General features: G+C 46.0%; 52 protein-coding genes (2 of these 52 only partly in view). 34 read left to right on the top strand and 18 right to left on the bottom strand.

All coding sequences use genetic code 11. From position 1 onward, the window contains the following. The 9 genes from QFZ80_RS26115 to QFZ80_RS26075 all read left to right on the top strand — a co-directional run. Positions 1-64 carry the 3' end of a DegT/DnrJ/EryC1/StrS family aminotransferase gene (locus tag QFZ80_RS26115; protein WP_307561824.1) on the top strand. The gene continues 1,070 nt to the left of window position 1, outside the view, so 64 of the gene's 1,134 nt are visible here — the last part of the coding sequence; its start codon lies off the left edge, out of view; the stop codon is at positions 62-64. Between the two features lie 61 nt (positions 65-125). Next, positions 126-665: a GNAT family N-acetyltransferase gene (locus tag QFZ80_RS26110; protein ID WP_307553140.1), complete on the top strand. Its 540-nt coding sequence runs from the start codon at positions 126-128 to the stop codon at positions 663-665. A gap of 168 nt (positions 666-833) precedes the next feature. Then, on the top strand, positions 834-1,433 hold the full coding sequence (cysC, locus tag QFZ80_RS26105; RefSeq protein ID WP_307553141.1) for an adenylyl-sulfate kinase: 600 nt from the start codon (positions 834-836) through the stop codon (positions 1,431-1,433). Between the two features lie 17 nt (positions 1,434-1,450). Continuing rightward, positions 1,451-2,629, top strand: coding sequence for a glycosyltransferase family 2 protein (locus QFZ80_RS26100; protein WP_307553142.1), 1,179 nt, complete (start codon positions 1,451-1,453; stop codon positions 2,627-2,629). Positions 2,630-2,637: 8 nt separating this feature from the next. After that, entirely contained in the window at positions 2,638-4,449 is a 1,812-nt protein-coding gene (locus QFZ80_RS26095) for a glycosyltransferase family 4 protein (protein ID WP_307553143.1), read from the top strand. Beyond that, positions 4,449-5,549: a non-hydrolyzing UDP-N-acetylglucosamine 2-epimerase gene (gene wecB / locus QFZ80_RS26090; protein WP_307553144.1), complete on the top strand. Its 1,101-nt coding sequence runs from the start codon at positions 4,449-4,451 to the stop codon at positions 5,547-5,549. Before QFZ80_RS26095 ends, wecB begins: the two co-directional genes overlap by 1 nt. Next, positions 5,542-6,528: a polysaccharide biosynthesis protein gene (locus tag QFZ80_RS26085; protein ID WP_307553145.1), complete on the top strand. Its 987-nt coding sequence runs from the start codon at positions 5,542-5,544 to the stop codon at positions 6,526-6,528. The genes wecB and QFZ80_RS26085 overlap by 8 nt, the downstream gene beginning before the upstream one ends. After that, positions 6,525-7,352 (top strand): SDR family oxidoreductase, encoded by an 828-nt coding sequence (locus QFZ80_RS26080; RefSeq protein ID WP_307561822.1) that lies wholly within the window; start codon positions 6,525-6,527, stop codon positions 7,350-7,352. Before QFZ80_RS26085 ends, QFZ80_RS26080 begins: the two co-directional genes overlap by 4 nt. Further along, positions 7,349-8,248: an NAD-dependent epimerase/dehydratase family protein gene (locus QFZ80_RS26075; RefSeq protein ID WP_307561820.1), complete on the top strand. Its 900-nt coding sequence runs from the start codon at positions 7,349-7,351 to the stop codon at positions 8,246-8,248. The genes QFZ80_RS26080 and QFZ80_RS26075 overlap by 4 nt, the downstream gene beginning before the upstream one ends. 65 nt (positions 8,249-8,313) lie before the next feature. Here the strand turns inward: QFZ80_RS26075 and QFZ80_RS26070 are convergent, their stop codons facing one another. After that, positions 8,314-9,387 carry a glycosyltransferase family 4 protein gene (locus QFZ80_RS26070; protein ID WP_307561818.1) on the bottom strand — a complete coding sequence of 358 codons (1,074 nt, stop codon included), beginning with the start codon at positions 9,385-9,387 and terminating at the stop codon, positions 8,314-8,316. Between the two features lie 187 nt (positions 9,388-9,574). Between QFZ80_RS26070 and QFZ80_RS26065 the strand changes: the two genes are divergently transcribed. From QFZ80_RS26065 to QFZ80_RS26035, 7 genes are all read left to right on the top strand, one after another. After that, positions 9,575-9,706 carry a hypothetical protein gene (locus QFZ80_RS26065; protein ID WP_307561815.1) on the top strand — a complete coding sequence of 44 codons (132 nt, stop codon included), beginning with the start codon at positions 9,575-9,577 and terminating at the stop codon, positions 9,704-9,706. After that, the gene (locus QFZ80_RS26060; protein ID WP_307561813.1) at positions 9,666-10,205 is read left to right on the top strand and encodes an NAD-dependent epimerase/dehydratase family protein; all 540 of its coding nucleotides are present in this window, start codon (positions 9,666-9,668) and stop codon (positions 10,203-10,205) included. The genes QFZ80_RS26065 and QFZ80_RS26060 overlap by 41 nt, the downstream gene beginning before the upstream one ends. Beyond that, positions 10,202-10,801 (top strand): hypothetical protein, encoded by a 600-nt coding sequence (locus QFZ80_RS26055; protein WP_307553150.1) that lies wholly within the window; start codon positions 10,202-10,204, stop codon positions 10,799-10,801. Before QFZ80_RS26060 ends, QFZ80_RS26055 begins: the two co-directional genes overlap by 4 nt. A gap of 14 nt (positions 10,802-10,815) precedes the next feature. Next, positions 10,816-11,808, top strand: coding sequence for an SDR family NAD(P)-dependent oxidoreductase (locus QFZ80_RS26050; RefSeq protein ID WP_307553151.1), 993 nt, complete (start codon positions 10,816-10,818; stop codon positions 11,806-11,808). Next, positions 11,801-12,529, top strand: coding sequence for a glycosyltransferase family 2 protein (locus QFZ80_RS26045; RefSeq protein WP_307553152.1), 729 nt, complete (start codon positions 11,801-11,803; stop codon positions 12,527-12,529). The genes QFZ80_RS26050 and QFZ80_RS26045 overlap by 8 nt, the downstream gene beginning before the upstream one ends. A 68-nt stretch (positions 12,530-12,597) precedes the next feature. Next, positions 12,598-13,581 carry a glycosyltransferase family 4 protein gene (locus tag QFZ80_RS26040; RefSeq protein ID WP_307553153.1) on the top strand — a complete coding sequence of 328 codons (984 nt, stop codon included), beginning with the start codon at positions 12,598-12,600 and terminating at the stop codon, positions 13,579-13,581. A gap of 208 nt (positions 13,582-13,789) precedes the next feature. Further along, positions 13,790-14,215: a hypothetical protein gene (locus QFZ80_RS26035; RefSeq protein ID WP_307553154.1), complete on the top strand. Its 426-nt coding sequence runs from the start codon at positions 13,790-13,792 to the stop codon at positions 14,213-14,215. A gap of 59 nt (positions 14,216-14,274) precedes the next feature. Here the strand turns inward: QFZ80_RS26035 and QFZ80_RS26030 are convergent, their stop codons facing one another. Further along, the gene (locus QFZ80_RS26030; RefSeq protein ID WP_307561811.1) at positions 14,275-15,039 is read right to left on the bottom strand and encodes a sulfotransferase domain-containing protein; all 765 of its coding nucleotides are present in this window, start codon (positions 15,037-15,039) and stop codon (positions 14,275-14,277) included. A 178-nt stretch (positions 15,040-15,217) separates the two neighbouring features. Between QFZ80_RS26030 and QFZ80_RS26025 the strand changes: the two genes are divergently transcribed. From QFZ80_RS26025 to QFZ80_RS25990, 8 genes are all read left to right on the top strand, one after another. Then, the gene (locus tag QFZ80_RS26025) at positions 15,218-16,078 is read left to right on the top strand and encodes a sulfotransferase family protein (RefSeq protein ID WP_307561809.1); all 861 of its coding nucleotides are present in this window, start codon (positions 15,218-15,220) and stop codon (positions 16,076-16,078) included. Positions 16,079-16,093: 15 nt separating this feature from the next. Beyond that, positions 16,094-17,428, top strand: coding sequence for a peptidase G2 autoproteolytic cleavage domain-containing protein (locus QFZ80_RS26020; RefSeq protein ID WP_307561807.1), 1,335 nt, complete (start codon positions 16,094-16,096; stop codon positions 17,426-17,428). A gap of 115 nt (positions 17,429-17,543) precedes the next feature. Then, positions 17,544-18,308, top strand: a complete 765-nt coding sequence (locus QFZ80_RS26015) for a glycosyltransferase family 2 protein (RefSeq protein WP_307553158.1) — start codon at positions 17,544-17,546, stop codon at positions 18,306-18,308. Between the two features lie 4 nt (positions 18,309-18,312). Continuing rightward, a complete protein-coding gene (locus QFZ80_RS26010) occupies positions 18,313-19,386 on the top strand; it encodes a glycosyltransferase family 2 protein (protein WP_307553159.1) in 1,074 nt (357 codons plus the stop codon). A gap of 6 nt (positions 19,387-19,392) precedes the next feature. Next, a complete protein-coding gene (locus QFZ80_RS26005) occupies positions 19,393-20,133 on the top strand; it encodes a glycosyltransferase family 2 protein (protein ID WP_307553160.1) in 741 nt (246 codons plus the stop codon). Between the two features lie 163 nt (positions 20,134-20,296). Next, positions 20,297-20,587, top strand: a complete 291-nt coding sequence (locus QFZ80_RS26000) for a nucleoside-diphosphate sugar epimerase (protein ID WP_307553161.1) — start codon at positions 20,297-20,299, stop codon at positions 20,585-20,587. An 11-nt stretch (positions 20,588-20,598) separates the two neighbouring features. After that, positions 20,599-20,946: an alpha-helical endospore appendage domain-containing protein gene (locus tag QFZ80_RS25995; protein WP_307553162.1), complete on the top strand. Its 348-nt coding sequence runs from the start codon at positions 20,599-20,601 to the stop codon at positions 20,944-20,946. After that, complete coding sequence (locus QFZ80_RS25990) at positions 20,946-21,245, top strand: hypothetical protein (RefSeq protein ID WP_307553163.1); 300 nt, start codon at positions 20,946-20,948, stop codon at positions 21,243-21,245. The genes QFZ80_RS25995 and QFZ80_RS25990 overlap by 1 nt, the downstream gene beginning before the upstream one ends. Here the strand turns inward: QFZ80_RS25990 and QFZ80_RS25985 are convergent. Further along, positions 21,211-22,200 (bottom strand): ketoacyl-ACP synthase III, encoded by a 990-nt coding sequence (locus QFZ80_RS25985; protein ID WP_307553164.1) that lies wholly within the window; start codon positions 22,198-22,200, stop codon positions 21,211-21,213. The two genes, QFZ80_RS25990 and QFZ80_RS25985, sit on opposite strands and share 35 nt — an antisense overlap. A 144-nt stretch (positions 22,201-22,344) precedes the next feature. Here QFZ80_RS25985 and QFZ80_RS25980 point away from each other — a divergent pair, with 144 nt between their 5' ends. Continuing rightward, positions 22,345-23,184, top strand: coding sequence for a peptidoglycan-binding protein (locus QFZ80_RS25980; protein WP_373460163.1), 840 nt, complete (start codon positions 22,345-22,347; stop codon positions 23,182-23,184). Positions 23,185-23,235: 51 nt separating this feature from the next. Here QFZ80_RS25980 and QFZ80_RS25975 read toward each other — a convergent pair whose 3' ends face one another. After that, positions 23,236-24,267, bottom strand: coding sequence for an anthranilate phosphoribosyltransferase (locus QFZ80_RS25975; RefSeq protein WP_307553166.1), 1,032 nt, complete (start codon positions 24,265-24,267; stop codon positions 23,236-23,238). Further along, positions 24,264-24,914, bottom strand: a complete 651-nt coding sequence (locus QFZ80_RS25970) for an ANTAR domain-containing response regulator (RefSeq protein WP_307553167.1) — start codon at positions 24,912-24,914, stop codon at positions 24,264-24,266. Before QFZ80_RS25970 ends, QFZ80_RS25975 begins: the two co-directional genes overlap by 4 nt. 461 nt (positions 24,915-25,375) lie before the next feature. Between QFZ80_RS25970 and QFZ80_RS25965 the strand changes: the two genes are divergently transcribed. The 5 genes from QFZ80_RS25965 (at position 25,376) to QFZ80_RS25945 (ending at position 31,870) form a co-directional block, all read left to right on the top strand. Further along, a complete protein-coding gene (locus QFZ80_RS25965; protein ID WP_307553168.1) occupies positions 25,376-26,617 on the top strand; it encodes a nitrate/nitrite transporter in 1,242 nt (413 codons plus the stop codon). Between the two features lie 268 nt (positions 26,618-26,885). Then, entirely contained in the window at positions 26,886-29,303 is a 2,418-nt protein-coding gene (gene nirB, locus QFZ80_RS25960; RefSeq protein WP_307553169.1) for a nitrite reductase large subunit NirB, read from the top strand. A gap of 32 nt (positions 29,304-29,335) precedes the next feature. Beyond that, a complete protein-coding gene (nirD, locus tag QFZ80_RS25955) occupies positions 29,336-29,686 on the top strand; it encodes a nitrite reductase small subunit NirD (RefSeq protein WP_307553170.1) in 351 nt (116 codons plus the stop codon). A 74-nt stretch (positions 29,687-29,760) separates the two neighbouring features. Beyond that, the gene (locus QFZ80_RS25950) at positions 29,761-30,876 is read left to right on the top strand and encodes a molybdopterin oxidoreductase family protein (RefSeq protein WP_307561805.1); all 1,116 of its coding nucleotides are present in this window, start codon (positions 29,761-29,763) and stop codon (positions 30,874-30,876) included. Next, positions 30,815-31,870, top strand: coding sequence for a molybdopterin oxidoreductase family protein (locus QFZ80_RS25945; RefSeq protein WP_307561803.1), 1,056 nt, complete (start codon positions 30,815-30,817; stop codon positions 31,868-31,870). The genes QFZ80_RS25950 and QFZ80_RS25945 overlap by 62 nt, the downstream gene beginning before the upstream one ends. Before the next feature lie 79 nt (positions 31,871-31,949). Here QFZ80_RS25945 and QFZ80_RS25940 read toward each other — a convergent pair whose 3' ends face one another. The 10 genes from QFZ80_RS25940 to QFZ80_RS25895 all read right to left on the bottom strand — a co-directional run bounded on the left by QFZ80_RS25940 (position 31,950) and on the right by QFZ80_RS25895 (position 50,230). Then, positions 31,950-32,651 carry a DUF1961 family protein gene (locus tag QFZ80_RS25940; RefSeq protein ID WP_307553172.1) on the bottom strand — a complete coding sequence of 234 codons (702 nt, stop codon included), beginning with the start codon at positions 32,649-32,651 and terminating at the stop codon, positions 31,950-31,952. 33 nt (positions 32,652-32,684) lie between these two features. After that, a complete protein-coding gene (locus QFZ80_RS25935; RefSeq protein WP_307561801.1) occupies positions 32,685-34,271 on the bottom strand; it encodes a sulfatase family protein in 1,587 nt (528 codons plus the stop codon). Continuing rightward, positions 34,268-35,467 carry an oligogalacturonate lyase family protein gene (locus QFZ80_RS25930; protein WP_307553174.1) on the bottom strand — a complete coding sequence of 400 codons (1,200 nt, stop codon included), beginning with the start codon at positions 35,465-35,467 and terminating at the stop codon, positions 34,268-34,270. Before QFZ80_RS25930 ends, QFZ80_RS25935 begins: the two co-directional genes overlap by 4 nt. A gap of 116 nt (positions 35,468-35,583) precedes the next feature. Beyond that, positions 35,584-37,140, bottom strand: coding sequence for an extracellular solute-binding protein (locus QFZ80_RS25925; protein ID WP_307561798.1), 1,557 nt, complete (start codon positions 37,138-37,140; stop codon positions 35,584-35,586). Between the two features lie 133 nt (positions 37,141-37,273). Then, complete coding sequence (locus QFZ80_RS25920; protein WP_307553177.1) at positions 37,274-38,155, bottom strand: carbohydrate ABC transporter permease; 882 nt, start codon at positions 38,153-38,155, stop codon at positions 37,274-37,276. 90 nt (positions 38,156-38,245) lie between these two features. Next, positions 38,246-39,214, bottom strand: a complete 969-nt coding sequence (locus QFZ80_RS25915; protein WP_307553178.1) for an ABC transporter permease — start codon at positions 39,212-39,214, stop codon at positions 38,246-38,248. A gap of 205 nt (positions 39,215-39,419) precedes the next feature. Further along, complete coding sequence (locus QFZ80_RS25910) at positions 39,420-40,523, bottom strand: glycoside hydrolase family 88/105 protein (RefSeq protein ID WP_373460161.1); 1,104 nt, start codon at positions 40,521-40,523, stop codon at positions 39,420-39,422. A gap of 3 nt (positions 40,524-40,526) precedes the next feature. After that, positions 40,527-43,172: an exo-rhamnogalacturonan lyase family protein gene (locus tag QFZ80_RS25905; protein WP_307553180.1), complete on the bottom strand. Its 2,646-nt coding sequence runs from the start codon at positions 43,170-43,172 to the stop codon at positions 40,527-40,529. 182 nt (positions 43,173-43,354) lie between these two features. Continuing rightward, positions 43,355-45,652 carry a helix-turn-helix domain-containing protein gene (locus QFZ80_RS25900; RefSeq protein WP_307553181.1) on the bottom strand — a complete coding sequence of 766 codons (2,298 nt, stop codon included), beginning with the start codon at positions 45,650-45,652 and terminating at the stop codon, positions 43,355-43,357. Positions 45,653-45,877: 225 nt separating this feature from the next. After that, the gene (locus QFZ80_RS25895) at positions 45,878-50,230 is read right to left on the bottom strand and encodes a DEAD/DEAH box helicase (RefSeq protein ID WP_307561796.1); all 4,353 of its coding nucleotides are present in this window, start codon (positions 50,228-50,230) and stop codon (positions 45,878-45,880) included. Positions 50,231-50,484: 254 nt separating this feature from the next. Here QFZ80_RS25895 and QFZ80_RS25890 point away from each other — a divergent pair, with 254 nt between their 5' ends. After that, on the top strand, positions 50,485-52,503 hold the full coding sequence (locus tag QFZ80_RS25890; protein ID WP_307564242.1) for an S-layer homology domain-containing protein: 2,019 nt from the start codon (positions 50,485-50,487) through the stop codon (positions 52,501-52,503). Positions 52,504-53,110: 607 nt separating this feature from the next. Here QFZ80_RS25890 and QFZ80_RS25885 read toward each other — a convergent pair. Both QFZ80_RS25885 and QFZ80_RS25880 read right to left on the bottom strand, forming a co-directional pair. Continuing rightward, positions 53,111-53,296, bottom strand: coding sequence for a hypothetical protein (locus QFZ80_RS25885; protein ID WP_307553183.1), 186 nt, complete (start codon positions 53,294-53,296; stop codon positions 53,111-53,113). Positions 53,297-53,498: 202 nt separating this feature from the next. Continuing rightward, complete coding sequence (locus QFZ80_RS25880) at positions 53,499-53,720, bottom strand: helix-turn-helix domain-containing protein (protein ID WP_028556998.1); 222 nt, start codon at positions 53,718-53,720, stop codon at positions 53,499-53,501. 194 nt (positions 53,721-53,914) lie between these two features. Here QFZ80_RS25880 and QFZ80_RS25875 point away from each other — a divergent pair, with 194 nt between their 5' ends. The 3 genes from QFZ80_RS25875 to QFZ80_RS25865 are packed head-to-tail and all read left to right on the top strand — an operon-like array spanning position 53,915 to position 56,355. Continuing rightward, a complete protein-coding gene (locus tag QFZ80_RS25875) occupies positions 53,915-54,616 on the top strand; it encodes a DUF6483 family protein (protein WP_307553184.1) in 702 nt (233 codons plus the stop codon). A gap of 19 nt (positions 54,617-54,635) precedes the next feature. Continuing rightward, positions 54,636-55,367: a class I SAM-dependent methyltransferase gene (locus QFZ80_RS25870; RefSeq protein WP_307553185.1), complete on the top strand. Its 732-nt coding sequence runs from the start codon at positions 54,636-54,638 to the stop codon at positions 55,365-55,367. 10 nt (positions 55,368-55,377) lie between these two features. Next, entirely contained in the window at positions 55,378-56,355 is a 978-nt protein-coding gene (locus QFZ80_RS25865) for an MBL fold metallo-hydrolase (protein WP_307553186.1), read from the top strand. A gap of 444 nt (positions 56,356-56,799) precedes the next feature. Here the strand turns inward: QFZ80_RS25865 and QFZ80_RS25860 are convergent, their stop codons facing one another. Then, positions 56,800-57,671, bottom strand: partial view of a phosphatidylglycerophosphatase A family protein gene (locus QFZ80_RS25860; protein WP_307561794.1) — the 3' portion only. It continues 91 nt past the right edge of the window; only the last 872 of its 963 coding nucleotides appear in the window; the start codon falls outside the window, past its right edge — the gene reads right to left on this strand; the stop codon is at positions 56,800-56,802.

Raw genomic sequence — 57,671 nt, 5'->3', positions numbered from 1 at the left:
TCCCAATCTGACAGATGAGGATTTGGAACGGGTTGTGGACTGTGTAAGAAGCTTTCAACCATAGGAAGCTTCTGCTTACGAAGAAAGTTTTCCTAAAGGAAAACTCTTAGGAGGTGACCATCCCAATGCTTGAAGGACAAAGGATCTCCTTACGCTGTTTAGAAGTAGAGGATCTTCCGCTCATTGCAGCTTGGAGAAATCAATCCGAAATTCGACGATCCTTCTTCAATAAAGCTTTGCTTGCTGCATCCGGCCAGAAAAAGTGGTTTGAGCGAATAATAGAAGATCGTTCTAAACAATTTTTTGTTTGTGTATCTAAAGATTCCAATCTTCCCTTCGGTATGATTAGTTTGGTGGATATCGATCTTGCCAACCAAAAAGCAGAGATCGGAACGACGATAGTAGGGGACCAATCTATGTGGGGGAAGGGAATTGCTTCGGAAATGATAGGTCTTCTTCTAGAGTATGCATTTGTTGACTTGGGACTGAATCGAGTGTATGCCTACGCAATCGACTATAACAAAGGATCTATTCGTGTGAAAGAGAAAGGCGGATTTCAAATGGAGGGAGTCTTACGACAGCATCATTATTCGAATGGCTCTTTCCATGATGTGATGATTATGGGGATTACCCGACAGGAATGGTTAACAAAAAAGGTCACTTAGTGGCCTTTTTCAACATATGTGCGCTTGACCACGATCGTCACAATAATAAGGGATGCAAAAATGGAGTAGGTTTTAAACCATATTTGTCCCACTCGGATATATGGTCCGTTTCCACACTCTCGCTGTTTGCATACAAATAAAAGTATATCCAAACAAAGGAAGATGATTATGACCTCTAACCCAAATGTAGTTTACCAGCCGACCCATTTCAAGATGGGGGATCGTCATTCGCTGAACGGACACAAAAGCTGTGTGCTTTGGTTCACCGGGCTTTCCGGCTCGGGTAAATCGACGCTGGCGGTTGAGGTAGAGAAGGAACTGTTCAGGCTCAGACTTCATTCTTATATATTGGATGGTGACAACATCCGTATGGGTCTGAACCGAGACTTGGGATTTGGGCCGAGCGATCGCACGGAAAATATAAGGCGCATCGGTGAAGTATCGAAATTATTCGTTGACGCTGGAGTCATTGTTTTATCTGCGTTCATCTCCCCTTATCAAGCAGACCGTGATCTGGTGCGTGCTTTGTTCCAGCCCGGTGAATTTATCGAGATATATGTTGACTGTCCGATTGTAGAATGTGAAAGAAGAGATCCGAAAGGTCTTTATCGCAAAGCGAGACAAGGAGAAATTACAAACTTTACAGGAGTATCCGCCCCATATGAAATTCCATCTCAACCGGAAATTACACTCCGGACAGACCACCAAACAGTAAGTGAATGCGTCGAAGCGGTTATAACCTATCTTATTCATAATAAAATATTTTAAGTGAAGGCGGTATGAACATGAGTGCTTTGATTTCCGTCTTTTTGCCAACATTTTCTCGCCTGTATGACGGGCACTTGGAAAGAGCGATACAAAGCGTGCTGAAGCAGACCTACCGTAATTTCGAGCTGTTGATTATCGATGATGCCTCAGTAGACGGCAGCAAGGAGCTTATTGAAAGCTACGCGAAACAAGACGCACGGATTAAACACATCCGTTTGAAGCGGAATATAGGGCTGCCCGCCTACAGCATCGGGCAAGCTTATCAGCAATCCAAGGGGCAATTATTAGCGTTTGCTTATGATGACGCTATTCTTACTCCAGACCATTTCGCCGTATTGGTACACAAGCTCCAATGGAATCCGCAACTGGGTATGGCTTATGGGCAGGCTCATATATGTTGGCCGGACGGATCAAAAACGAAGATCGGTTCCCCTTATAACGCAGCGGCCATGACCCAAATGAATAACCATATTCCAAATCTTTCGGTCATGGTTAGACGAGGCGTTATTGAGAAGGTAGGTCTGTATGATCCCCACGTTATTTTGAGCCGATTTTACGATTGGGACTTGTGGGTTCGGATCGCGAAGCATTACCCCATTGGCTTTGTTGAGAAGGTAATCGGCGAAGAGCACGGTACCCGACTGCCAGACTCCATCGGGCATACATTCACGCTGCTATCTAACCTGATCCACAAATATGCCCAAATTGAGCGTAGTCACGTGTTGCAACCCGCAGTGTTTGTCAACTATGACCCTTATTCCATGAAATTTGAGGAGCAGCTCGCAATAACAGAGAAACTGCAGTTTCGCTATTTGTTAATGGAGCATTATATCAAAACGCATAACATACCCCGTATTTTGCAGTTGATGGCCGAATGGCCACAGCGAAGTATTGATGGCGTAACCATGCCGCAATGGAAAAAAATTCTAGCAAAGAATGAGGGTTTGAGCGACATAAAACAGCTGCAGCTACTTCATGGCGTTTTGGGTTATGCGGGAAAAGAATCATCCTTGGCGAAGGCAGAACTCGCCAAGCTTCGTGATCTGGTAAGCAGTAAGCAGAAGTACATCGACGAGCAGCAGAAGTTTATCGATCAAAGGGAAATTTACATTCAGCAGCAGTTAATTCGTATTCAAGAATTAGAAATTTATATCCAGGAGCAAGCTCGATATATTCAGATGTTGTTGAAAAGGTGAGGTCATTCATGCAAATGAACACTGTGATGTTATTCTCCCACGTATGCTGCTTGACTTATATAACTGGAGCTGAAAAGTATTTGCTGCAGCTGAGCAGGGAGTTCGGGCGATATTTCCGATGTATCCTCGTTGTGCCGAACGAAGGAGTCCTGGCTAAGAAAGCTCGGGCATCAGGGATTTCCGTTATTGTTCAAGAATTCCAGAGAACTGCTTCCCTCTGGAGGCCTCATGCCGGAATATTAGATGAAATGCAGCAGCTTATTCAGAGCGGTCTTCCTGTACTAGTCAATCTGCTACACGTTCACAACCCTCAGCTGGTCGTCACGAATACGAGCGTCAATCCACTCCCTGCTATAGCCGCTAAGAAGCTTGGTATTCCTACAACTTGGGTCATAACGGAGGTTATTGGACAAAATCCGTATACCCATCATTCCATTCAAGTCATTGAACGTAATTCGGATTGGATTGTTGGCATTTCCGAAGCCGTTCTGGCTCCTTTTGGCGGAAGAGCTGATGGCTCTAAACGATTCCTACTGAAGCCGACCTGGCTGCCGGAGGAGCTTCAACCAGGGACCTGGCTGCATTGGCGGGAGCAGAGACGAGTACTGCTGGGAATTCGACCACATCAGAAGCTAATTGGATATATCTCCTCAGATATCGTACCTCATAAAGGATTGGAGCATTTTGTGCAGATGGGCTTGAAACTCTGCAAGCAAATGAACGATGTACATTTTCTGATTACCGGTAACCAGACTTATACGGACTATTTCTCCCGCTGTATGCTACAGATTCGGCAATCGGCTTTCTCGGATCGGTTTCACATAAGTGGTTTTGAAGGCAATATTTATACATTGTATCCGGCTCTCGATGTGCTGGTCGTACCAAGTCTTATCGCTGAAGGGTTCGGCTTGACAGCGATGGAAGGCCTCATATTCGGTAAGCCGATTGTTGCCTATCGATCCGGTGGCCTATCCGAAATCTTAACAGAAGTCGGTGAAGAAGCGCTACTCGCTGCACCGGGGGATATCGATGATTTGACTGCAAAGACGAAAGTGGCCCTCCTGCAGGAAGCAAATGGAAAGACAGAGGAAAGGCGCCGTTCGAAGGCGAGTTTGCATTTTGGAATGGAACGTTATCGTAGTAAACTTCTTCCGTTAATCGAGAAAATAGAGGAAAAGGTGGTGGCTGTAATACGACAGCATGAGGCCGTCAACAATAAAATTCCTGACGGGATGTTGGTCAAGGGAAGTTCTCCGGCGGTATTCTTGCTAGAAGACGGAATGAAACGTCCGTTTATGAACGGGGAATCCTTCTACTTTTATCGCTTCAAGTGGGAACAAGTGCTGGTGCTGGAGGATATGATTCTGAACTTGTATCCGACCGGAAGGGGAATTAACCAAGTGGGTCATTTCATCCCTAATGCTCCCAGCCATCTGCTTGTCAAGGGAACGTCATCCGGGATTTATATGTGGAACGCGCAGAAGCTGCGTTCAATTGCAACTCACTCCATATTCGATAGGTTAAAATTTAATATCAATGACGTCGTTTCGATTCCCGATACGCTAATCCATGCACTCCCTAAAGGAGAACCTATTGACGACCAAACGCTGGCAAGAGGGGAAGTCGTTCATGGGCGAGTGTACCGCACACCAAACAGAGACCTCTACTATGGGGAAAAAGGTCAACTGCGCAAAATCGAGAGCACTTATATATTTCAATACATGAAATGGAACTCGGAGAAGGTTGTCCATATCAACCCCCGAGAATTTGCAGCATGCCTGCTTGGAAAACCGATTTTGTATGAAGGAGGAATCAAATAATGAAAATTGCAACGGTTCTTGGAACAAGACCTGAAATTATTAGACTCAGCTTAATTATCAAAAAGCTCGATCAGTATGCTTCAAAGCATATCTTGATTCATACTAGACAAAACTTCACTCATTCGCTTAGCGATGTCTTTTTCCAAGAGCTCGGGCTCCGAACTCCGGATTACTTGCTTGACCCCAAGCAGCATTCCTTAGGTGGACAGTTGTCCGTCATGTTCGAGAAGTTAGAGGAAATATTCTTAAAGGAGCTGCCGGACCGGGTCCTTGTCTTGGGTGATACGAACAGTGCTTTAAGTGCAATCCTATCAGAACGAATGGGCATTCCCGTCATTCATATGGAAGCAGGGAACCGATGTTTCGATTGGTCGGTACCCGAGGAGAAAAACCGTAAAATTATCGATGCAGTGTCCAGTATCAATATGCCTTATACCGAGCAGAGCAAAGCCAACTTACTTCGTGAAGGTATTGCTGTAAACCGCATTATGGTTAGCGGAAATCCGATTTATGAAGTTTTGAACCATTACGAAGATCGGATTTTTGGGAGCGGCATCTTAGAGCAATTAAAGCTGATCCCCAAACAATTTTTACTTGTTACCGTGCATCGGGCAGAGAATGTGGATAATCCCGTTCACTTAGAGGAGATATTGAAAGGCATTAACCTTGTAACGGAGTCGCTTCAACACAGGGTCATTTGTAGCCTCCACCCCAGAACAAAGTCTCGTTTGGGTACGGATTCACCGTTACTTCTCAATATGCATCCAATGGTCGAGTTTTATGAGCCGTTTGGCTTTTTTGATTTCGTTCATTTGGAAAAAAATGCCTTATGTGTTTTGACGGACAGCGGTACAGTTCAGGAAGAATGTTGTCTGTTTCATGTACCGACTGTAACGATTCGCAATACCACGGAGAGACCGGAAACGATAGACTGCGGCAGCAATGTTGTCTCGGGCTTGAATGCCGAACAAATTGTTCGCGCCACTCAAATTATGACCAAGCAGCCCACCGATTGGGAAATTCCGAAAGGATATACCGATCCAGATGTGTCTTCTAAAGTAATTAAGTATTTATTAGGAGGTAGAAAGATCATTGTATAATAATAAAACAATTTTCATAACGGGCGGAACTGGATCTTGGGGGTATGAACTCGTTGTACAATTGCTGCTGCAATCGCCGAAAAAAATTATCATATATTCGAGAAATGAGTCTCGACAGGTCGCTATGCAGCGGATTTTCAATGATCCAAGGCTTACGTTTTGCATTGGCGATATTCGAGACAAGGATGCTTTGATAAAGGCCTGTAAAGGCGCCGATTATATATTTCACTTGGCAGCACTCAAGCATGTACCCGTATGCGAAGATCAACCCAACGAAGCTTTGAAAACGAACATTTTAGGAACCCAGATTGTTATTGAAGCGGCGATCGAAAACCAAGTGAAGAAAGTAATTAACGTTTCCACAGATAAAGCAGTAACACCTTCGAACTTTTATGGCATGACGAAAGAGATCGGAGAAAAGCTAATGATATACGCCAACTTGCTCAGCCCGCACACACGATTCATTTGCGTTAGAGGAGGCAATATCCTAGGGTCAAACGGAAGTGTGATTCAAATTTTTAAAGACCAAATCAACAAGGGGGGACCTGTGGGCATCACACATAAAGAAATGACGCGTTTCTTTATTACACTTGAGGAAGCAATAGAGCAGCTGCTAGAGGCTTCAGAGAAAGGCCAAGGTGGGGAAATATTCGCAATGTTGATGACCTCATGCCGCATAGTGGAATTGGCACAAGTCATCATGGAGTTTTATGGGAAGTCTAATGTGGACATTCAGGAGATCGGCATTCGACCCGGGGAGAAGCTTCATGAATCGATGCTTTCCGAATACGAGAGGCAGACGGCTGTTCATTATAACGAGCGATTTCTTGTTATCCTTCCGGCTAAAGATGTTTTGAAAGTGAAGCAGGCATACGTTTCGTATGAACCGGTTTCTACTAACGTTTATTGTTCCAGCCAAAATTTGATGTCGAAAACGGATATTGAACGTCTCTTGATGAAAGGTGGGCTATTACCATGAGGCTTTTGATTATCGGGGGGAACGGTATGGCAGGTCACATGCTAAATCAATACTTTAAGAGACGCACTTCTCATTCGGTGTTCTACACGACACGGGAGGCGGAAGACCCCCAGGGTATTGTTTTGGATGTAAGAGATCAAGCCGGGTTGGAAAGCATCATAGATACTGTTCAACCGGATGCTGTCATCAACTGCGTCGCTTTGCTCAATGACAATGCCAGCTGCAACGAGCTCGATTCGTTTAAAATCAACAGTATGCTTCCGCACCAGCTTCGAACGATCTTGGAACGGAGGGGAAGTAAGTTGATTCACATCAGTACAGATTGTGTATTTTCAGGAAAACGGGGCGATTATATAGAGACGGATTTACCGGATTGGACATCGGTTTATGCGAAAACGAAAATATTGGGTGAGGTCATTAGTGATAAGCATTTGACGATACGAACTTCGATTGTTGGACCGGAAATCCGCAGTCATGGCATTGGTTTACTGCATTGGTTCATGCAACAGCGAGGAGCAGTGAGTGGCTATACGCAAGTGTTGTGGAACGGTGTAACGACTTTGCAATTGGCAAAAGCTGTCGATGATATGCTGCGGGATGGCGTTACGGGTTTAATCCATTTAGCATCACATGGGAAAATAAGTAAGCGTGATCTGCTTCTTTTGTTTCAGGAAATATTCGAGAAAAACGATGTGACAGTAGTCCCGGATGATACACCGATACAGGATCGAACATTGAAATCTGTTAGAACGGATTATCGTTACCAAGTGCCCGACTACCGTGAAATGCTGTTAGAATTGCGTAGTTGGATGCGATTGAATTGAAAAATGCAAACATTCTGATTACCGGTGCAAACGGGTTTACTGGCCGCCATGCATGTCGCCATTTTCACGGTAAAGGAATGCGTATCACGGCATTGGCCCGAAACGTAGTTGACAGCGGTGCACCACATGTGGAGTGGAAGAAATGTGACCTTACCGACAAGGATCAGGTATATGCAGTGGTGCGTGAAACGATGCCCGACTATGTCCTACATTTGGCAGGGCGAAATTCTGTTCCGGAATCGTGGCTTGACCCGGTTTCTTATATGGAAGCAAATTTTGTCTCTACCTTATATTTGTTGGATGCACTTAGGGAGATAAAGCGAGATTGCCCGATTCTTGTCGTTGGGTCAGCTCTTGGATCCAGCTTGAGCACTAATTCAAGCGCACTACATCCTTATGCACTCAGCAAATGGTTTCAAGTGATAGCCTCGCAGGAATGGGGGCGATTTTACAAGCAGCGGATTCTCATTGCACAACCTTCCAACTTAATTGGACCAGGACATTCGAACGGTATTTGCGGTCTTCTGGCCAAGGCCGTCACCGACTTAGAGCGAGGAAAGGATGTGCCACCGTTTTCATTCACGTCGCTGCTGGAGCAGCGGGACTTTCTCGATGTCAGAGATGCAGTTAACGCGTATGAGAGCATACTGTTTCACGGGGTTAGCGGTGAAATCTATCAGCTTGGTTCAGGTAGTGTTCGCACCTTGGCTGCAGCACTTGCCTGTTTTCAGGCAATGACTACGATTAAGCTGCAAATTCAAGTGAAACATAGACCGCTTCCGTTCGTGCCGGAGCCGGTCGATAATGGGAAAATGTCGGCATTTGATTGGAAGCCGATGATTCCATTCGAAAGGTCGCTGCAGGATATGTTAACGTTTTTCAGAGAACAACAGTAGCAAAAAGCAGCTTGCCAAAGTGAGGCAAGCTGCTTTTTGCTGTATAAGTCCGAGTAGAGAAGGGGTTATTTGTTCCCCCTCAAATCGCTTAACATGCTCAAAAATTGTTTGCAATATGGCTCGGGCGCAAAATTGGTGACGATATGTTGCTGGGCTTTGTTAAGAATTGTGGCGCGGAGAGTCTTGTCTTCCATAATCTGAACACCCTGCTGGACGGCTTCAGCGATGTTTCCTAGCGTGTAATATTTCCCGGTTACATTATGAATAACAGAACTTTGGACACCGTCCAAATCGGTCGTCAATACCGGACATCGGCAGCTCATCGCTTCAATTATCGCATAAGGCGCTCCTTCTGATTTGGAGGTTGAACACATAAAGCCTCCAGAATCTCCAATCATCGAGAAATATTCCGGCATGTGGGCATAAGGCACATTGGAACGGAGCACAAGACGATTCTCTAACGATAAGGCTACTGCAAGCTTTTGAAATTTGTCTCTTTCTTCTGGTGTTGAAAGAGTATGGTCTTCGAACATCCATAGCTTAAGCGTGGGATATCGCTGAACAAGTCGATGCCCGATGTGCAAAAATTCGCTCCAATTTTTGTTGTCTTCAATTCTACCAAACCAGGCGATGATGGGGAAATCTTTTTTTGGAAGAGAACGGTAGGTAAAATGTTTAACGTCCATACAATTGTTGAACTCATATTGATTGACGGTGGGGTAAAGTTCCCGGAAGAGTGCTTTGATGTGGGGGGTTTTGGGGTTTAGAAGTGCATTTGTATGCGGCGTTATGAAAGGCTTTGCATGTATCATGGCACCTCGTGCTTGCTCCTTTAAACCGAAGCCTTGAACCTCGAAAATAATGATTCCTTTATAAGGAGTCTGCCGGATTATAGGTATAAGATGATATGCAGAAACAACAATAATTGCGGTATAATTTCCGTCCCTCACAATTTTTTGGATTTCGAATTCGTCATTCGTGATAAAGGTAGGGATGTTATGCGCATTCTGCACCCCGGTCCCTGGGCGCAAATATAAGCAGTGACATTCCACTCCTCGTTCCTTTAGGGCTCTGCAGCGTTGGCGGTTTAAGGTTTCAACGCCTCCACTAGGAATATAAAAGATGAAAAGTAGTCTCATATCTTCGGTCTCCTCCTCACACTCATTTAACGCTATTCCATTATATGTCTCACACTTTCTGCGGACTGTTCGAACGGCTATTTCATTGTATATTTTTTATGAAAGATAGATGGATAACCGTTTCTATACCCGTTTCCTGCTCATACCATATCATGTACGCGTTACTACTTTGCAAGGAGGGAGATACTTGAAGGTGGTTGTTACCGGGGGGGCAGACTTCATTGGTTCTCATCTAGTCGATGCGTTAGTCTCTGCTTCCGTTGAGAATCTAAGGCCGGATGGATCCGACTCCGCCCATTTCGGGATACGGAATATCTAAGTTGACGGCCGTGTCGTATGTTCGGTTATTTCATCGGCTACATGGAATCCCCTATATAATTCTCCGCTATGCTAATGTTTATGGTCCGAGGCAAACGGTGAAAGGAGAAGGTAGAGTGGTCGCACAATTTCTGTCATGTATATTTAAAGAAGAGCCCATTGGTATTCATGGAGACGGTGAGCAGACACGCGACTTCATTTATGTACAGGATGTCGTTGCAGTCAATTTGGCAGCAGTTCGACAAGGGGATAAGGATATGGTTCACGTTAGTACCGCAAGCGGCACTTCAGTCAATCGATTGGCCGAAATGATGCAGGACATTCACAGCAAACCCATTCGGATTGAACGGGTCTCTGGGCGGAGCGGGAACATTAGACGCAACTGCCTAAACAATTGCAAGGCGATGGGTCTTTTAGGATGGAGTCCGCAGTACGAGCTTCTCGCAGGCTTGAATGAAACGTATGAAGGCTACAAGACGGATGAAGGGGAAGCTATATGAGAAACAAGATTCCTGATGGCATTCTTGTTAAAGGCAATTTATCGAACGGAATCTACTTGTTGGAGGACGGATGCAAACGACCTGTAGTCAACGAGGATACCTTTCACTTTTTTAAATGGAAGTGGGAACGCGTCGTTATTATTGAGGATATACTCCTTCAGCTGTATCCGATGGGCAGGGAGGTAAACAGTTCAACCTCTTTCCTGATCCATAGTCCTGGGGTATTACTGGTAAAAGGACCTAGTTCAAAGGTGTATTTATGGATGTATGCGCAGCTTTATCCCATTGAATCATGGTCTGTATTTACCCTGTTGAAATTGAAGGTTACGGATATCGTAGAACTTTCAGAGGAGGTCTTATCGAGCCTTCCATTGGGGGATACCATCGGCCACGATGTGTTCGAAGTGCAAGAACCTATCAATTGGTTACTATACTGTGATCCTGATGGTAACAAGTACTACTGTGAGAAACGAAGGCTTAGAAAGATAGAGTGTCCCTATGTTTTCGAATATTTGAAGTGGAAAGAAGATAAACTCATTTATTTATCAACTTTTGAATTTTCCCGTTGTACGCTTGGGAGTCCCATTTTTTATTAAGGAGGTTGTGATCCATGTTTGAGAACAGAGTGATTTTGATTACCGGAGGTACAGGATCATGGGGGCATGAACTGGTCAAACAACTACTGCGGCAAGCTCCTAAACAAATTATCATATATTCCCGAAACGAAATGAAACAGGTCGCTATGAAGCAGCAGTTTCAAGATTCTAGACTAAGTTTCCAGATCGGCGATATCAGAGATAAAGAGGCTCTAGTTGAAGCATGCAAAGGGGTACATTACCTGTTTCACCTCGCTGCATTGAAGCATGTGCCGATCTGTGAAAACCAGCCGCACGAGGCTTTAAAAACGAACGTTGATGGTACTCAGAACGTCATCGAAGCGGCGATTCACAATCAAGTGCAAACGGTTGTATATGTGTCCACCGATAAGGCGGCTAACCCTTATAATTTCTATGGCTTAACAAAAGCAATCGGTGAGAAGTTAATCATTTCTGCTAATCTAGAAAAGACGAACACCAAATTCGTCTGCGTACGTGGTGGCAATGTACTTGGGTCTAACGGCAGCGTAGTCCATATTTTCCAAAAGCAAATTCGGGATCAATTGCCAATCGGTATTACACATAAAGGGATGACGCGATTTTTCCTCACTCTTCAAGATTCTGTCGGTTTGTTATTTCAAGCGGTTGCCTCGAGTAAAGGGGGGGAGATTTTTGTCTTGAAAATGCCAGCCTGCCGCATTCTCGATTTGGCGGAGGCTATAGCGGATATCGAAGGGAAAACAGAAAATATGCAAATTGTGGAGCAAGGAATCCGTCCCGGTGAGAAAATTCACGAAATCCTGTTCTCAGAGCACGAAAGCAGCAGCACTGTACATTATAACAGCCAATATTTTGTTATTCTCCCTCCAACAACCAATAGCGGTGCCAACAATCAGTATTCGCATTGTCAACCCGTTTCCATCAACCAATATTGCTCCAGAGACGACTTGATGTCGGTGGAAGAAATTAAACAACTGCTCCTTAAGGGCAAGATTCTTTATGAATAACGTAATCAAAGTGCCTAAAGTTTCCGTCATCATACCCTTCTATAATTGTCCCTATATTGGGCATGCCATTATCAGTGCAACTAATCAAACTTATCCAAATGTGGAGGTTATTGTGGTTGACGACGGATCTAATTTATATGTGGAGAAAATAAAGCCGTACATGGACAGGATTCGCTATATCCGGAAGTCCAATGGTGGCACGGGCAGTGCCTTGAATCAGGGAATTAAGGAGGCAAAAGGAGAATTTATTGCCTGGCTAAGCTCAGACGATCTCTTTCTCCCGAATAAAATTGCAAGACAAATGCAGTTTATGCAGCAAGTGAACGCCTCGATCAGTTATACGAATTGGCATGCATTGAATGAGCACAATCACATCTTTAAACAGTCGGTTAACCTTGTATTTCCGAATATCATCGCTTTCTACAGTCGATTTCTAGTTGGAAACCCTATTAACGGATGTACGGTTATCCTCAAGAAAGGGCTTATACCCCAGATAGGCTGGTTTGATCAATCATTTCTTTACACCCAGGATTATGATATGTGGTTGCGTTTGCTGGTGGAAGGACAACATTTTCACTTCTTAAATGAACCGCTTACACTATATCGAATTCATGACGAAATGGGAACGAAGAAGCATTATAGTACAGTTGAAGAAGAGATGTGGTTCATTCAACAGAAATACAAAGAGAAACTGACTAAACTAATTGAAAAATTAAAATGAGAGTTGGGTGGATTATGAAATTCACGTTCGTGATTTTGACGTTAAATCGCGGGGGGGCTCAAAGGACTTTGGTCGAAATTGCCAACGGCCTCGTTCGTAGAGGGCATCAAGTGACGATTCTCATGCCTTCCAACGGGATCGTAGAATTTGACAATATTTTGGCTTCGATCGTTCGTGCGAAATCAGCTATTATTCAAGCGGACGATTATCCGATGGCTGATGTCATTGTATCCAATTTTTACACGACAATTCCTGCAGTCCGAGTGGCTAGTCAACAGGGAAAAGGTATGCATGTGAGATTTAGCCTTTGTTATGAGCCTATATTTTGGAAGGAGAATGAAATTAGCTTTCCTTCGTACCATGCTACGGATAAGTTAATCGTGCTGTCCAATTGGCAGCAACAGCTAATCGCCTTGCTTCACGGTATACAAGGAAAGGTTGTGCCTGTCGGGGTGGATTCGGTATTCAAAAATCATCATATCCGGCATTCGCAGGCGAATCTAGTTATATCTGCTATATTGCGCAAGCCTGAGGGCGGGTTCATATTTCAGAGGGATCAGGACTACTTGATCCATAGTCTGAGCAGGATCAAACAGCTCCATCCTGGAGCACAAATCCATTTTATTGCCCCGCCGATGGAAGCAGCGACTTCCCCATTTCTTCAATCGATCCGAACGAATCCGATGTTCAAGGTGTTTACACCTAAGAACGATGCGGAAATAAATTACCTTTATAACATTTCTCACATTTTCGTTACGACAAGTATTTATGAAACGGCTAATCTGGTTGCTCTCGAAGCTATGAGAACAGGCGCGGCATTGGTGAGTACCTATTCAGGAGGTAACATGGATATTTGCAAACACGAGGAAAACTGTATGCTCTCATACCGCTATGAGAATCGGCTCGTAGCAGATATTCATAAACTCATTATGGACCGAAAGCTATTGGTTCGAATAGCGGAAGCAGGAGAAAAGGAAGCGATCAAGTGGACATGGCAGCGGAGCGCAGAACAATTCGAATCGGCTGTTCGCGAATTTCTTGCGAAAGGTTAAAAAGGAAGGCATATCGGGGTTTCACTCTATCGCCTTTCTTTTTTTTTTGCCTTTTTTTAACAAATATGATGTATGTCTCAGTCGAGAGAAAATAAGATTCATATACTAGAGTAGATCGATAGAAAGGTAGGGATGCCAATGAGTACGGCAATATAAATGGAAAAGAAGTCATAATTGTTAATTTAACTTTAAACTAGGAGGAATTTACATGGCAGCAGAAGTTATCAACTTTGGATCAAGTGTACCGGGAAATACTACTGGTTCACTTAACAGGCCGATTCCTGCGGCACCAGGAGGCATTATTCTCGCAGAGTTCGGATTTGCTTTGGATGTGAGTCAAACCGCCAACCGTATCGAATTGATCGGTACCGTCGGTTTCACGTCCACAGCTGGTTTACCTGAGGTTTTATTTCAAATAACTCGTGGCACTCAAATTATATTTGCTGCGCAATCTTCGACAGTGGCTGTGAATGAGAACAGAATAGCAACGTTTCAAATGGTCGAGAATAACGTTCCTGTAGGAGTTGTCTTGCCATACCGGATCCTGGCTAGAGTTGTGAATAACCCCGCATTGAACAATGCCTCAGTTCTTGGTCCTGTTACCTTCTCGGGCACCGCATATCGGATTTTTTAAAATAAGAACTGAATAAAAAATGGCTGCTATCGAGGGATAGTAGCCACTTTTTCGAATCGTTACCATTTTTTGTCGCGCTCATAGCCAAGGGTAATGAGTAAGTTTCCTGCAACGCGCTTGAAAGACTCTCTAACTTCAGCATCAAATTCTTGGCGCCAATCCCCGATAGAACCTTGGCGAAACGTTGGTGATTGTTGGGGGTCTATATTGTCCTGCATCATTGTGGCCAGTTGAACAAGGGGAATCGGTGGGGCTAGGCCTTTCCATAGAAATTCGGCAATTTGCCTTATCGTGTTGAGCTGGGATTCCCGTGATGCTTTCAACTGTTCGTACTTTATACTCAATACGTTCGGGGTATGGATCCATCCCTCAAAAAAGCCGATCATTTCCGAAATACTAGGATAGTAAAGCTGTGGGGTATGCACTCCGTTAATCACAGTCAACAATTGTTCTTTATGTGTAATTCCGTTCCTCATGAGAATAGGATATAAGTTGTGTTGTGGCAGACGATGGATAAAGTGAACAAAAGAAACGACAATATCGCGTGGATCGCGGTATAAAAAAACTTGCTTCATACTGAAATGTTGCATCATGTTCACCCACTCGGGGGAGTGATAAATATGTCCGAGTATAAACTCGTTTGGTTTCGTATTATTTAGCGCTTGGCGATGGTTATTCAATTGTTCAATTCCGGCGTATAGATGAGCCCCCTGTGATACTCCCGGCATACCCTTCAAAATTTGAGACATCAAATACGTTCCGCTTTTGGGAATGGAATTCATAATAAACGGTGCAATCATGTTCGGCTTTGAACTCTGTGACATCCTATTTCCCCCCCTACCAATTCTTTATTTTCTTGATAAATTATTCTATGAAAGTTCTCAAAGATGGGAAGGTATATTCAACTATTTTCTGATGGATAGTCCAAGCGAAACCTATCAGGATTCATAAAGTAACTTATATGGATTCGTGCAAAACGTTTATGAGGAGGGATGATTCGTTATGAACTCGTCACGTGCTATTGGAATCATAGGTTCTGGTCGTTCCGGAACATCGTTAGTAACGAAGGAGTTGGAGCTTCTCGGTGTTCATCTTGGTGGTCCTCTAGACTTTATACCTCCAGACAATACGAATCCCGATGGTTTCTGGGAAAACAAACATATTGTCGGCATCCAACAACTAATCTTTAAGAAACTGGGATGGAGTTGGGAGGGTTTGAATTTGCTTCCTCCAGATTGGAAGAGTCGTTCAGAGCTTGTTGTGTTGAAAGAGCAACTGAAGAAGTATATTTCTGATAACTTTTTTCATAAGTCTTTGTGGGGATGGAAAGATCCTAGAACTTGCTCCTTGCTTCCGATATGGGAAGAATTGCTTCAGGAATTAAAGATGATAGCGAGCTATGTCATTGTTATACGAAATCCACTCGATGTAGCCCATTCCCTTTACCGGTGTGATCCTCGGATTTCATTAGACCATGCGCTCCATATATGGACGTTCCGTACACTATCCTCTTTATATTGGACCGAGTCCAACCAACGAGTTGTCATCCATTATGATCAGATGATAGAGGATTGGGAAGGGACTTTGAAACAAGCGGCAAATCGTTTGAGCATTCCTTGGCCTCAACCTGAGAAACAGGTTGAAAAGGAAATGTCACGTATAATAAAACCTCAGCTTCGTCACAGTAAAACCGGAGAAAAAGCCTTAATTGAATCGAATCATGTATCCGCTCTTACCCTCAACACATATCAATTGTGCATGTCAGCTATATCATATCCGGATTTTTTGACGGATGAATTGATGCATCAGTGTGTCAAACAATTGTTTGAACAGTACACCGGTCAGATTATTTCTCTTAAGTAGAAGGAGATGGAGGATATGGCATTTTGCAACGCTCAAGCTTTGGGAGCTTGTTCTGAAGCTGAGGGAAATAATACGATAGCAAGTGGCGGATCTTCCCATGCGGAAGGACTCCAAACGGTCGCTAACGCGACAGCATCACACGCGGAGGGATATTTAACTCGGGCCACGGGTCCCGCTTCTCATGCGGAAGGCGGGGCTGCCAACGCCATCGGACTCTATTCTCACGCGGAAGGGAGAAGCACCCGTTCGTTCGGGGATCATTCCCATGCCGAAGGGTTATTGACGGTTGCAAGCGGATTAAATGCCCATGCGGAAGGCGAATTGACGGAGGCTAGTGGTTTGGATTCCCACGCCGAAGGGCTAGAAACAACAGCTTCCGGCCAGAGCTCTCATGCGGAGGGGGAGAATAACTCCGCCATTGGAAGAGCGGCCCATGCCGAAGGGAATTTAACGGCAGCAGGCGGTTTGGCCGCCCATGCGGAAGGCCAAAGTACGAATGCAGGCGGAGATTTGTCTCACGCCGAAGGCAACCAGACGACGGCGAGCGGCCAAAGCTCACACGCCGAAGGAGCCCTTACGACTGCAAGCGGCTTCACCTCCCACGCACAGGGAGTCTCTACGATTGCAAACAGCTTCGTCTCTCATGCGGAAGGCCAAAGCACCTCAACAAACAATTTAGAAGGTGTTCATATTATGGGACAATTTGGGTCTGCAAACGAGCTGTCGTACTCTTGGTATTTGGCGAATGGGACAAGTGCCGCCACACCTGGCTTAGCTGCAAAAATATTGAGCAACGGCAACGTGAAAATAGATGGAACGGTCAGTAGTCCGGCGGCGGATTATGCGGAAATGTTTGAAACCGTTGATGGAAAGCCGATCGAACCGGGGTATTTCGTAACGGTTGAGGAAGATAAAGTCCGTATTGCCGTTTCTTCGGATTTTTTCGTAATCGGAATCACTAGCGCAACCCCTGCTTTTTTATCCGACAGCGGGGAGCTCAGGTGGAAACACAAATTTTTGACGGATGAATGGGGGAGAATTTTATATGAGGATGTAATCATTCCCGCCGAATTCGGAGAAACAGGTACGGTCATAACACCGGAGCGTATGGTAAGGCGGCCTCTTTTGAATCCGGCTTGGCACCCTGCTGAGGAATATACGTCTCGTTTGGAAAGACCGGAATGGGTAGCAGTAGGATTGCTTGGCAAGCTACTTGTGCGTGACGATGGAACCTGCCGAGCAGGGGGATATTGCAGGCCGAACCACAACGGTATCGCTACATCCGTCGAGAGCGGCTATTACGTCTTGAGAAGAACGCTCCCTAATCAAATTCTGGTCCTGGTCCGTTAAGTAAAGGCATATGCCATTTTCCATGACAAAAGGCATATACCCTGTCCTTAGAAGTCTTAGCTGAATAAGCTAAATGGCAAAAGCGAAAATATGTGCTAACAGGAGTTGCATGCCTATGAAACGTTCAAAATCACCTTATCGTAATAGTGTGACGCCTAAGGTTTCGGTCATTATTCCTGTTATGAACGAAAAAAGGACGCTGTCCAGAGTGATCCGTGAAGCCTATCGAGTTCACCCTCAAACAGAAGTCATAGTCGTTGATAACGGCTCAACGGATGGATCGAGAGGTATAGCAGTAAGCTCCGGTGCTAAGGTGATTCACTTTGATGAACCTCTTGGTCACGATGTGGGTCGAAGTATTGGCGCGATGCAGGCCAAAGGAGACATTCTATTATTCATGGATGGAGACTTTGTAGTGCGCGCTTCAAACTTGAAGACTCTCGTTCATGCGGTTTTAGGCGGAGTAGATGTGGCGCTAAACAGTTATTTGGGTTTTGTTCATAAATCGGATGTTCATAGTGTGGTTCTTGCCAAGCATACACTAAATACGATTTTGTCCCATCAAGAGCTGAGAGGCGCTTCCATGACAACTATACCGCATGCAATTAGCAGAAGAGCTCTGGAATTAATAGGACATGAGGCGTTAGCGGTTCCTCCGCTTGCACAAGCAATGGCCATTCACAGAGGTCTTAATGTCAAAGCTGTACATTATATTAATGTTCGAGCCAATCCCATAAAGCGTAAAAGAAAAGGTAGAAATGATCCTCTGATGGATCTCATTACAGGCGATCATTTGGAAGCTATTGGTTGGCTGCTTGAACAAACCAATGAGCGAGGGAATCAAACGGATTTCATGAGACGCAGGGAAATTGTGAGGTGATGGTATGCGTAAACAAGTTGTAAAGCAACCCATAGTTCGAAGAAAGGTAAAGAAAAAGCTTATAAATAGCAAAAGAGCAAGCCGCACTTTCCATCACCGCACAGTTTCATTTGCAAGATGGGGAAGAGAAGCAGGAAAGCAAGATGCATGTTCCCAAAGTATTGAGCATGCAGGGTATCAGAAAAAGGCACTGAATGCGTTATGGGTTGAAAAATTGAGAAATAATGTGTTTGATCCCAAAAAATGGGATACTTATCATCGTGCAGCACGAGGATATGTAGAAGGGTATTGCTTGAAATTGGGTATGCCAAAGTACGACTGGGTTCTACTTCCTACGAATAAATCGGTTGCTGTCATTATGACGGTTATGAATGAAGAAGCAACCATGCAGGGATTGATTGAACAGTTAAACCGTTTACCATTCGATGAAATAATAATTGTTGTGAACGGTTCACAGGATCAAACCTATCAGAAAGCAAGGCAGCTATCTCATGCAACAATCATCTATTATCCCCATCCACTAGGTCATGATATTGGAAGAAGCCTGGGTGCCAAAGTCGCTCAATCTGAAATTTTATTATTTATAGATGGGGATATACCACTGAGGGCAGAAGAACTTGTTCCATTCATATATGCAGTTGATCAAGGAATGGATGTTGCTTTGAACAATATTATGCCTTATATTCCTTTGTTTTCTGAGCGTGATGCAGTTTCGCATGTAAAGGAGTTTCTAAATCGGTCGTTGAGACGTCCTGATCTCCAGGTTAACTCGCTAACCTCTGTCCCCCACGCTATCTCTAGACATGCATTAAATACGGTTGGCTATGCTGATTTATCAGTCCCACCAAAGGCTCAGGCGAGTGCTATTCTTAATGGTCTTCGTATCGGTGCGCCTTACAGCATTAATGTTATTTCTAAAAATCGGCGAAACAAGCATAATACAAGTTCAAGCAATCCAGTAGCCAATATGATAATTGGTGATCATGTCGAGGCGCTTAAATATGCAAAAAGCTTTAAAGGAAATCGCCTGACGTTTCCGGATAACTTTCGAAATCGCAAATTGCTAAGAGGGGGATGATGTCTCATGCAAATGACAAGCATCATCATTGCTAATTACAATGGGAGATCGGTGTTACAAGATTGTTTACATTCTATTCGTAAGCATACCTTGTCCCCTTACGAAATCATTGTAGTGGATAATGGATCTCAGGATGGATCAACGGAACTATGCGTACAAGAGGAAGTACGATTTATTTCCCTTCCTTTTAATAGGGGGTTTCCAATAGCTTGTAATTTGGGACTAACCATTGCAAGTGGAGATACAATATTGCTTTTGAATAATGACACGATTGTAACTACCAATTGGTTAGATAATATGCTGCAATGTTTATACAGCAGCGCGGAAATTGGCATTGTTGGACCTATGACAAATTATGCAAGTGGAAAACAACAAATTACAGAGGCATTTTCCTCTATAGATGACATGGTTTCAAAGATGAATACAGCTAACCCTGCCAAGTGGGAGGAAGTGAACCGTTTAGTTGGATTTTGTTATCTTTTTAAAAGAGAAGTTCTGGAGCGGGTTGGTATGATGGATGAAAGATTTTCACCAGGACATTTTGAGGATGACGATTATTGCTACCGAGCAAGGCAGGCCGGTTATAGATTGATGATTTCGGGTGACGTGTTCATTTATCATCATGGCAGTGTCAGTTTTCAAAAGGAAGGGGACGAAAAGGTCAAAGAACTTCTACTTCAAAATCATCAAAAATTTATTGAAAAATGGGGTGTCGATCCCCATAGCTTCATAGAAAATCATTCATAGAAGGACTGGAAAATGTGCAAATTGATGGAATGATGAGGGTTGCTGGTATTAGGGAATGCGCCGGCTTCGATTGGACGACGAAATTCCATTAAGCATTAAAGCACTTTTTGAATGGCGCAGGCATAGGTTAGAGGGTGAAAAGTATTTATGGAGGAGAGATGGTGTGGAACAGCAAGTCACAATGATTATTTCTCACATTGCAGGCTCGCATAGCGAGATGTCTAGAATCTTGGAGGCGAAGCGAAGTGTTTCGACGCAAATGGCCTCGATAGCCAACGATATACCTGACTCGCATCCTCATTTTGAAGGCTTGGTCATGCTGCAGGAACAAGCCTTACAATTGACCAAAAATATAACTGCTTATTTAAACAGCCTAGCTAATTTGGAAGAGGCTATCGCACAGCAAACGGAAATTGTCATGAAAGAAATAAAAGAGCCTGATAATGAGGAATAGAGGGATACGACTTGAATAGAAATGATCTGTACCTGCAAATGCTGGATGCTACAGCAAAGTTGCAGCGTGATATTGCTTTAATACTAGAAGCAAGAGCCTTAGAGGCGGAGAAATCGCGCAACTGGATTTGCAATCATATTAATTCTACGAGTTTAGAGGGGCACGAAAATCAGATGAAGCAAACCGGAGAGATTCATGAGTATGTGATTGAGCTTATCGATGGCTTGACGAAGATGGAGAACTCCTTAAACCGACATATGCAGGCTCTTCTTGGACAAAATGACTCGGGAGAAGGAGTGGGGGGAGACGGTTCGAACGGAATGGGTAACTTATTTTCGTTTGGTGAGGATGAGAAATAATGAAAGCATCGAATCGTGAGAGAATTGAATTGCATATGCTAACCTCGCTGGCTAGAAGCCAGCGAGCCTTATGCCGAATCATAGAGACGATAGCGGATCAAGTAGCGGTCTCCGATCAGCTTGCTGTCCATATGGCTGAGAATCTCAAGACGATAAGTGAATACCAGCGCTCGATGATTCAGAAAATAACGAAACAAAGTCCACGTCCACGCCGTTTAGGAACGCCCGGCAAGCCTTGGACCAGCAAGAATGTCACTCGCGGATTCATCCCCAACGAAGGATTAAACCCGCGTGAGTAAGACCCCCGCCAAAACCAAAAATCAGCAGCGTATCACCGGCCGTGACCTTACCCTCTTTGATGCCCAAATCTAGAGCGAGAGGAATGGAAGCCGCGGAAGTATTGCCGTAGTATTCCAGGCTGTACAGCGCTTTTTCGAATGGAATACCGCTCTTTTCACAGACTGATTCAATAATCCGAAGGTTAGCGCTATGCGGAATGAACCAATCAATAGCCGTAATGGGTAACCGGCTTTTTGTGAGCAGCTTCTCGATTCCCTGCGGGACAGTCGTTACGGCGTATTTATACACCTCGCGGCCGTTCTGGACGAGCTTGCCTTCACCCGTTAATGGTGTTCCGTTCAATTCAGAGGCAAGTCCGGTTCGGTATACGTGCTTGCTGCCTGTACCGTCCGACCCAAGATAGTGGGCAAGGAAAGCAGGATTTTCTTCTTCCCTTTCAACAATCACAGCTCCGGCACCATCACCGAAAAGAATGCAGGTGGAACGGTCCGTATAGTCTGTAATTTTGGATAAGGAATCCCCGCCGACTACGAGAACCTTGCGGTGTACCCCCGCAGCGACAAGGCCGCTTGCTGTATGCAAGGCATAAGCAAACCCGGAGCAGGTGGCATTGAGGTCGTAGGCACCTGTTTCAGGGATGCCGAAATGGGCTTGAATCTGGCAAGCGACTGGGGTGGAAGGCAGATCCGGTGTATGGGTAGCGACAATGATTAAATCAACATCGTTCAGTGAAGTCGGATATCTAGTGAGCATATTTTGTACGGCTGCTATACATAAATGACTTGTGAATTCATTCGCTTCTGCAATTCTACGTTCCCGAATCCCTGTGCGTTGAACGATCCATTCATCATTCGTATCGACCATTTCCTGAAGATCCGCGTTGCTTAGTATGCGATGGGGCACGTAGCCGCCGATTGCTGTGATTCGAGCTTGTAAAGGGGAAGAGACTGCCATCAATGATTCACTCCTTTTTAGGATCTGATAGTAGTACTAGGTACTAAATATAAGTATACTTTATCGGATACTCAGGGTAATGTCAATGACTTCCCATACCTTGAAACGATATCCAACCATATTTCATTATTATGGATAATAGTCGTGAATTTGGTCATTCTAATGCTATCGTCGACTGTGCGACGAATGATGCTGATGACGGGGAGTGAACGTAAACGCATGTTACAAGGTAAAAAGAAGCATGTCTGGATTATTCTAATCTGTATCGCATTGTTCTGCTCATCCACAACCACCGCTTTTGCCTATGGCAAAGGGGCTAAGGGACCTGATGTCTATGCGGTGCAGGGGATGCTGAAGTCACTTGGCTACTATAGCGGACCTATTACGGGCTACTATGGTAATCAAACCCAATCAGGTGTTAAAGCGTTTCAAAGCAGATACGGCCTTCCTGCGACTGGGAATGTGGATGATCAAACGCTGCAATCCATCCTGTGGGCTTACGGTAATTTAAAAATTGCCAAGAAGCCGACACCGACACCAACTCCTCCACCAGCTGCACCTAAGCCTACACCTAAACCGCAAGTCCCATCGACTACGGAATTAACGGTGGACGAGCAGCAAATGCTGGAATTGGTTAATAAGGAGCGCGCCGCTGTGGGACTTTCCCCACTAGCTGTTGACCTGCCGCTAACCAAAACGGCTCGACTAAAAAGCCAAGATATGGTCGATAACAAATACTTCTCCCACGATTCACCGACGTATGGTTCGCCATTCGATATGATGGAGAAATTTGGTATTACGTATAACGCGGCGGGAGAGAATATTGCTTGCAATCAAAGTGTACAAGCTGCTCACGAGGCGTTGATGAATTCTCCAGGACACAAAGCGAATATACTCAGCAAAGATTACACCCATATTGGGATCGGCATCGTAAACGGCGGTCCGTGTGGTAAAATGTTTACCCAGCAGTTTATTGGAAAATGAAAATGAAAATGAAAAAGAGCCCTTTGGGGCTCTTTTTTCATAAGTATAAAATTAAGTGGCGGATACCGGCTTAATCGCTTCCGTCCACTCGGTGAATTTTTGCAGGGCAGCCCCTTGCTCAATCGCATGTCGGGCCAAATAAATACCTTCTTCAATGGACCCTGCCTTCTTGGAAACCCACAGACGCACGGCACTGTTCAATAAAACCATATTCAGATAGGGGAGCTCGGCTTCTCCGCGAAGAACGGATAATGCCGTTTCTCCTTGCAGCTGAGCGGTCCATTCAATCTCCGGCACCTCGACCATTAATTCGTAAATCTCAGGATCAACAATGAATAATTCACTGGCGCCCTCTTGAATGAGGTACGTCCGTGTGCGCTTGTCTACGGAAAGGTCTTCGGAGCCTTCCATACCCTGCACAACAATACCGTGAGAGACGCCTAATTCGATTAATAAATTGGTGATTTTCTCGAACACAGTACCGTGAAACACACCGACAGCCATGAAGGGAGCTTCCGTAAAGCGCAGCAGTTTCTCTGCTGTGTTGAACACGGTTCGCAGACCGAGTTCCTTGCGAAGTTCGCGCAGCTCGCCAAGCGGTGCACACCAGTTCTCCGTCGGTGCGAACAGGAAGCCTGTTCGCGCTGCAGCTGATATGAGCGCTTCACGTGACGCGTCAAGCGCGGGTACTTCAAGAGCCGCTAGCACATCGGACAGCGTGATGCCCCATTTTGGTGGCATGCTAGGACTGCCGTGCAGTGTAGTGGGAAGTCCGCAAGCCGCGAGAACGAACGCAGTCGGTAAAGTCGCGATGAACGTACGTGAGCGTCCATCATAAGGTCCTGCGCAATCCATGCTGCCTGGTATTGGATAGGTTTGGATACGCTGGCGCAAGGCATCGATGAAGGCTTTCAACTCTTCGGGGGATTCCATTTTGATGCGTTCTGCAACGAGAAAAGCCCCCATTTGAGCTTGTGTAGCGGCTCCGGTTAGTATGAGCTCCGCTGCTTGGGAAGCCTCTTCATAGGTAAGATCTCTGGCTCCGCGTTTTCCGCGGCCTACTTCTTTTAATAAGGATATCATCGTTTGCGGCCTCCTTGTTTCTGATCCTTTAGTATCTGATACACCTTGACGATGGAGGTAGCAACATCTACCATACGTTTACGTTCATTCATGGCTTGTTTACGCAAAAAATCATAAGCTTCTGCTTCAGAGATACCCTTGATTTCACATAAAATTCGCTTAGCCTGATCGACCCATTTGCGCTCCTCCAGTTTGGAGAGAAGCTGTTCGCGCTCTTGTAGCCATTCGGTTCGTTGGAAGTAATGATTCACACCAAGAAGCAGCGCACAGTGAATTTCTAGAGGACTCATCGTTGAACCGATCAAACCATCAATACCCGTGTCCATTCTACATTCATTAGAAGGAAAAGTGCGAGCATCACACCACCAGAAAAGGGGAAGGCTGCGATGAGCAAGCACACGAGACCGCCATGGTTCTACTTGATCAGGCCCTACTGATAATAATACCGCATCGACTTTGGGGATCATAAATGAAATTTCTTTTTCATTAGATGCTACATATATGCGAAATCCCAAATCCTTCAGCATCGCTTCAGGCAAGGATTCCTTTTCATTGTCCGTAACATTCAGCTCGGTAGTCGACGACGAGGAGGAGGTAGCTGAGCGAGTTTGTTTAAACTCGTCGATCAGTATAAATGATTGTAACATTTGAGTACCTCCTATCGTGGGTAGCTTCTTATATCATGGCAACTTCATGTAAGGTTTTAATGATAAAATGATTTATTATACGGCATTACTATAGCATATGACCCTAAATTTTGTCGATATGGTAGAAGGAATCTCACATATAAAATTTTTGTGTTATGTTTATTGACATGTCGAAAATGTCGTACTATAATAAAGTTAGAAATCGGCACAATGATGTGCCTCTAACGAAGGCAATGGCGCCTATCCCCTTACAAATACGTAACCGGATAGGCTATTTATGTTCTGTTTACTGAAATATCTAACATGCTGTTCACGATGATGTGGCAGCAGTGGCAATGAGGCCGATAAGCATCCCGCATGGGGTATGTTTGTCGGCCTTTTCTGTTAAAGAACAGTCAGTCAAACACGTCTGGGTAGGAAAAAAAAGAAGGCGAAAAGCCTCGCAAAAGGAGAGGGAATGCATGGTTGATCGGAAAAGTTTTATGCAAGTCGGGCACAAAGGGTCATTGTTCAGTTCATTCTTATATTTTGATATGAGCTTCATGGTTTGGGTTCTTCTTGGGCCACTAGCGGTCATTCTCGCCAATGATTTTCAGCTGAATGCAGCAGAGAAAGCGAATCTCGTCGCATTGCCTGTTTTGGGCGGATCCATTCTTCGATTAGTACTTGGTGTGTTAACAGATAAAATCGGTCCAAAGCTTACAGGGCAAATCGGATTAACGTTAACTTTAATACCATTGTTCTGGGGCTGGCAATTCGCTAACACCATGGGTGATATGTACTTCGTGGCTTTGATGCTCGGTATTGCCGGAGCAAGTTTTGCCGCTGCTCTGCCGCTGGCTAGCAGCTGGTATCCGCCGCAGTATCAAGGGTTAGCAATGGGAATCGCGGGAGCAGGGAATAGCGGTACGATCTTCGCGACCTTATTCGCAAACCGACTAGCTCAACATTATGGTGATTGGCATATTGTTTTTGGCATAGCGATGATACCAATTGCTCTAACGCTTATCATCTTCAGTCTGTTGGCGAAGGATAGTCCTAATAAGCCTGCGCCTAAGACAATTGCCGAATATGGCAAGGTATTGAAACAAAAAGATTCATGGCTATTCTGTATTTTATACAGTGTAACCTTCGGTGGTTTCGTTGGAATGGCATCGTACTTGACCATCTTCTTTAACACACAATACGGTTTAGCTCCAGTTAAAGCGGCTGACTTTACAACAATATGCGTGATCGGTGGGAGCTTCTTCCGCCCGGTAGGCGGATGGCTTGCTGATAAGATAGGCGGCATTCGGATGTTAATGGTCCTGTACGGCGTTGTAGCTTTGATGATGGCTGGTATTTCCACACTTCCATCACTTTCCTTAACAACAGTCATGCTCTTCGTCGCCATGATGGCTTTCGGTATGGGGAATGGATCGGTTTTCCAACTTGTTCCACAGCGTTTCAAGACGGAACTTGGTGTTATAACAGGAGTCGTAGGGGCAGCAGGGGGATTGGGCGGTTTCTTCTTACCCAAGATTCTCGGTAACCTGAAACTATCGACAGGCTCTTTTACACCAGGTTTCCTAATCCTAAGTGCTATTGCGATTTCATGTCTCTTGTTGATCGCTATTGTGCAAGGACAATGGAAACGTACATGGATAGGCGAAGGCGGCAAAGTGAAGGTAGCTCCAGCTTCTATGGATAGTGTGCATGCTTAAGTAAAAAGTTCAAGCCGCTGGTCTTATGGCCAGCGGCATAAGAGTAAAAGTTTTTGCTCATGCAGCTTGAGTGTCCAGGCTGCATGCGCAAAGACGTTTACGACTTACCGTCTTTGGTAGTTCAAGTCGAACTACTCAAGCTCCATATCCCAATTTTGTCATTTGGGGGCGCAGACTAGATTCGCTGCTCCCAGTGACCCTTTTTTAATCGGGAATGGAACCGCACAAATGGGATATAGAGATAGACATATTAGAGAGGAAGATGGCAATGACTCAAAAAGAAAAATTGGTATTAGTAGGAAATGGAATGGCGGGTGTTAACGCTGTTGAACATTTGCTTAAACTTGCACCTGACAAATATGAGGTTACGATTTTTGGAAGTGAACCGCATCCGAACTATAACAGAATCTTGTTGTCCTATGTACTTGCCGGAGATTCCAAAGTAGAGGATATCGTCATTCATCCTTATGAGTGGTATGCGAATAACCATATTATCTTGCACACAAACCAAACGGTTACTGACATCGATACGGCCGCTCAGACGGTAACGAGCGATAAAGGGCTAACGGTTTCCTACGATAAATTAATTTTGGCTACAGGGTCCAATCCTTTCATGATTCCTTTACCTGGAGCTGATAAAGAAGGGGTTATGGCTTACCGGACCATTCGTGATTGTGAGATTATGATAGAGTCCGCTAAAAAGTATAAAAAAGCGATCGTGATCGGTGGCGGTTTGCTTGGATTAGAGGCAGCTAGGGGCTTCCTCAACTTAGGGATGAAGGTCGATGTTGTTCACATCTTAGATACAATTATGGAGCGTCAACTCGATCGTACGGCTTCCAAATTGCTGCAAGCGGCACTTGAAGAACAAGGCATCAACTTCTTGCTCGAGAAGCAATCCGCTGAGATCGTGGGCGATAAGCGCGTAACTGGATTGAAATTCAAAGATGGTACCGTTGCTGAGGCAGATCTTATCGTAATGGCTGTAGGTATTCGTCCCAATGTAGAGCTTGCGAAGAAGTCCGGAGTTGAGTGTAATCCCGGTATTATCGTGAATGATTATTTGCAAACGAGTGTTCCAAATGTTTATGCGGTTGGGGAATGCGCCATGCACCGAGGGATTGCTTACGGATTGGTAGCACCGCTCTACGAGCAAGGGGCTGTACTTGCTAAACATTTGGCAGGCGTGGAAACGGCTCCTTATGAAGGATCGATCCTTTATACGAAGCTTAAAGTATCTGGTGTTGACGTATTCTCAGGCGGACAGTTTGGCGATGAGGAAGGATCGAAAGCCATCCGCATTCATGATGAATTCACAGGCGTTTATAAGAAGGTTGTCGTTAAAGACAATAAGATCATCGGTGCTGTTCTCTTCGGAGATACGGCGGATGGTACGAGACTTATGCAAATGATTCGAGAAGAAACAGATATTACTGGCTTGGAAAAAACGGCTATTTTAACGGATTCATCCGGAGGCGGAGCGGCATCGGGTGTTGCTGAAATGAAAGACGATGCTATTATTTGCGGTTGTAATGGGGTTACAAAAGGAACGATTTGTTCAGCGATCAAGGAACAAGGATTAACAACTGTTGATGAAGTGAAAAATTGTACGACTGCTTCTCGCTCTTGCGGCGGTTGTAAACCACTGGTTAGTGATTTGTTGGCATTTACTCTAGGTGCTTCTTATGATAAGAATGCTGCGAAAGAGACGATTTGCGCTTGTACAGACCATACACGGGATGAAGTCGTTACAGCAATTCGTGAAAAAGGTTTATCCCATGTACGTGAAGTAATGAACGTGCTTGGTTGGAAAAATGAAGAAGGCTGCTCGAAATGCCGCCCTGCGCTTAACTATTACTTAGGCATGGTAAGCCCTGAGACTTATAAGGACGATAGTACCTCACGCTTTGTTAATGAGCGTATGCACGCCAACATTCAGAAGGATGGTACGTATTCGGTTGTTCCACGGATTTATGGCGGAGTAACGAATCCTACTGAATTGAAACGGATTGCAGAAGTGGCCGAGAAATTTAATGTCCCTACTGTGAAGTTTACAGGCGGACAACGTCTAGACTTACTAGGTGTGAAGAAAGAAGATCTTACCGCGATGTGGGAAGCTCTAGATATGCCTTCCGGTTATGCTTACGGAAAAGCCTTACGTACGGTTAAAACTTGTGTGGGTGAAACCTTCTGCAGATTCGGCACGGGCGACGCGATGGGCGTAGGTATCGAGCTGGAGAAACGATTCGAACGTTTGAATACGCCTGCCAAAGTGAAGCTGGCTGTATCAGGATGTCCGCGAAATTGCGCCGAGTCAGGAATTAAAGACTTAGGAGTGGTTTCAGTGGATGGCGGTTGGGAGCTTTACGCCGGAGGAAACGGCGGTGTCAAGGTACGTGTTGGTGATCTCTTGACCACTGTCAAAACGGAACAGGAAATTATCGAATATACGGAAGCTTATCTGCAGTACTATCGTGAATCCGGTAAGTATGGTGAGCGCACAAGTGAGTGGGTACACCGACTTGGTATCGAGCATATTCGCGAAGTCGTAGAAAATGAAGAAGAGCGCAAACAATTGTGTGCTCGGATGGATCAAGCACTTTCTGTGACGAAGGACCCTTGGAAACAAGCGATTGATAGCAAAAAAATTCAGCGTGACCTGTATGAAGTCGTAGAGCTTAATTAGACAAAGAAGAAAAGCCCGGGAGGAGCAAATCAATGAAAACACAAGAAGAGCAAATGGTATGGGTGCAGGCAGTATCTTATGAGGATTTAGCTTTAAACACAGGGAAAACGATTCGTTATCAAGGGGAAGAGGTTGCACTTTTCAAGCTGAAAAGCGGCAAGCTTCATGCGATTCAGAACCGCTGTCCGCATAAAGAGGGCGTCCTGGCAGAAGGAATTGTTTGTGATGATCACGTCTTCTGTCCGATGCATGATCGCAAGATTCATCTCCCTTCCGGTCTCGTTCAAGCTCCGGATACGGGGTGTGTACAAACGTATTCAACGAAAGTTCATGAAGGTACGGTGTTTATTGGATTTCCGATAAACAAAGAATTAGCCTGCTAGATTTGTTGACTACACAAGCACATTAAGATGCATTGAGATTTCATAGAGAGCTTTATCATCGGGGGTGGGGTGCGTTGAAATCAGCACTATTAACATTACCTAAAGAACAACCCTCCTCCCATTGCTGCTTTTGCAGCATGCAGTGCGGATTGGAGATTATGCCGAGTGAGAAGACGTCTGGTCTCACGATCAAACCAAGCCCGAACTTTCCTGTAGCGACTAGCCGTCTTTGCCAGAAAGGTTTGAATGCACTGGATCATGTGCTTCATGCCGATCGGATTCTTGAGCCATTGACTAGGGAGATTGGTGAGCCACGGAGGTGGCGTACTGTCTCTTGGGACCATGCGTTTGCAGACATTGCTGAACGAATTCAAGGACTGCAAGCGACATATGGCCCTGATGCCATTGGCGTGTATGGCGGAGGTTCACTTACCAATGAAGTTAGTTACTTACTTGGTAAGTTTACCCGCGTAGCGCTTAGGTCCAAATACATTGATTACAATGGCAGATACTGTATGTCCTCGGCGGCAGCAGCCAGTAATCAGGCTTTCGGGATCGATCGCGGGATGACCATGCCCCTGACGGAAGTTCCAAATGCCAAATATATCATTCTTGCAGGAACGAATATTGCGGAATGCCAACCGACGATGATGCCTTATTTACTTGAAGCGAAGAAAAAAGGCGCAGTGATCGTTACGATTGATCCGCGTAATACGATGACTTCGAAGGTAGCGGATATCCATGTTCGTCTACAACCGGGATTCGACTCTGTATTTGTAAACGGACTCCTACATGTCATGGTGGAGGAGAAGCTCGTCCATCATCGATTTATTGAAGAACGTACCGTTGGGTTTGAGCAGTTGAAGGAGGCTGTTAAGCCTTTCACCCCAGCGAGAGTGGAGGAGCTAACTGGCGTTCTGGAAGCTGTAACTCGTACGATTGCTCGTGGATTCGCGAAGGCAGAGACGGGGATTGTGCTTACAGCGCGCGGCTTGGAACAGCAAGTGAACGGTGTAGAGAACACGCTGAATTACATTAATTTATCCTTGATCACAGGTAAAATAGGGCGCAAAGGCTGCGGATATGGCGCCGTAACTGGCCAAGCGAACGGGCAAGGTGGACGCGAGCATGGGCAAAAAGGCGGACCAACTGCCGGGCTATCGTTTGATCGAAGACCCAGCTGCACGTGAGCATGTTGCCAAGGTATGGGGAATCGATCCGAGTGAACTGCCGGGCAAAGGGGTTTCTGCTTATGAACTGCTGCAAAAGATAGATGAAGGTGAAATCAAAGCCTTAATCGTCCTCGGATCGAATCCGCTCGTATCCAGCCCTAATAATCGGATGGTGGAGCGGGCGCTGCAGAAGCTGGAGTTGCTTGTTGTCGTTGACATGTTCGAAACCGAAACGGCGCGTTATGCCCATTATTTGTTACCAGGGTCATCCTTTGCGGAAGCAGAGGGTACGATGACCAATTTGGAAGGACGCGTGTTTCATCGTCAGAAAGCGATGGAGCTTCCGGGAAACAGCAGACTTGATTTCCACATTATTTGTCAGCTAGCGGAAGCGTTGGGCAGGGGCACCTATTTTCAATATGCGGGTATTGAAGATGTGTTTCGCGAGTTAGCAGCAGCTACGGCTGGAGGGAAAGCGGATTACAGCGGCATTACGTATGAGCGGCTTCAGGAGGAGAAAGGCATATTCTGGCCGTGTCCTGCTCCTAACCATCCGGGTACACCGCTATTATTTGAGAATCATTTTAATCATTCTGATGGTAAAGCCAGATTGTTCGGTATTAAGCCCAAAATGCCGGCAGAACCAATCGATTCGGACTATCCCTTCGTATTGACAACGGGGAGGCTGGCGAATCATTATTTAAGCGGCGCTCAAACACGTCGAACGGAAGCGTTGAATAAGAAGGCTCCCGTTCCCATTGCCGAGATTCATCCATGGCTCGCTAAGAGAATTGGACTGAGTTTGGATAACAAGATCCGCATTACAAGCCGCCGTGGATCCTTGATTTTCGAAGTTAAAGTGACGGAAGGTATTCAGCCTCGTACGGTTTTTGTACCCTTTCATTGGGGCGATGAGCATTCGATTAATCAATTAACAAATGATGCGCTGGATCCCACAAGTCGGATGCCGGAGTTTAAAATATGCGCAGTTAAAGTGGAACGTGTCGAGTAGACCGCACGCAGCTTAGTTGGCTTGGCCAAAGAACTAAGCTGGTGCGGTCTGTTTTTGTGGGTAATAGAGAGGTATGATTTTACCAAGCATGCTTTTTTGAAATCGAATATACAGTAAGATTGGCGTATTCGGCTATAAGAGGAGCCATCTGGCGAAAGCCGATTTTTCCTCCGGTAAGGGGCTTTCCACATGTTTTCCCGTCATCGGTCCAATGCAAGACAGTCAGATCATTGATGGCGAATAAAATTTCACTTCCCCATTTAAACAATTTCATCCGGTATGGACCTTTGGCATCGGTAACGGACGGGATCGGATCTCCGCCCTGCGAAACCAGATGAAAGCCATAGCTTTTACGCAGATTGCACGTATGAAAACTCCGCTCCTCTTCTTCCTTGCGTCTGAAGTAGGATACATGGAAAGCATCGATATCTCCATGGTGATATTGGTCGTACACACCTGTTCTTACGGAAAGCCGGCTGTCAAACAAATCTTCACCCCGTATCCCTTTTGCGGCAAAAAACAAGATGCAAAGCCCCGGCTCATGAATCGGCCAAAAATCCCAAGTGATCGCGATGTTGTCTGGAAATTCAACCGGACACCAATAAACGAAATTGGATTTTTGCCCAAGCTTTGGGTCAAGCTTATTTTCCATCCGCATTCGATTCAGTGGAAAACTGGCAACAGCCTGCCCTTCCATTTTGAAATCAAGCACATCGCTTTCAACGGCTAAAGGATTTTGATATATAAGCTCATCTAGCAGGAATATTTCATTCCAATCCATGTTGTACGTCACCCTCACTCATCTATTGGTGAATTACTTATCTTTTGATCCAAACAAGGTTATAAGGCTGCTCCAATCTCCGCCCAACGCCTTCCAAAACCAGGAGCGCTGCTGTTTAGGAAGCAGCGAAGGCGGAACTCTGGAATCCCATGGCATTCGCGAGAACGGCCTTGGGTTAGTTTTGGCTTCTTGAGGCTGAAAAGGAATGACTTTCAATTTATAGCCTGTTTCATCGAGTGCAATTTCAGGATTTCCATAGTTTTTGACCCAATCAACGGCTGCCGTCTGATGCTCTTTTTTAACATGCTGAAAGTCGGGATCATCCGCCAAATCAATAAGCTCATGCGGATCACTAAGGAGATTATACAGCTCTTCGTAGCCGCCATTCTGATAAAAGAGGTATTTCCACTCTTTGCTGCGGACATGGAGCATATAGTTGGGTGCCACATAGAATTCAGAACAGACTACATCTCGGCGAACCGAGGATGGTTCCGTGAGCAGTTCCAATAGATCCAAACCAGACCTTCCGTCGTAATTGCGATTTTCACTGGTCCGATTAACCAGAGTAGGGAAAATATCAAGCAGGGTAGTCAATTCATCACAGCGGGTACCCGGATGAATAACGCCGGGCCACCTTATTAACATCGGGATGTGCAAACTGCCCTCGTGCCCTAAGTTTTTAAACCATAATCGGTGGTCGCCGAGCAGTTCTCCATGATCCGATGTGAAAATAACAAGTGTATTATCCGCCAGCCCCTCTTCCTCTAGCGTTTGCATGATCCGACCTATTTGTTCATCGATAAACGTAATGTTGGCATAATAATAAGCCCTGTTTGTGAGATTAGCGTGCTCCGAGTACAGATCGGCTTCCATTGCTTGACGATGCGATTTCAAATAAGGATTTTTCGACGTTCCATCCTTATCGGAAACCCAAGGCCTCGGCATTTCTTCCGGAGCATATAAATCCGTCAAGTGTGAAGGACAATCGAAAGGAGCATGAGGCTTGACGAACGACGTCCATAAGAAAAAAGGTTTGTTAGAGGGTCTTTCCGTTTTTAGCCACTCTACCGTTCGATCCCCGCACCATTGTGTGATATGAAGCTCTTTGGGTAGGCCGTTCACAAGCGGCTTTAGTTCGTTATAACCGATCTCTGGAGGTTTCTCCCACCCCCAGGCATCATGCTCCATCAGGTATCGGTCATAATCATCAAAACGGATATCCTGTATCCGTTCAGCCGTACGTACCCCCCTCATTTCTTCCGATAAAATGAGATGATCCATGCCATACGTTTGCTCATCCGGTGTAAAATGCATCTTTCCGATCGCCTGATTGTGATATCCTGCTTTGGACAAATAAGCTGCAATCGACTCATCGGCGGCAATAGCAGGGGCTGATTCGTTGTTAAACACATTCGTCTTTCCCGCGGCAAATCCCGTCATCGTGCAGGCTCTGGCAGGAGCACAGAGAGGGTAAGGGGTAATCGCATTTTCGAAAACGGCCCCTTCCTGCGCCAATCGATCCAAATGTGGGGTTTGAATCGTTTTATTGCCGTAAACCCCCAACGTATCCCATCGCTGCTGGTCCGTAAAGATGAGAAGTAGATTCGGTTGTGTCTTCATGTAACTGGCATCTCGGGTAAAGATTCGAATTCCGGCATGTCGACCATGTACAAGTTACCATATCCCGACATATCACTCGTAAATAGCACATGCTTACCGTCCGGGCTTAGTCTCGGATGAACGTGAAGAATTTGAGAATGGAAACTTCCACGATGCTTACATAGTATACGTGGACCTTTAAACCCGGATCCGTCATTCCGCCATACCTGCAGCGTATCTTGAAATTGCTGCCCATGATAAGCGCTCGTTTGCTGACCGTCACCGATAACAAGCGATAGATCATTTGAATGTACATGCATATTTTGAAAAGGAAATTCGTACTGCTGGACATGACTGTTATCAAAAAGGACAGCCCCAATTATTTTCCCGGTGTGATCTTCAAGAGAATTGGTAAACCCGTGGTAGCCGATATGAATGCCGTCTGACAGCCAATATTCGTGGCCGACATATTCATTAGGCTTCTTATCCTTAACCTGCCAAGAATGTCCGGTGGCGATATCCAGCACCCAAATCCGATGATCTATCTGTTCCCAGGGCCCTTCATGACAAAATGTCAGCAGATGCGCTTGCGTTGGCGACGTATTGACGTGGCCGATCCACAGCTGGTCCTCATGAAGCTTTTTCACTTTCCCGTTGACAGGGGAAACCGCCATAATCATACTGTGCGGCTTCGCACGGAAATACGCTTCAAAACCCAAGTAACCATTCTTGGTATCCATCACGATACTTTGAGTTAAATCCTTATTCAGACCAAAACATAACCACTGTCCGTCTGCGGTACAGCTCAAGCTGCCGAATTTATAGTCCTCGGGAATCGTATAGAGAATCCTTTCTTCCATCGTTTCCAAGTTGATTGCCATAATTGAATTGTCATAATAGAAATAAGCCTCATGTCCATCGGGATGAAGAAAGGTCCCTTGAATTCGAGATTCACGGCCGCGTTCCAAATCCGTTAATTGGGTAATCACCCCATCGTGCAGATCCATGCTGTACAGATTGGTAACATTCTCACGATCCGATCCGAAGATCAACTTCCCATCCCCATAGAAGCCGTTATTCGTAAAATAGATATGGTGACTGTGCGAGCAGTGATTCGTTAACTGAGTTACCGTTACGCCCGTTATCAGATCTGTATAACTGCGTCGTTCCGAAGGCCAAACTGTTCCTTTACCGCCTCTGAATCTTGCCATTGTCATCGCAATCGCTCCTTTCGTTATACCGATATAAATTTCAACCTGAACCTTTTAGAGAAAAAGTCCAGTCCTATTGAGCGACTGGACATATCCTCTAAAAGCAGTTCTACTGGCTTAACTTATTTAGCCTTGCTTGCAGCGAAGGCTTCGCTTATTTCTTTTGTATAGTCATCGCCGCCGCTCTTTTTCCACAAATCCATGTCGGCTTTAAAGCCGGCTTCATCGATTTTGCCGACAATAAATTTAATTCGTGCGTCTTCCACCATTTGATCCAATTGCGCGCCTTTTTGCGTATAGGTTGCCGTTGTAAATGGTTCTCCGGGATTGGTAACAATGATTTTCTCATTTGCCTTTTGCACTTCGATCGACTTCGTGCGAAGCGGTGTAGACGGTTTGAACATGTCATTGATAATGTACGGAATCGAAGATAAGATCTGGTTCATATTCTTGTTATTAATATCAGGAGCCATTGGATCAGTTGGAACGATAAGAATAGACTGTTTGCCGTCTTCCACTTTATAATGAACACCTTCAATACCAAAGTTGAGTAACGCTTGCATATCTTTATCGTTGGTCTTATCCAAGAAAGTAAGCACTTTCTTCAGGTCAGCTTCTGTTTTAACGCTGGATTTCGAGATGAGGAACATGCCGTTGTGTCCGGCTGTCGGTTGATTGTGAAGACCGGTAGGGCCGCTTACAGCTCCAATGATATCTATACTGCCCTTCGGATTGACTTGTTTCATTTTCTCTTCAATTTGATAGGAACGTTCCGTAACGTCAACCGCTACACCCGCTTGTCCGTTAATAATCGGATCATTCCATTTCGCTGAATCATATACCGCAAAATCTTGATTGATTAACTTCTCGTTATACAGTTTTTTGAAAAATTTGAGTGCTTCCATATATTCTGGAGTCAAATGGGCGGGTATCAACTTGCCGTCTTTCTCAGCCCACTTATTCGGAGCACCGAACCAAGTTTGCATAATATCAAAGGGACCCGTATATCTAGTTACGACCATGCCATACGTATCGTTTTTGCCGTTTTTATCAGGGTCATTGGTGGCGAATGCCTTTAACATCGCGTAAAATTCATCGATCGTCTTCGGTTCCTTCATGCCTAAATTATCAAGCCAATCCTTACGGTAGCTGATCCCCATTCGTCCGATCGGGCGGGATACATAGAGGCCATAGAATTTACCGTTTACCGACGTATTGTTAAGTACAGTTGGGTTCGCTTGTTTAAGATTCGGATAATCTTTGAGATAAGGGCCTATTTCCCAGAATGCGCCTCCTTTGATAGCGTTGGCAACAGCGGGCAATTTCGCATTATTTACAAATAGAAGAGAAGGAATGGAACCGGAAGCAAGCGTTATGTTCAGTTTATCGTTATAGCTTGCATCAGGAACAAATTGGAAATCAAGCTTCGTGTTCGTATGTTCTTCAACTTTTTTCCATACTTTACTTTCTGGGGTAGCCGTATCATTGTAGTAGCTCTTCAACATGATACTGATAGGGAATGGCTTCTCTTTTGCAGCGGTTGTCGCTCCTGAGGTCGTCTTAGGTGTATCAGTTGCTTTAGACCCGTCAGTACCCGAGCTGCACCCCGCTATAACTGTAACTGCTACTATGATGCTAGTAGTGGCAAGCAATGGTTTTTTCTTTTTTTCCCAATTCATATTCTTTTTCCTCCCTTTGTCTTATCAAAAATATACTTGTTTATGATGAAGCATGCACCTGTCGTCAAACACTTACTGGATTTGGACCGATGCTGCGACAATCCGAAAATAGTCCCCCGTCGCTATAAAAGCGTTACCCTTTTACCGCACCAATTAAAACCCCTTTGGCAAAATACTTTTGAATAAACGGGTAAACCATCAAGATCGGTAATGTACCCACAACGATGATCGCCATTTTAATCGATTGATCCGGTGGTTTTACATAAGTAGGATCATACGTCCCCATCTCTAGCGCGCCTGATGCCAAAAGTACAATTTGCCTCAATAGAACCTGCATCGGCCACATTTTGGCGTCTGATAGATAGATCAGCGCATGAAAGAAATCATTCCAATGGGCAACGGCGTAGAAAAGCGCGAATGTTGCGATAACCGGTTTGGAAAGCGGTAAAACAATTCGCCACAGCACGCCTATATCATTACACCCGTCTATTCGGGCCGATTCAATCAGTTCGCCCGGAATTTCTTGGAAAAATGATTTCACGACAATCAAGTTAAAGGCGTTGATGGCGACAGGCAGCATGACCGCCCAGTAGGTGTTCAATAGTCCTAAGCCTTTAACAACCAGATAAGTTGGGATAATCCCGCCGCTAAACACCATCGTGAAGATGATTAGGTTCAAGACGACATTTCGGCCGATCATGTGCCGCCGCGATAAAGCATAGGCCATCGTAAAGGTAAACAATAGATTTACAAGAGTTCCCCCTACGGTTATAAATACGGATACGAATAAACTTCGCGGTAACGTATTATCTTTAAATACGAACTTGTAAGCATCGAATGTGATTTCTTTGGGAATTAGGAAAAAGGATCTGCTTCCTATCTCAAGATCGCTTGCGAACGACCCCGCCACGATATACATAACCGGAAGAACCATAGTAAGGGCAACGAGAGCAAGAAAGAGATAATTGGCAATATCAAACAGTTTTTCGCCTACTGACGAATGACGCGTGTTCATAGTACTCTCCCCCTAAGAGTTTTGCGATAGCAAAACTTTCTTCGTAAGCATGTGCTGAGTTTTGCGATAGCAAAACTTTCTTCGTAAGTATCAAAATATACCGGAGTGCCCAGCCCTTTTGGCTAAATAATTAGTTGAAAAGACGAGAATGACACCGATGATGGCTTTAAATAACCCTACCGCCGCGCTGTAGCTGAAAGCGCCCTGTACGATCCCCGCCGTGTAAACATAAGTGTCAAACACTTCGGCCACAGGCCGGTTTAGTGGGTTGATCATTAATAGGACTTGTTCAAATCCACGATCCATAAAGTGACCCATTCGCAGAATCAGCACGATAATGATCGTTCCTTGAATGGCCGGCAGCGTAATGTGCCAAAGTTGGCGAAAACGGTTTGCTCCATCGACGATGGCCGCTTCATACTGCTCTTGATCCACCCCCGCAAGCGCTGCGAGGAAGATGATCGTTCCCCAACCCATCTCTTTCCAAATACTCTGTGTGATAATCAGGGGACGAAACCAGTTTTCACTTGTCAGAAAGTCGATTTTATACCCGAATAGCTTAAGCATCATTTCATTGATGACTCCACCTTCTGTCGTCAAAAGAAGATAGGAAATACTTGCAACAATAACCATCGAAATAAAATGGGGGATATAAATCAGTGATTGGATAAAGCGTTTGTAAAAAGATTTGCGGACTTCGTTTAACAATACCGCCAGTATGATAGGCGCCGGGAAGAAAAACACCATATCATACAAACCAAGCAAAAGCGTATTGCGTATCAATCTGAAAAATACGGGGTCTTGAAAAAATTGCTTAAAATTATCTAGTCCGACCCACTCGCTTTTAAAAAAACCGACGTAAGGCTGATAGTTTTTGAAGGCAAGGAGGACCCCCCACATCGGAACATATTTAAAAATAATAAAGTAGGCCAATCCCGGCAGCAGCAGCAGCAATAAATATTTATCTCTTAGAACTTTGCCTATTAGCGTATTGCGCTTGGAATTTCCTACGGATGGGACAGGCGCTATGTGCTGTTCAGCCCCTGATGCTTTGATCATGTTCTCACTCCTTCGCAAATTGAATTGAAATTTTAGCTTGTGGCTTTGTAAGATAAACACTATAAGATTCAAATATTTCTGACAACAACACTATTTTGAAACCGCTTTCTCAAAAAAGTATGAAGTTAGAAAAAAAGTATTATCACCATGAATCAGCTTTTTTTATAAGGGATAACACCGAGAAAACAATGGGTTGAACATTCCTTTATTCGGTTTGTGAAATGTCTTTCAACCATTTGTACGTTAGAAGCGAAGAGAGGAATACTAAGGCCAGACCCTGTCCCCAGCCTTGAATCCGTTCATGGGCGACCCCTTTGTAGCCATCGGCGTCTTTCATTACAGCCGTTCCAGCCGAAACGTCCAACACTGTACCGTTATTCGAAATTTTCGATAATACGGCAGGCACGGCCTTTTGAATATATTTATTGTACATAGGGGCGCCGATGGCTTCGTTGTATCGAATCAATCCGGCGGCAAGACCCGCAGAGCCCGATGTTTCCTCATAAGAGGTCGGATCATTCAGAACGGTGTGCCAGAGCCCATGATCAGATTGGAGCCGGACGATGCTGCTAAGTTGATCACGCAGCGAATCGTACATTTTCATATAGGACGGATGTGTGACTTCTACGATATGCAGCGCTTCCGACATCGTATATGCTGCCCATGAATTGCCACGCGCCCAATAGACAGCGGACATGTTGTTCTGGGCGATATGATCCCAACCATGAACATATAGATTTGTTTCACGATCCTGCAAGAAGCGCTCGTGTGCATGGTACTGCAGTAAGCCATCCTCCAGCCATTCGTTTCTTTCAAGTAAAGTGCCAATGCGGATGAGAAAATATCCAGCCATAAACATCGTATCGACCCAAGCCTGCTGCGGAAAATCGTAATTTTGCGATACGGTGTGCTGAAACACGCCATCCGCGAATCGTACCGCATCTGTTCTCAAGAACTCCGCCATTTGGACTGCTATATCCAGATAACGTTCCGATTTGGTTTGATCGTACAGTGTAAGCAAGGTATGACCTATGGATACAGCGTTGACGGTTAACCTAGGAATGCCTTCCTCCAACTGCTCATCGATCCACGCTTGCAATTGATCCAAATACTTTGATTCTCCAGTAGCCAGATAAGCTTGGCCAACGCCGTAGAAAGCGACTCCGGCAGGCCAATCCCATGTCATATCCATCTGAAACGTTCTGGTTACTAGCCGCTCGATGGCTTGTTTAATATCCGTTTCATTGATCGTTACGTATTTCAAAACAGTTCCTCCTCGAACATTGGAATTTGAAATCTTAGACGGCATCGATTATTTCTTCTGATCCGCGGTATAGGAAGCGCTCAGATATTCAGCATTCAGCTCCGTCGGCAGTTCGTTCCCGATTAGCTCCAGGCACATGATCGCGTTCAAGGACCATTGCGACGTTACATTTGTTGTGATGCTCGGCAGTTCTTGAATAGGTCGGACATACGCGTGCTCCGGCACTTGATAGGTTCGCGTCGCGTCCTCGCTGCCCCCCGGCAGACGATTCTCCAGCATGATCTGCCATGTTATCGCAGCCAGAGCAGCATTACTTCGTCGGTTGGCTGCGTAAGCCGCCATCGATGCCGCAAACATCGGCCAGCTGAATTTAGTATGATCGATGACCCCATTCGTTCGGGCTAACTTTTCCTCAGGTTCTAGGTAATAAAATTCCCCGAATTCTACGAGCATGTCATCCCATTCAGGATCGGAGAGCAGTTGCGAAAGCTCTATCCATACTTGCGGCGCTCCGAAGGAAATGACCATATGATATCCGTAGTTGCCGTCGCTGATATGAGTAAGAATCCCAGTATTCGGATCGTATCCGAATGTCGTGCCTGATAAGAGCCGGAACGGTGCGGCCTTCAAATTCTTAATCCCTTGCAGGATCTTATCTCGGTATTTCGAATTCTCAAAGCGTTCCCATTGCGACATCCAATTCGAGCTGAAGGCTGCCCAGTCCGGACCGCTCCTCACGTGGGTAGGATGCTCGTCCTTCGGGAAATAAGCTCTCATCGGATCGATTCCGACGGTGGCGAAATCAGCATCGGCCACTTCCTTCAAAATATCTCCAATACGTTCATCTGCAGTCAAGAAGTAATAGTAACGATGTAAACCCGCCATTGCTATGCGCGCTTCCTTGCATCCGCAACCCCAGTGAACAACATTATGCCGAGACCCGAGCCCTGCATATTCTCCCAAATGATAGACATCCACTTCACTCGTATGACGCGTCATGGCTTCCGCCATGCGGAACAAATCTGCACGTCCCGACCGCAAGAACGAGAGCCAAAGCCAGATGTTCGGCACAAGCTCGGTGTTCTGCCAGGCAAACCCGCCTACGTCGTATCTCCATTCATGCCGTACGGCATCGTACGTATGCATGAAATCTCCATAATCCCAGAAACCGTACCATCGCCGTCCCTCAACCTCTTGCTTGTAGAAGCTCAAACAGGCGTCGAGTTGATCTTCGATCCAAACTTTAGCAGGCGTGCTGCGGTCAGGCAAGCTCCAGATACCGAATACGTTCGTATCATGATAACGTGCAGGCTCACATAAGAGCTGCGGCGGGGTTTGAACATGGCTAGTCATGTTTGCAAGGTCGGCAGCAGCGGGTGTCCCATCGCAGCACCACAGCATAAGCTCGTTCGTATTTCCGATTCCATATGGTGTACTGCGCAGCTCTTCCGATCCCTCATAGGCGGATTCCACATACGTTGTTGTATCGTAATGACGCATATCCATAGCTGCCGCATCCGGCGACCAGAACCAGAGTGTTAGCTTGGCTTCATTTTTCGTCATACCGGTTACTTCCAAAGACGATGGATGCTTTTGCCAAAAATTGCGCAGCCCTGCTGCAAGCCCGCCGTGAGTGTCTCCGGCATATACGAGCCCTTTCGCACGGTTACCACTGACGGCCTTCACTGGGCTGCATTCTTCATATGTTTGCTTGACGACAGAATAGGAGTCGGCGGAAAGCTGCATCAACTTAAAGCTGTCCCAGGCAGCGGAATCATCAAGCAGCGCTTTGAATTTCGCATCTTTCTCATGATCAAATGCAATCGCTTCCCCAGCTTGCTGACGCCAGAACATGTCCATGTAGACGCCTTTCGTCCGCCATGTCGACAAATGCCGGGGCGATTCACTGAAAAAGCCTGTATCGCCCGCAAAACGAACGTACCTGTTATAAAGGGGGGCTTTCAGCGGCAAAGCAAAAGAGATGCCAAGCCCTTTCACGAAGTCCTCCTGTGGATCTCCATTGAACAATGAGGTGTGGACAATCCGAATCGATGCTTGATTGGCGTAGAAATACAGACGCAGCCGGAAGGGGAGCCAGGAACGATCGGCTTTCTTGGAGATATGCTCGCCCTCCACCATGAGTACGACCCGTGAAGGGCCCTCCTGTTCGATCGTTACGGATGTGACCTCGCCACGAAACGATTCTTCCTGGTAAAGACGTCCACTCGATGTCGTTCGTCGTTCTTCGCGAATACAGACGAGTGAACCATCCGAGCTGATCAGCTTCTCCCCGTGATATAGAGCGCGGATGAATGACTTTCCTTGTTTTCCGACGATACACCGGATGACTCCGGTATCGACAGTCACTGCATCAGCCGATTGAGAAACCTTCATACGGGATCTCGCATGGATCGCTATAGACTGTTCATCGGCGGCTTGTAGTGTATAGCCTTCACTTTCAGGTTTATCGAACGATGCGGCGTGCGCTGTCCATTTCACGCTGCCGTCAGGCCAATAAGCGGTTGGCCAGCTTTGAAGCGCGAGCGGGCTTCCTGACGGGTCAATAAGGGTGAAAGTACCAGCTTGCGACCGATTTAATTCACCTATGTGCCAAGGTACTCCCCACGTAACACCGCAAGAGTTTGGTAGTTCTTCCTCCAACCAATGCATGCGGAGTTGCTTTTTCTCTCCCATGTTTTCTTTCCCCCTCTCCGAATTTGTTTAGGTCTTGGTTCAAGATTAGTATCTATGGGAATTTCCTTCAACCACACTTTCTAACTCCATACATGACGGGACATTTCACTTTTTTGCGGGATTAAGACTTTTTTTCAACCAAAAAACAAACCGCCATTACTGGCGGTTTGGGCATGATGCTATTATTTTCGGTTTATTTCCCGATATTGGCTTGGCGTTATGCCTTCTTGTTTCTTAAAGATCCGGTTAAAATAGCTAGGCTGATATCCAGCCTTTTCGGCGATATCGTTGATTTTCATATCCGTGTCACGCAAAAGCTCCTTCGCTTTTTCAATACGCAGCTCGGTTAAATAGTCAATAAAATTTTTACCGCTGACCTGCTTGAACGCTTTGCTTAACGCAACCGTATTCGTGCCCGCGTAGTCGGCGCAGCTGTCCAGAGATATTTCCTTCATGTAATTGTTCTGAAGATAAATCATCGCAGTTTCCACAGTCCTTTTCACTTCCACGTCGGATCGCGATTCCAGTTCTTTCATGAAGGGGCATACTACTTTGTCGTTGAACCAAGCAATCATTTTCTGCGGATCTCCGAACTGCATCAATTGTTCGTACAAATTTGCCGATTTGAAAATGCGGTTCGGATCCATACCCGTAAGCCGAATGGCATGCAGAATGCTGCCGAGCAATTGGAGCATTCCTTGCTGAATGTCGATCACCTTGGCTCCGCGTTCAAGCAGTTCTTCCAAGAAAGCCTGAATGAGCTGCTTTGCTTCTTCATTCTGCCCGGTTCGAATCGCTTGAATGACCTCTCTTTCGAGCGCGAATGGATAATGAATCTCGTGGTTCTCTTTATCATGCTCATCCAGAGATTCCAGGTCGATAATTTGGTTCCGGCTTTCGAAACGGCGCATGCTTGACGCCTGCATCGCTTCCTCGAAGCGGGAGGGCACATGAACGACGGACAAAGCGAGACTGCCGATCGTGACCGATACGTACATGTTGAGCACGTGATGAATCCCATGAGTCAGTTCTTGACTAAAGGATCTGATCGCTTCCTTCTGATCGGTTTCTTCCGGAACGATGATGAGGAGACCGACAGACAAATCGTGGAAATTCATCACTTCTGCTTGCTCGAAATGGCTCGATGCGAGCTCCATCGTAATATTGGCAGCAACGAAAGTGACGAGTCCTTCATCGCCAGACGAGAAGCGTCCTTCCAAGTTTTCAAATCCGCTTAATTGAATGTACAGCACGGCATATTGCCGATTATCCACCGACCAGCCGAAATTGCGCATCCTCTCAAGAAGAGCTTGCTCAGAGTAGGAATAGAGATACCCTTGGACAAGTTGAAGCAGGAAGCCCTCCTTGAGGTGAGGAAGCTGCTGCTCCAACTTATTCTGAAGTGTCATGCTCTCTCTAGTCAGATGCAGCCATTCTTTCTCAATAATCTTAAAATCATCATTTTGTTCTTTCCGGAGTGTCGCTAAAGCCGTATTTCCAGTCAGTAAGCTGACTAACTGTGCGATAGGTGAATAGATACGCCGTGAAGCCAACCAAGATAACACGAACGCGAGCAGCAGCATCCCGATGCTTAGCGTCAAGATCAATTGAGAAATAAAAACGACTGGCTTGGTAATTGCGCTAATTGGCGACGCAGTGACATAAGTCCAAGAGGTACCGACGCGCGACATGGTGCCGAAGGCTACAGTGTATTTCGTTTGGTTCCAATCAAACAGGAATGATCCTGATTTCGTCTTACTGGCAAGTACCTCTCTCTTAATAGCTTCATCTAGCTGCGATGCTGTTCCTTTCCCTGAGCTAGACAGCAATTGATCGCCATTTTCCTCCAACAGAAACGTACCCCCGTCGTTATATGGGGCTAACGTTTGCAGCAGTTTGGCGACCTTCGCGGTATCGATCCGAACTGCGATGACCCCAAACGGATTCTCGTCGGTTTCAGGTATTTTTACCATTAACGACAATGAGTTATCACGCGGAAGTCCGGACTCCGAAGTATGCTGGGACCAGAAAACCTTCTTATCATTCGCGAGCAATTTCCTGTATCCGTCGATCTGTACAGCACTGGTTAATGCCTCGTATTGCGGATGAAACCTTACGGGCGCTGCCCCTTCCAAGAATAATTCTGTTTCCGTAGCCAGTGGATTGGCGCCTTTCATATTAGCTAATGTCTGTGTGATGTTGCGAGCAATCTCGAAATCATACGATAGATTTAAACTCGCTGATGAGTAACTGAAACTTGGATCAAATCCCCAATGCATAACCGACGTCTCCAAGTAAGCGAACTGCTCGTCAATATTGGCTGCTCTTAGTTGAATCTGTTTATTGTGCATCTGAAGCAGCTCGTTCTCAAGACGATCGCCGGCAAGCCAATAAATCACGCCGCCGAAGATAAGTCCGGGAATACTGGAGATGATCAGAATTAAAATCCAATTGTCTCGGAAGCGCTTACTTCTGAACACGATTTAATTCCCCCTGATTTCTTCTTTTAAACCTGTATGAATATGGATAATTTGCAGCTGTAACCCTACATCGATAAAAGGTTCCTTCATATAATACCATGTGAATGGTTAATCGAGAATTGACTTTTGATCATAATTCAATTATCGTGTCATGTCCAGCTAGGTAACCGATATCCATGTGCTTCTACAACCGCAGTTAAAGCAGAAGGTAAGAGTAGGCCGCACTCAGCTTAATTGGCTTGGCCAAAGCACTAAGTTGGTGCGGTCTTTTTCTGCGCCTAGAAGTTTTAAATATTCCTGTTCGGGCGCTTCTGCGATACGTACACCGTTCCACGTTTCGATAACGATTTTACGTAGTTGATGTTGTTTAAGGAACTGGCGAAACATACTTTTTAACTCGTGGACGATGGTCATCTGATCGACATTTTGGTTCGTTGTTGGTGCAATCTGATAAATTCGCTTGCCATTATTTTCGATCCAATACAACCACTCACTGCCTTTGAGGGCTAAGTAATTGCCGCTTTTACGTGAAAATGAAATGTTCGAAACCTCAGGCCATGGGACTATCAGTCCAAAGGGATTAGCCGGATCAACAGCACTTAAAAGCGTGAATTTTTGTTGACTCTCGGAAGTGTTACCTGTTTGTTGGTACAGGAGAGTGATGAATTCTTTGGATGCGAACTGCAGAGCATGTAAATCGGTAATGAATAGCCCGCGAACAACAAGTCCCCACTCTTCCAACTGACGAAGCGCTGTCTGAATGGCTTCCCATGGAAACGGACAGTGAGCAGAGACGAGATCTTTGGTGATGATGCCAAAACGCTCCAGCAGATGATGCGTCCACTGCATGGCGGACGCTTGCTTATCGAAGGCAGGGCTAAGCAGGGAATCGAGAGGATACCAGCGGCCAAGGCCTGACTGGAATTTATCCGGTTTCTTAGAAGCTCCTGCGGCATGTAGTCGAAGCGGAGCGAATTGGTCGTTGGCTGCCTGTCCATCCCACACTAATTGCAGCAGCTCCTCTAATAACGAAGATGGAGCTCGCCCTGTTTCAATACCCAGCTTGCTCAGAAAGATGGCCCCTTTTTCCTGCAAAAGGCTTAGGAGCTCAGGGTGTGAGGCTGGTCTTTGGTTTGCGATTGTGAGGCAGGGCTCATACAGAGAGCTGCTTTCTGCCAGAAAGAAGGCAATGCGGCCTTCCTTTTCGTCGGGCTCTTTGCGGCCTATCCAGACAATTTGACCTGAAGAACATAAGGTGTCTAGGTCCTGTTTGCGGTACGATAGCTGGCGAGTCGGAAATAGGACAGACTCCCACAGTGAGACGGGCAGGAAGAAGCCTTGCAAATCTTCAATAATTTCGCGAAGCAGTTCCATTCCTGGAACGTCAGTTCTATCTGCGAGTTTGCGCCTAAGCGGCATATGCGTCATATAGGTGGAAGGGGATACAGCCTCGCCACTACGTCGATAGGACTGAAGGGACAGACGAATTAATCGTGAAGCGACCTTGCTGCTCGTCCACAGCTCTTCGATTTCTGGATCAGCAAAAGGTGCGACAGTTAACGCACTGGATTGAACGGCACTCTGAACCCAATCGGCTGCGATGTCAGCTTCTACCTCAAAACGTGCTGCCAATTCAGCAGTTGTGAAAGAGAGCTTCCCGTCGGCAAATCTTTGAAACACGAACGATCTGGCAACCGTAGAATCGGAGAGTGAAGAATAGAATTCCAATTCATCACTGCAAATATATCGTGTTTCTTTGGTGAAGAAGGCTGTTGCTGCATTTCCTTGCCCAAGGTGCTCATTGATCCATGCTGAAACGATTGTATGGGAGGCTGAACTAGCCTTGACGAGTTCAGCCAATGAGGAATCGCCACGTTCTTTCAAATAACGAAACACCTCTTGTGCAGAAGCTAAAGGATCATCCGTCAGGGCGAGTTTGTGTTCCTCTGCCTCGATGACTTGAGGGCTAACAGCGCTGCGGATCGCCTCTGATCCGAAAATATCGGCTGCCATTTGGCGGCTAAAGCCAAGTAATTCAACCTGTAAATCCTGCGTTAACGCATCGGATTCATATAATTTCTGCGACACGTAGTCGAACTTGAATTGCGCAGCGAGCGGCGATGGGAAATGGTTGCGATGAACGGCAAATTGGATACTTCCTGTATGAATAGCTTCTATAATGCGCTGAAGATGCTGAATATCGACATGCTCCTCCAGGCATTCTCGCATGGCTTCCTGAAACAAAGGAAAGCGTTCTTTGAATGGTAGTGCTTCCTTCATGAGTTCTTGTCCGCGCAGTCGCTTAATCCAAGCGGGGATACGTGTGAAGCTGCGGGAAAGAAGCAAGGATGTTTCTGCCAGTCGTTGGAAAGCAGCACCAAACATACCGGATTCGGCTACAGCTTCAATGATGAACTGTTCCGCTTCTATAGAAGAGATGGACATGATGGCCTGCAAAATCGATTCCTGGAAGCTGGGGAAAATAAGCTCGATGCCATTGTCTTTCGCATTGGTATAGATAGCGGTTAGCCCTTTTTGTTTAAGGTGCCGATCAATGGCCATTAACCAAGTACGGTTCAGCTTGCGACCGAATAGGCTGTGCAAAATGTAGTGTGTTTGATTGTTTTCATCCGCAAAGGTTTCTATGACAACCGTTGTATCTGTTGGAACTGTATTTACAGCGATTTGATTGCGAACGATACCGATGAGAGCATGGCTAGCCTCCGAATCAAAGTGAAAATGATCCATGAGCCAGTCTTGGACGTTGAGATCAGCTTGAGTGTGAGGAAGCGGCTGCAAACGATCACGCAGCTCTCGCCATAACTGCCCTGTTTGAACGCCGAGTTCAAACGACTTTCCGCCGGTTTCCCCGCGCCAGAAGGGGACTTCGCTGTAACGGTTATCGGCTTCCTGGACATAAATGCGCTCTGGACGCTTGCGGACGATGCGCCAAGAAGCCGTACCCAATTGAAACACGTCGCCGATAGACGATTCGTGGATGAACTCTTCATCTAGCTCACCGAGGTGAAGTCCGGTTTCATTGTGATGCACGGGATAGGCCGTGCTCTGAGGGATTGTGCCCGCGCCGGTGAGCGCGGCCATCTGTGTGGCAGCCAACCGTTCTAAGCGGCCAGTTTCGCGATCCCATGCGATGAGCGGACGCACGAAGGGGTACAGTCCTGCGAGCACCTCAAGCATTGCGAGCCAGCGTTCGCGCGGCAGCTCGCGGAAGGAGTCGCTCTGCGCGAGCAGGCGCTCTAGGCGCGTCACATCCAGCTCGTCTCCCATGGCTACCATAGCGACGAGCTGCTGCGCGAGGACATCGAGGCTGCCCCGCGGGATGCGGATGGCCTCGATGTCGCGCGCCGCGATCCGCCGGCTGAGCACGGCCAGCTCCGGCAGCAGACTGCGGCTGCGCGCAAGCAGCACACCGCGGCTGACGCTGCCGACGGCGTGGCCGGCCCGGCCGATCCGCTGAATGCCTGCGGCAGCGGTGAAAGGCGAGTCGATCTGGATCACCAGATCGACATGGCCGACGTCGATGCCGAGCTCCAGCGACGACGTGGCAACCAGGCAGCGAAGCTCGCCAGCCTTGAGCAAGCGCTCGACCTCGAGCCGCTTCTCGCGGGCGACGCTGCCGTGGTGGCTACTCGCGATCTCATGACCGACATGGTCATTGAGTCGCAAGGTCAGTCGTTCGCAAAGCCTACGGCTATTTGCGAAGATAAGCACCGTGCTGCAGCCTTCCATGAGCTGCAGCAGGCGCTCGACAAGAGGCGTCCATATCGCCTCTTGATCAGCCCCAGCCCGGGCAGGTTCCGGCATCGTCACCTGAAGTGCGTACTGCTTCTCGGCTTTGCTCTCGATAATAGCTACATGCCGCGGCTGGTCAGCTTCCCAGCCGCTGAGATAACGAGCGACCCGCTCGATAGGCTTTTGCGTGGCTGATACGCCGATCCGCTGGACGGATCGCCCGCACCACGCGTTCAGCCGTTCCAGCGTGAGCGACAAGTGCATACCGCGCTTGTCCGCTGCCAGATCGTGGATTTCGTCGACGACGATCTGTTCCACGCTCTTTAGCATTTCTCTTGCGCGCGGGGAAGTCAGCAGCAAATACAATGATTCTGGCGTGGTCACCAGCAGATCTGGCGGCTGTTTCAGCATCGATGCCCGAGTGCTTTGTTTGGTATCGCCGGTACGAACCCCAATCGTGAGTCCCCTCCAGGCGGTTTCCTTTTCGAAAGAGGAAGCAGTCTCCTCAATTTCGGCCATAAAATGAATCAAATGATCATGAATATCGTTATTCAGCGCTTTGAGTGGTGTCACGACAAGCACGCGAACACCGGCTGTGTAAATTTCCTCAAGTTCCTGCTTCTTTTTGATAACTCCATCCAAACAAGGCAGTAGAGCTGCCAGCGTTTTACCTGAGCCTGTTGGGGAAGAGATGAGAGTGTGTGTGCCAGAACGTATTTGTTTCCACGCCTGCTTCTGAACATCTGTTGGTTCACCGAAACGAGAAGCAAACCAAGTCCTCAGAATGGGATGAAAATGAGATAGATCCAGCGCTATGTCCGTCATTGCCTTCGCTCCCTTGCTCACAATTTCTTCCAACATAGCATATTGTGAGGGTCATCGCCAGCGGTACAGAATATGACAGTTTATTTACTTCTCGTATGCTAAATTAGTTAAGATTCACTTGATCATTGTATTGGCTGGATAAAGGAAAATTTATCAATGGAAAATAAAAGGATACCCTCCTAAAAATAACCATACTAACGAATTCTTCTGATACATGTAGTATTCAAATAAAGAAGGAGAGTGCGTGAAGCGTGATGCTCAAAAAAGTAATAGCGACGGGTCTTGCTTGCGTTATGATCATGGGAAGCGGCACAGCCGTTCTAGCCAAAGATAATGGAAATAAAAAAGATGACAGTAAGGTTGAGATTCATCTTACCTTTGACGATTTGCAAAGTGCGGAGTGGGCGATGCGCTATATCGCGAGCTTAGCATCGAAGCGTGTGTTTGAAGGGTATGAGGATGGTACTTTTAAACCGCACAATACCGTTTCACGCATTGAAGCGATTACGGCTGCGGTTCGTCTGATGGGACTTCGCAGCCAAGCAGAATCAGCAGCAGAAATGAGCACTCGTCTTAATTTTAAAGATGCGGATAAAGTTCCTTCTTGGGCAGTCGGTTATGTAGCTGTAGCTTTAGAAAATGATTTATTCTCGGAAAATGATGATATGGTTCAGCCTCAAAAGGAAGCTGACCGGCTTTGGGCGACGACACTTTTAGTTAAAGCGTTGAAGTTGGAAGCTCAGGCGAAGGCGAAGATGAACACGACGCTGCCATTTAAAGATGCGAAACAAATTCCTGCAGGCGCTGTGGGTTATGTAGCTGTTGCCATCGAGAAAGGTTTGGTCGATGGTTTCGAAGACAACACGTTTAGGCCTAATCAACCGGTAACACGGGCTCAGCTCGCAGCTTTGTTAGATCGTACGGGCGGTCAAATGCCAGACCAAGGGAATAACACAATGAATGGAACTGTAAGCCGGGTTGTTACCAACAACACGCTTAGTATTACGAGTTCAGGCACAACATCAACCTATCCGCTGCATCCAGACGTTTTCATTTATCGGAACGGGGCCAAAGTCAACGCATCTGCTTTGCAAGTTGGAGACGTAGTGAAAGCACGCACATTTAATGGTCAAATTGTATTCATCGAAGTGACCAATGCCGTGCAATCCATAATCTACAGCGGCACTGTAAGTGCGGCCGTTACGAATAATACATTGACGCTAACGAAGGCTGGAGCTACCTCTAGACTACCGCTTCATCCGGATGTCGTCGTTTATCGCAACGGCATTAAAGTGAGTGCGAATGACCTAAAAGTTGGTGATGAAGTTAATATTCGCACCTCGGATAATAAGGTCATTTACATCGAAGTCACCAAATCGATTGTACCTATTTCAAGCAGCGGGACCGTTAGCGCGACCGTTAGTAACAATGTGCTGAAGCTTACGAAATCAGGAGTTACCACTTCATACACCCTGCATCCAGATGTGGTTATTTATCGGAATGGCGTGAAAGTCAATGCTTCCTCCCTGCTGGTTGGCGATGAGGTGAATGTTCGCACATCCGACAATAAAGTCATTTTCATTGAAGTAACGCAAACGGCACAAGCCATTACGAATAGCGGGACCGTTAGCGCAGTTGTCAGCAATAACGTGCTTAAGCTTCAGAAGTCAGGTGTTACATTTGAGTTAACACTTCACTCGGATGTTATCGTCTATCGCAATGGATTGAAAGTCAATGCTACCGATTTGAAAGTTGGAGACGAAGTCAATATTCGAACGACCGAAAATAAAGTCATTTATATTGAAGTGACCAAAATGGTTCAACCCATTACAAACAACGGTACGGTAAGCGCCGTGGTGAGCAACAATGAACTGAAGCTCACGAAGTCGGGAGTCACAACCGTATTCACACTTCATCCGGATGTCGTTGTTTATCGGAACGGCGTGAAGGTCAGAGCAGTTGATTTAAAAGTAGGCGATGAAGTCGATATCCGCACCTCTGATAATAAAGTCATTTACATTGAAGTCACCAAAATGATCGATGCGAATTTACCGTTTGACCTTTTAGGAAAGTTAAAAGGAACTACCCTCAATGCCCAAGGTGAACTTGCAACGATTTCCATCACTCAAACCATTAATGGTAGGGAACAAACAACAATCTATCAGGTATCCTCTGGTGTCACGCTTTCCGGCAACTTGGCCCTATTTAAGGAAGGGAATCTGATCCAGCTTAAAGGTGTTAACAAGCTCGTAACCTCCATCACGATTAAATAATATGAGAAAAGAAGCCCACACAGATTTATGGGGCTTCTTTTTTGGTTTTGTTTTGCCGTAAAGCCTATTTCACAGTCATCTTCGGCGACTTTTTGCACAGCCACTTTTGCTGCAATGATGTATTTCATCGTTAGATTCAAGTTGAGGTAGCATTGCGATTGCTGCATCGATGTTTTGCATCGTTTCGAGGGAGATTGGGCAAATAACTGTTCATAAAAGGTTGATGGAACGATGTATTACATTGTTGAAAGGGAGTTCAATCATCATGTTAATGCTGTAACGATACTTTTCATCATTGCGTCACAGGTCGGCAAACTCTGCGTGCATTGTTTATCTCACAGGCATCTTTGGCTTTTTTTTTGGCAGCTACTTTTTTATTCGTGTGCTCCAGATTAAGCACGATTTTCGAGCTTAATCTGCATGGACGCGCGGGACAGTCTGCTGAGTAGTCGATTTTCAGCTTCTCAGACTCTGTCGAAGAGTGCTATAAGTTTTATTAGATTGATTGTTCATTCTATATATAGCGAATCGAATCTAAGTGGCCCTTATGAAGGACTACATAAATTACGTTAATTGTTTTATACCGTAGCACAAAGAAAAAAGCCCTTCAGTAATGGGCTAGGATAACAGCGATATCTCTATCATTAAATTGAATGGTACCCTCATCTGATTTCGTAAAGAAATGTCCTCTGGATTCAATATAATGGCAAAGTCTAAGCAGAATTTTGGGTTCTATATTCAGAAGCTTTGAAAGTGAAAATATATTTTTTTGATCATTGGTTGCTTCAACCATTTAACATAATTACCTCCTTAAGAGTGAATTGTATATGTATCATAGTACATGCTTGACGTCACTTGTTGTCGAAATGTCGGGTTAACAAAACTTTCAATATTTGGTGCTAACTATGATTTCTAACTATTCTGCGAAACATAAAAGCCCTTGAATCCTCCATAAGGAGGCTCAAAGGCTTACATGGATCCCTCTGCTGATGGAATCAGATCTTTAATTCCCCAAGCTTGATCAGTTCTACAACCGCTTGTGAACGACCCTTTACGTTCAGCTTTTGCATGACGTTGGAAATGTGATTTCTCACAGTCTTTTCGCTTATGAAAAGCTGCTGCGCGATATCTTTCGTGGTTTTGTCTTGTACTAAGAGTTCGAATACTTCTCTTTCGCGGTTAGTAAGTAGAAATTTGTTTTTGTGGTCGCTGCCCATGGATGTGTGTCACCCCTCCTTGCTCGGGTATTGGGAATTACAAGGTTTAGGGATACAGTCAAAATTAGTTTATGAAGGGCTGTTGTCAATGGTGCGGTATATGCTCAAAAATAGGCGATATCCGCTTTTGAGTTTCCTACCGAGGCGTGGTAAGCTAAAATGAAGCATTTCTTTTGACAAAGGAGGCTCAAAAGATGTTCAAGCGGGATTATTTTATGCGGCAGATTGAGCAAATGACCGTGGTGCTGCATCGCATACTTTTTAATAAGGAACACATCCCTTTAGAAGATGCCCAGCAGCAGCTGGATGAAGCAAGTCGCCATCTATTGGGGCTGAATATTCGCTCTTTGCAGGCTTTATCGAGTAAGGATATCCTTGATTTATTGTCCTATCATGGCAGCTTGGATACCGCGAAAGCACTGGTGCTTAGTGATATGTTTGCAGGACAAGGTGACCTGCTTCAGCGGCATGACCAGACTGACGAGGCTTATCATGCCTATCTCAAATCTGTTGATTTGCTGCTTCACCTATCGCTCTCACCTGAAGTTGAACCTATGGATGAAGTGAACGATGAGATCACATCCCGATTGAACCAGAGCTTGGAACGTCTTCAAGGATGGATCATTCCGGAGGAGATCAAGGGGCTTCTTTTCGCGCATTATGAGAAACAGGGCAATTACGCCAAAGTAGAGGATGTTTTATTCCATTATATGGAGGATCATCCGGACCAATCCGTAGTGCTCGAACAAGGTGTAATCTTTTACGAAAAATTAATGGCTATGGAAGAAGAACTCCTGCAAGCAGGCAATTTTAGCAAAGAAGAAGCGTTTGACGGTTTGCGTATTGTGAAGCAAAAATTGCAATCATTTGATATTCCTAACATGTATAAATCGTAGAAACTGAAGGTGTGAAGAAATGGCTTGGTATCAGGAAAGTTTTGGGAATGATTATTTAATTGTTTATAAACACAGAGATTTGCAAGGTGCTTATCATGAAGTGAAGAAGATGATTGATTGGCTGGGGCTGAAACAAGGAGCGGAAGTGCTTGATTTATGCTGCGGCATGGGCCGCCATTCTATGGCGCTGGCTGAGTTCGGTTACGACGTAACGGGCGTGGATTTATCCGAGGTACTTTTGAATGAGGCTTTTAAGCTAGATGCTGGAAAGCAAGTATCATGGCTGCGCGGTGATATGCGTGAAGTACCGCTTGACCGGCAATACGATGCTGTCGTGAATTTGTTTACTTCGTTTGGCTATTTTGATGAGGATGAACAAAACGAGAAGGTGCTTCATGAAATTCATCGGCTTCTAAAAGAGGGCGGCCGTTTCATCATCGATTTCTTGAATCCGGTTTATGTTCAATCGAATCTCGTTCCTCAATCGGAGCGGAGGGAAGAAGATCTATGGATTCGTGAAGCAAGAACCATTGAAGATGGCTGTGTGCGTAAACGGATTGTGATTTCGCAAAAGGGTACTGCTGATCGGCAATATCTGGAGCAGGTGAAGTTATATGATCGAACAACATTCGAAGCTATGCTGTTAAAAGCGGGATTACATATTGATCATGTATACGGTGAATATGATGGACAGGCTTATGATGCTGAAGCATCAAGCCGGTTGATTTTTGTAGGGCATAAGGAAGGATGAGTACTCGGAAATGAACATCGTGACTGAACATACGGATGAGATCACGCAAGTGAAGGTTCCGCTGCCTTTCCCTCTGCGGTGGGTGAATGCTTACCTCGTACGCGGCAGGGGCGGGTATACCGTGATTGATCCGGGGCTCCGCACCCCGGATGCGGAAGCGCTCTGGCAGCAGGTGCTGCAGGAGCGCGGGATCGGTTTCGAGCACGTGGAACAGATCGTGCTCACCCATCACCATCCCGACCACTACGGGATGGCGGGTTGGTTCCAGGAGCGCACGGGCGCGCCGGTTCTCCTCTCGGAGACGGGCCTAGCGCAGGTGCAGCTCCTGTGGGGCCCGGAGCAGCCGATGTCGGCGCTGCTCCTGACGCTCTTTGCCCGGCACGGCTTCCCGGAAGCCGGGCTGATCGAGATGACGAAGCACATGGTGAGCTTCGTCTCGCTGGTGTCGCCGCAGCCGCAGGTAACGGTGCTGCGTGAAGGGCCTGTGCGCCTCGGAGACCGCGTGTACGAAGCCATCGAGACTCCCGGCCACGCCGCGGGTCATCTATGCTTCTACGACGCCGCGGCGGAGGTGATCTTTTGCGGCGACCATGTCCTGCCGCAAATATCGCCGAACGTTTCCTTCCTCCCGCAGGTGGAAGAAAACCCGCTCGGCGCGTACCTCAGCAGCCTGCAGGAGATCGGCAGGCTGCCTGTGAAGATGGCTTACCCGGGGCACCGGGAGCCATGGTCCGGCTTTGGCGCACGCGCAGAGGAGCTTGTGCGCCATCATCATGAGCGGCTTGCGCTCATGGAGGGGGAATTAAGCGCGCCGCTTAGCGCTTATGAGGTGTGCCGTGCGACGTTCGGCGACCGGCTGAGCATACACCAGATGAGGTTCGCGCTATCGGAGACGATCGCTCACCTCATCCTGCTGGAAGCAGAAGGCCGCATCCAGCAGGTAGACCCAGCTGCCGAGCTCATTCAATATATCGCGATATCGAAGTAAATACAGAAGGCCTCCAAGACCCGTTATGTGGTTTTGGAGGCTTTATTATTTTCAGGGGAAGTGCATCGTCCATTCCATGGGTACTTGCATCCGCTATATCTTAGGAAAACGAAGGTATTTCGATTATAGCGGAACTAGAATCCGCTATTTTTGGGAAAATGCATGTATCTCGATTCTAACGGAATTAGAGTACGCTATTTTCAAGAAAATTAGGCTTTTTGTATGAAAATAGGGAATTAGCGAATCCTCGTTCCTCTTACTCATGAAAATGGGCGTTTTAGGGCAAATAAGGCATTCACGTTCCGTTAAAAGGGTTCCGACGAACACTCAGTATCCTTGGCTATTCCTAAAGCCTCTCGCTCGATTCCTTACAGCACTTAATCAATTCTCCCTACAACTCAGCACTCTACGGCAACTCTTCAATAACCAGCATCTTCTACTTACTCACTTCAAAGGCTTACTATAAGTAGGAATATTATTATGCGCCAAACGGCCACAGGCGGCTGCTACGACACCGCATACCATATCATCGATAAATGTATTGCATTTTCCTTCAGAATGATCGCTGTCGAGGTCTTTAATAATCCCGATTTTCTCTTTGTCTAAGTATCCGAAATTCGTGAGTGCAATGGTCCCATACATGAGTGGAACGGCTGTTGCGATGCTTTCATCAACCCCGAAAAGCCCTTCGTCTTGTCCAACAATATGATTATATTGGGGGTTAAATTCTCCGGCTTCGACGGCTGTATCAATTTTGATCGCCAATTGAAGGGCGTGGAATGTTTGCTGTTTTCGTAATACGGCAAGAACATGCTCTTCACAAAGGCTGCGCTCCATATTCGGATTGTAAGGACGCTGAAGCTGATCCAGAATATCCACCATATCCTCCAAAGCCACGCCTCTCGACTCGAACAGAGCCAGGTTACGTGTGGTATAGTCCTCTTTCACATTCTCAGAAATGATTGAACTTGCAGTTGAAGCAACAATGGCACAGATCCCTTTGGAAATGAAAGATTTAGGACGTTTGTTCGGAAAGAAGAAACGGAATTTGCAATCCATAAATCCAAAAAGAGAAATCGCGCCGCTGCCATATAGTCCACAGATGGACATAGCAATGGTGCGATGAACATTATAGGCAGGATCCTTCATACTAGCTAGAAGCTCGGAATCATGTTTGACCTTCTTTTGGAGCTCCATGAGCGTGGACATAACGTTATAGGTTTCTGTTTTGCTTAATACTCCAAGTAGAGTCGTTGTGATCGTTTCATAGGGAATTTTCTTAATTCCTTTGATTTCGACGAGTAAGCGAGCAACGG

Origin of the sequence: Paenibacillus sp. V4I7 (assembly GCF_030817275.1) — a bacterium.
Taxonomy (GTDB): Bacteria; Bacillota; Bacilli; order Paenibacillales; family NBRC-103111; genus Paenibacillus_E.
Note: the sequence above shows the minus strand (reverse complement) of the source record. Positions and strands in the feature narration are given on the sequence as shown.

Coding starts and splice junctions, on each gene's coding strand:
- QFZ80_RS26110 (WP_307553140.1), top strand. CDS start 126: ATGCTTGAAGGACAAAGGATCTCCTTACGCTGTTTAGAAGTAGAGGAT.
- cysC (WP_307553141.1), top strand. CDS start 834: ATGACCTCTAACCCAAATGTAGTTTACCAGCCGACCCATTTCAAGATG.
- QFZ80_RS26100 (WP_307553142.1), top strand. CDS start 1,451: ATGAGTGCTTTGATTTCCGTCTTTTTGCCAACATTTTCTCGCCTGTAT.
- QFZ80_RS26095 (WP_307553143.1), top strand. CDS start 2,638: ATGCAAATGAACACTGTGATGTTATTCTCCCACGTATGCTGCTTGACT.
- wecB (WP_307553144.1), top strand. CDS start 4,449: ATGAAAATTGCAACGGTTCTTGGAACAAGACCTGAAATTATTAGACTC.
- QFZ80_RS26080 (WP_307561822.1), top strand. CDS start 6,525: ATGAGGCTTTTGATTATCGGGGGGAACGGTATGGCAGGTCACATGCTA.
- QFZ80_RS26070 (WP_307561818.1), bottom strand. CDS start 9,387: ATGAGACTACTTTTCATCTTTTATATTCCTAGTGGAGGCGTTGAAACC.
- QFZ80_RS26060 (WP_307561813.1), top strand. CDS start 9,666: ATGGATCCGACTCCGCCCATTTCGGGATACGGAATATCTAAGTTGACG.
- QFZ80_RS26055 (WP_307553150.1), top strand. CDS start 10,202: ATGAGAAACAAGATTCCTGATGGCATTCTTGTTAAAGGCAATTTATCG.
- QFZ80_RS26050 (WP_307553151.1), top strand. CDS start 10,816: ATGTTTGAGAACAGAGTGATTTTGATTACCGGAGGTACAGGATCATGG.
- QFZ80_RS26045 (WP_307553152.1), top strand. CDS start 11,801: ATGAATAACGTAATCAAAGTGCCTAAAGTTTCCGTCATCATACCCTTC.
- QFZ80_RS26035 (WP_307553154.1), top strand. CDS start 13,790: ATGGCAGCAGAAGTTATCAACTTTGGATCAAGTGTACCGGGAAATACT.
- QFZ80_RS26030 (WP_307561811.1), bottom strand. CDS start 15,039: ATGTCACAGAGTTCAAAGCCGAACATGATTGCACCGTTTATTATGAAT.
- QFZ80_RS26025 (WP_307561809.1), top strand. CDS start 15,218: ATGAACTCGTCACGTGCTATTGGAATCATAGGTTCTGGTCGTTCCGGA.
- QFZ80_RS26020 (WP_307561807.1), top strand. CDS start 16,094: ATGGCATTTTGCAACGCTCAAGCTTTGGGAGCTTGTTCTGAAGCTGAG.
- QFZ80_RS26015 (WP_307553158.1), top strand. CDS start 17,544: ATGAAACGTTCAAAATCACCTTATCGTAATAGTGTGACGCCTAAGGTT.
- QFZ80_RS26010 (WP_307553159.1), top strand. CDS start 18,313: ATGCGTAAACAAGTTGTAAAGCAACCCATAGTTCGAAGAAAGGTAAAG.
- QFZ80_RS26005 (WP_307553160.1), top strand. CDS start 19,393: ATGCAAATGACAAGCATCATCATTGCTAATTACAATGGGAGATCGGTG.
- QFZ80_RS25990 (WP_307553163.1), top strand. CDS start 20,946: ATGAAAGCATCGAATCGTGAGAGAATTGAATTGCATATGCTAACCTCG.
- QFZ80_RS25985 (WP_307553164.1), bottom strand. CDS start 22,200: ATGGCAGTCTCTTCCCCTTTACAAGCTCGAATCACAGCAATCGGCGGC.
- QFZ80_RS25975 (WP_307553166.1), bottom strand. CDS start 24,267: ATGATATCCTTATTAAAAGAAGTAGGCCGCGGAAAACGCGGAGCCAGA.
- QFZ80_RS25970 (WP_307553167.1), bottom strand. CDS start 24,914: ATGTTACAATCATTTATACTGATCGACGAGTTTAAACAAACTCGCTCA.
- QFZ80_RS25965 (WP_307553168.1), top strand. CDS start 25,376: ATGGTTGATCGGAAAAGTTTTATGCAAGTCGGGCACAAAGGGTCATTG.
- nirB (WP_307553169.1), top strand. CDS start 26,886: ATGACTCAAAAAGAAAAATTGGTATTAGTAGGAAATGGAATGGCGGGT.
- nirD (WP_307553170.1), top strand. CDS start 29,336: ATGAAAACACAAGAAGAGCAAATGGTATGGGTGCAGGCAGTATCTTAT.
- QFZ80_RS25945 (WP_307561803.1), top strand. CDS start 30,815: ATGGGCAAAAAGGCGGACCAACTGCCGGGCTATCGTTTGATCGAAGAC.
- QFZ80_RS25940 (WP_307553172.1), bottom strand. CDS start 32,651: ATGGATTGGAATGAAATATTCCTGCTAGATGAGCTTATATATCAAAAT.
- QFZ80_RS25935 (WP_307561801.1), bottom strand. CDS start 34,271: ATGAAGACACAACCGAATCTACTTCTCATCTTTACGGACCAGCAGCGA.
- QFZ80_RS25930 (WP_307553174.1), bottom strand. CDS start 35,467: ATGACAATGGCAAGATTCAGAGGCGGTAAAGGAACAGTTTGGCCTTCG.
- QFZ80_RS25925 (WP_307561798.1), bottom strand. CDS start 37,140: ATGAATTGGGAAAAAAAGAAAAAACCATTGCTTGCCACTACTAGCATC.
- QFZ80_RS25920 (WP_307553177.1), bottom strand. CDS start 38,155: ATGAACACGCGTCATTCGTCAGTAGGCGAAAAACTGTTTGATATTGCC.
- QFZ80_RS25915 (WP_307553178.1), bottom strand. CDS start 39,214: ATGATCAAAGCATCAGGGGCTGAACAGCACATAGCGCCTGTCCCATCC.
- QFZ80_RS25910 (WP_373460161.1), bottom strand. CDS start 40,523: ATGCCGTCTAAGATTTCAAATTCCAATGTTCGAGGAGGAACTGTTTTG.
- QFZ80_RS25905 (WP_307553180.1), bottom strand. CDS start 43,172: ATGGGAGAGAAAAAGCAACTCCGCATGCATTGGTTGGAGGAAGAACTA.
- QFZ80_RS25895 (WP_307561796.1), bottom strand. CDS start 50,230: ATGACGGACATAGCGCTGGATCTATCTCATTTTCATCCCATTCTGAGG.
- QFZ80_RS25890 (WP_307564242.1), top strand. CDS start 50,485: ATGCTCAAAAAAGTAATAGCGACGGGTCTTGCTTGCGTTATGATCATG.
- QFZ80_RS25885 (WP_307553183.1), bottom strand. CDS start 53,296: ATGGTTGAAGCAACCAATGATCAAAAAAATATATTTTCACTTTCAAAG.
- QFZ80_RS25880 (WP_028556998.1), bottom strand. CDS start 53,720: ATGGGCAGCGACCACAAAAACAAATTTCTACTTACTAACCGCGAAAGA.
- QFZ80_RS25875 (WP_307553184.1), top strand. CDS start 53,915: ATGTTCAAGCGGGATTATTTTATGCGGCAGATTGAGCAAATGACCGTG.
- QFZ80_RS25870 (WP_307553185.1), top strand. CDS start 54,636: ATGGCTTGGTATCAGGAAAGTTTTGGGAATGATTATTTAATTGTTTAT.
- QFZ80_RS25865 (WP_307553186.1), top strand. CDS start 55,378: ATGAACATCGTGACTGAACATACGGATGAGATCACGCAAGTGAAGGTT.